Below are 57,671 nucleotides of genomic sequence, written 5' to 3'. Positions count from 1 at the left end.
CCACCCGCTAAGTATGTTTTAAAAAGTTTTGACTGTGTAGCAATGAAGTTTGTTTCATACCCACCGTGCGAAAACCCTATTAATGCCAGCTTATCAAAATCAACAGCAGTATTCGTTCGTAGCGCTTCTACTCCACTTTCAACGGCATCCAAAGCAGACCATCCTGTTCCCCTCGCATCGAATATGATATCCGGCAGAAATACAAAATATCCTCTTTTAAGATAATAACGAATATTAAAAGCATCCGTAGAGCCTGCGAAACCGTCCATCAGGAACTGATTTCTTAATTTGCTTTGATTTTCATAAATATTAACGATCATTGGATATTTCTTCGTCTCATCAAAATCAACAGGATAAATAAGTACTCCATGCAAAGTTTTTCCTTCAGCATTATGGTACGTGTAGATCTCCGACCGTATCTTTCTTGCAATAGGGTCTGACAAATTACTGTCATAGGTAATTTTAGCAGCTTTTGAAAGATTATACACTCTCAACTGAGACGGCAGATTAAGATCTTCAACAGTGTACGCTAATTGCGATACATCCTTATTCCATTTTACGGTATTAATCCGTTGCGGTATTTTTCTTTCTATCTCTATAATTTTATTACGATATAAAACAGATAACCCTGTAGAATAATTTTCAGGATGTGTCAATTTAATGACAACAGGCTTTTGCAAATTTACCGTGGACTTTTTAAGATGGATATTCCCTCCAAAATTACTTCTGCTAGCATTGACTATTTCAGTACTATAGCCATTCCCCGTCGGTAAAGATCTCATTTGGCTTTTAGCTATATCATATATTTTGATATGCCCAAGCTCTTCAAACAGGATCGATTTGGAATCTTCAGAAAATACAGCATCATCAGCTTGAGATCCCATGATTTCTTTTACTTCTCCATTATGCAAATCATAAAGCTCCCAGACGGACGATTTTTTAGCCAAAATATACTGCCCTTTTTGATCTGTAAACATTCTGCTGCCAATATCACCAATTTGATGATATTTATTGGTTTTAAGATCATAGCTGAATGCTGCAAAAGGGATATTGGCACCGGTATAATTTTCATATTTAAACTCATCAAGACATAGTAGTTTGGGATTATTCCCTAAAGCAAAAAATGCAGTGCATTTATCTGTCTTTAGCTCTATAGCAGAGTTTTCTTTAATATCCCATACCACGACTGCCTGTATTACGCTTTTGTCATAATGTTTTGTCCTTAAATCTTTTGCATTTCCATACCAGATATCTATAAATTCTTTTTTATAGTTCTCATTGGGAATCACTGTTTTTAAAAGAATCTTTTCAGAATCATCAACGAAAAATGTTTCCACCTGATCTACCTGATGTTTCCATTGATCGGATAACGAAATCTTTTTTTTACTTGCCTTATCGACATACGAAATATCACTCTTTTTGTCACCTAAGTCCTCTTTAAAAAGTACGCCTTTGTCGCTTACATTTAAAAGGTAGATAATTTTATTTTGATTATGATATAAAACCTTATTCTGACGGTTTACATATTCGGTCAAAACATAAGTTCCAGCAGATTCTGAAGTAACCAGGATGCGGTTATCAAAAACTTTAAAATTCTGACCCTTATCAATCTTTTCAAGCAACTTTCCTTTCTCATCAATAATAAGCACTGCAGAGTTTTGTGATGTTTTTTGAAGAAGCACAAAAATCCTTTCCTGTTCGAGATATTGCCATTGTATAATATCCTTCCAAGATTCAGAAGTTTTGGACTGTACATCATAACTTATAATTTCGTTTTTCTTCTGATAAAATAGAATATTGTTTGACGTAAAATAGAAATTGCTTACCGGCCCTTCCTGCCAGATTACCGCATTCCGATGGGTCGCATCAATGAGAACGAGTGTATCATTATTTTTTTCATATACCTTTTTAAAAGCTGCAAACTTCCCATTCGCCGACCTCTGCTGAAACATAATCTTGTACAACTTATTTTTAAAATTCTCCGGTGTTTCATTTTCAACAGCCTGCGCATTTAATGCATTAAAATTATAGAAGACAAAAAATAGAGCAAAGATCTTTTTTATATTAATATCCATTATTCTGAGGATTTAGATTAGGATTCAGTATGATTTCATTCTGCGGTAGTGGCCAAAGCTGATGATATGGCTGCCAACTCGGTTTAATCACAGCTAAATTCTGCAATACATTATTTCGTTTAAGATCGAAGAAACGAAGTCCCTGTTCTGCAAAAAACTCCCTTCTTTTCTCCTTCAGCAATTCAGTGATAAAAGCTTGCGGTGTCAATGTATTTGAAAAGGCTGATACCCCTGATCTGGCTCTAATTGTGTTAATGTAGGTAGCCGCTTCGGATACTTTATTTTGTTTAGCCAGCGCTTCACCTAAAATAAAATACACCTCTTCAATACGCATGACAACAGAGTACTCGTCAACGTTGGTTACAAAATTCCTGTATTTATCATTTCTATAAAAAGTGACTCCTCCCGCAGATAAAGGCGTTGTCCACTTCTGCTTCCTAAGATCTGTATTTTCGAATGAACTCATCAGATTTGAAGACAACGCGTAGGCGATCGGTGGTGCAGAAGAAAAAAAGTAAATTCCTGTTTCCGGCACTGACTGATTGGCGTTAACCGGTTTCAGTTGCCACACAATATTGGTACTGTTTTTTTTAAAAACTTTGGTCACATCATGCTGGATGGCGTATAAGGGACTTGCCAGAATATTCTTGCACACTACTTCAGCCTCACTGTATTTTCCGGCATTGAGTAATATATTTGCCTGTACCAGCTGTGCAGCCTTTTTATTTAGGTAAATACGTTCAGCATTCCTATAACTGTCTTCCAGTAAACTCACCGCAAGATTGATATCCTGCTCAAGTTTCATTAACAATTCAGCAGAAGGCAATCTTGAAAGGTTTCTGTTGATCTCATAATCGGTAACGGTTGTATAAGGAACATCTCCAAAGATTCTCTGAAGGTCAAAATAAACCATTGTCCGTACCAATATCGCTTCCCCTTTAATTCTTCTTTTATCAGAATCAGCAATTCCCGTCGAGTGATCAGTCCCTTCAATAATGGCATTGGCGGTATAAATTTCCTTATAGGCATTATTCCAAACCGATAAGACCGCAGAATTGGTAGGAAGCACCTGATTAAGATGGATGTTCAGATTGTCCATTGAGGAAGGCGGAAAATAGGCATTTAGATCATCGGCATACGTTCCTAATAACGCACCTGCACCTCTGTTACTACCCGAAAATAAAGAGTTAGCCTGTAATTCCAGATAGAGATTATTGAGTGCTGCATTCGCAGTATTAACATCGGAAAAAACCTGTTGAGTAGAGATTTGATTGATCGGATCTTCCACCTCAATCATTTTTTCACATGAATTCAGTATTGAAAAAGCCATCAGTACTGACATTATATAGGTTGATTGTATTGTATTCATATCATTAAAATTTTACTTGTACTCCAAATGAATAAGTTTTTAGAGGCGGCAGATAGCCACTCAGTATAAATTCAGGATCCAAACCGAAATAATTGGTGATGGTCAAAAGATTCTGTCCCTGCACAAAAAATGTTGCTTCTTTTACAAAGCTTCCCTGTAAAGGAATGCTGTAATTCAGCTGAACATTTTTCAGTCTGATAAATGAGGCGTCACTGACAGCCGCCGTGCTGCTTTTAAAATTACTGTTAAGCGTATTCACAACCGCTGTTGTACCGGGGTCATAAGGCATAATAATTCCTCCCGGATTATCAGCAGACCAGACATTGGTAAACGCTGCGGGACTATTAAGGAGAACTCCGGGGTTCGGCATATTTCGGTAATAATTAAAGTTATTCTGTTTCACAAACTGAAATAGAAACGAGAGGCTTACATTTTTAAACCTCAGATCATTTTGCCATCCTCCGAAATATTTTGTTCCAAGCTCCCTCACAGCCTGCAGATCGTTTGGAGACGTAATTTTACCGTCTTTATTGTAATCTGTAAAAACATACTGTCCTGTAGCCTGATTAATCCCTTCGTAATTGTATAGTTTAACAATATTGGTCGGCATTCCCACTACGAAGGTATTGGCATAGGTAGAACCTTCCAGTCCCTGGAAAGAGATCAATTCACTTTTCGGAAAACTGATGTTAAAAGAAGTCTGCCATTTCCAATCCGTCGATTTGATCGGAGAAGCGCTCAGCTGAAATTCCCAGCCCCTGTTTTCTACCATTGCATCAAGATTGGCCTGAATTGAAGTAAATCCTGTCGTTCCAGGCAGTGGAATTCCGACCAGCTGATTGGATGAACGGTTTGTGTAATAGGCTGAGGTTAAAAAAATACGGTCACGAAGAAACCCTAATTCAAGAGCAGCTTCCAGCTTGGTAGTCTTTTCCCAGCTGAAATTAGGATTATACAGCCTAGACGGATATAAACCTGCACTTCCATTGTACGGGTTATTGCTGATGGTGTAAGTATCAAGATACTGATAATCGCCAATAAAATCACTTCCTGTGGTGCCGATGCTACCTCTTAACTTTCCAAAGCTCAACCATTTTTGAGCCTTTAAGAAGTTCTCTTTACTGAACAGCCATGCAGCACCGATTGCTCCAAAATCTGCAAATCTGTTATTGACGCCAAATCTGCTGGAACCGTCCCGTCTCCCTGTGATATTGATAATATATCTATTCCTATACTGATAATTTATCCTCCCGAATATTGATGCATATCGGTATTCATTTCGAATATCAGCTGGAATATTCTTATTCGTTGCTGCTGCAAGATTTTCAAGAAGTGCATTGCTGGCAAACCCTGTTCCGGTAATGGATGATGTTTTATTTAAGGTTTGCTGAAAAGAAGTTCCCACCAAAACATTCAGTTCATGATCACCCCAGGACTTCAGCCAGTTTAGCTGAGGTTCCACGATATAAGTAAAAATATCATTTTTACTTTTTGATGAAGATGAGTCGTTAGAAGTTCTGCCCAATGAAGGATTAAAGATGGTGTGTGGTTTCAGCAAGAACTCCTCCAGCGTCTGGTAGTTGATCCCGGCATTTAATTTCAGTGAGAAGCCAGTAAAAAACTCATAGCCCAGATTCAGATTCTGGTTGAACTGATAGGTTTTATTTTTATAACTACCATTGAGACTGGCCAACGGATTGGTAAACGTATTGTCTTCCCAGTTCAGGTCACCGGACGGTGTAAATAAAGCAGGAGCAACCGGACTTAAATTTAATGCCAAGTTCGTTAAATCGGACTGCACGACATTATTGGTCAGTGCCGAAAAAGAATTTGAGCTGGTCAGACTGAACTTTTTATTTTCAGATTCAAAGGTAAAATTGGAATTAAAAAGATTGGTCTTGTAACCAAAATCTGCAGGAAACACCGTTGACTGGTCACTGTTCTGTGCACTGATCAGAAAACTGCTTCGCTCTCCTCCTCCACTGACACTCAACTGCACCGTCCGCTGATCTGCCCAATTCCCTATTAATTCCTTCTGCCAATCCGTATATCTGCTTTGATCCCATTTGCCATTAACATCATAAGCGTTGACGGGATAGGAAGTAATCCCTGCATTCGCAAATGCCTGTCTCCGCATACTCAAATATTGCTCCCTGTCCATCATTTCCAAACGACGGGCTACCTTGCTCATTCCGTAAGTAGCATTCAGCAAAACGGTAGGATTTCCGCGCTTCCCTTTTTTGGTAGTGACCAAAATAACTCCGTTGGCACCTCTGGAACCATAAATCGCAGTAGCATCGGCATCTTTAAGAATTTCAATACTTTCGATATCATTAGGATTAATATTGTTCAGAGGATTAATGCTCTTAAAAGGAATAACAGCGGCTGAAAAATTGGCATTCACGGCACTGCCTATCGGCACACCATCAATAACATACAGCGGCTGATTCCCATCTGATCCACTGTTCTGTAAAGTTCGCAAACTGTTACGACCACGAATCTGAATATCATAGCCACCACCGGCAACCCCTGAGTTTTGGGTTATATTCACCCCTGTCATCCTCCCCTGTATAGCAGAAAGCACATTATTAACCGGCTGATTTCCTATATCCTTAGCAATCACCTTCTCAATACTGCCTGTATTCTCCCTGTCTTTTACTTTATAATAACCCGCATTAACAACGACCTCTTCAATTCCCTGCACCTTTACCTTTGTAGTAAAGCTAACATCCACAACAGTTCTGCCCCCTACCTCTACACGCTGTTCCGCATATTCAGGATGCCTAAAAACAAGAACAACGTTCCCACTTTCATTCCCATCCCTCGTCGCATCATCTCCAGAAATCGCCAACCGATAAACCCCTTGAGCATTGGTAACAGCGGTCTGATCACTTCCCATTTGAGAAACACTAACTCCCGAAAGAGGCAATGCTATATTATCACCTTCCCTAACGGTAGCTTTTCCCGTAATGGTCTTGGTCTGAGCCTGAATTGAACCACAAACAACGGTTAACATCAAGGCAAAGCCCATACTTCCTATATTATTATAGGATTTTTTCATAGTTTTGTAAAGTTTTAATTAAACGATTCAATAATCATTGCTCCTCCCAAACGTTTTAGTCAGCTTATGGGAAGGGGCTTTTTTTATTGAATACCTATCTTCTCAGGTGTAGCCTGTCGAAGTGCTATTTCATTTTTTCTATATTATCACTACCGAATTCATGTATTTGAAAACAAAACTTTCCTAAGTGCCTTTCATTACAAAAAAAGACATGGTGAGGTCTTTGAACAGTGACCAAAAGACACCGGAAAGCATTAATTAATATGAATGAAAATTTGTCCCGTGTAAGCTTTAAAAGCCGCAATAGGTTGTACACCCTATTGTATCATGTCAAGATACTCTATGTGGTGAAGCGGGCTTAGATTGTTTTGTAGAAAAAGCGGACAGCATGAAAATAAAACGGCATGGAACTCTACAATATCAGAACTGAGGTACTGGTATACCATGCAACAGATAAGAGAGCCCACGCCTAGGTCGTGAGCTTAATACTTATCCTCTCGTTGCTTTAAATTACCAGTTTTCAGTTCGAGATTCTAAGCAATAGCTTCTAATATTTCTTTGAAGTATCGCAAAATTACTTTTTTTAGTAATCTTTTCCAAATATAATAAATTTTATTAAATACAGGACTATAGTCCTTAGTTTTTTATTGTGAATTTGCATCAATTTGTATTTATGCACGATTCACTAGACGAGATTGAACGTTACGTTATTACGAAAGTTAAGGATATTAGGGAACAAAGAGGTATAAGTCAAACTTCTTTATCCTTAGCTATTGGAAAGAGCACAAGTTACATTTCTGATATAGAAGCACATTCGAAAACAGCAAAATACAACATCAAAAGTTTAAATCTGATTGCAATTGCTTTGGGATGTTCTATTAAAGATTTTTTACCTGATGAGCCTATTCGTGAAAAGAAATATGATTTTATAAAAGAGATTGAAATAAAGAATAAATCTTAACCAGAGTTGGGATTTTTTGTTTTTGATAAGACTAAAAAATAATAGTTTAATCTTTTGAATTTAAAAAGACAGTTTTACTGATAATCTTATTCAGATCCACCTCATAAGTTACTTCGACATAGAATCCAAATAATTTGTATAACACAAACTTAAATTCTCCGAGTGTTCTATCGCTAACATAAACTCCTTTAGTAAATAAAATATCATATTGTGATTCATCACGTAAGTTTGTGTAATTGTAAAAACTGTCTTCCATGCTACTATTTTTCTTTTTCAAGTTTTCTATATTCCCAAGGTGAAATGGCATTTTTATCTTGTCATAAACCAATTTTATTTTGTCTAGCTTCCTCCTCTAGTCTTCCTTAAGACTTATCTTTTGAATAGTAGAAGCACTACCATATCTGTCCGTATCAGTTTCTATAAAAGTTATTTGTTTTCCAAATATTTGATCTCATGTAAATTGTTTTGCATTCTTTCCAAACGGCTGACCACTTTTCAAGGCAGTCTACTTCTGCGAGGCGGAGTTTTTTCGATGTTTTATCTTCTAGTGAAACTGTGATAGAACCGCATCAGAGGTGACTATTACTTTCGCAGTTTTAGGACGAAAAGAATAACTGGAAAGCTTTTCAAATCTCTTACAAGAAGGATAATTTTGTATATTTGAAAAAACTAAAGCAGTGAGTATAAAAAGTATTAGAATTGAAAATTTATTCGATTCATTTAATCATGAAATAAATTTCTCTCAAGAATCTAATATAACAATGATTCTAGGAAGAAATGGATTAGGAAAGACTGTTATATTAAAAATTATAAAAGCCATCCTCAATAGGGATATATTTCAACTTGAAAATATTGAATTTTCAAAAATAATTATTGAAATTAATAATGAAGAGAGCTGGTGTTTTATTAAAGATCTCAAGGAAGATAATGAGAATATTGAGCAAAACTTAAGCCTAATTCAGTTAAAAAACGGGCTAGAAGTCGACAGAATTAGCTTTTCATCAATTGAAGAAAATTTAAAGCAAAGTAGAAGAACTCTTGCTAGATATATTCCTCCCGCTTTCAGACCAATTGACGGCGACGATTGGATTGACAGAAGATCAGATTTACGATTTTCCACAACAGACATTATAGAAAAGTTTAGAAATGTTATTCCTGAAAATGTTTTTAATGACTATCTAATATTTCCTCAATGGTACTCAGATTTCACCACTCACTTAAATGTATCTTTAATTGAAACTCAGAGATTACTAAGTTTTGCACCAGAAAGCGAAGAGTATAATTATAGAGAAAGGGGACAAATAGCTTATAAAAATACGGTTGAAAAGTATTCAGAAGATCTTGTTAAACAAATTCATGCTCAATTAGCAAAATCGTCTGAGCTATCAACTAAACTTGACAGAACATACCCTAATAGATTAATAAAAAAACTAAAAGAAACTACTAATGTAAGCCAAGAAGATCTGAATCAAAGTTTGAGCAACCTTGAAAAGAAACGTGAGAGATTACAAGAAGTTGGTCTATTAGACTTGCAAAACCAGCCACACATAGATATTATTGATGAAGACCAAGATGACAAAATTATTGATGTATTACAAGTCTACATAGAAGATAGTAGACAAAAACTCGATGTTTATGACGAACTTGCAGATAGAATAGAACTGTTTTTAAGAATTATAAATGAAAGATTTTTAAAGAAAAAGCTTACAATCTCACGAACTGAAGGTTTTCATTTTGAGTCTACTAAGAATGATAAACCCATACCTTTAAAAAGTTTATCCTCAGGTGAGCAGCACATTTTAGTTTTATATTACGAGTTATTATTTAAAATTAAAAAAGGAACATTATTATTAATGGATGAGCCAGAAATCTCATTGCATATTGCGTGGCAAAAAAGAATAATAGGTGATCTTGAACAAATTTTAAAGCTAAACCCTATGCAAATTATTATTGCTACACACTCTCCTGCCGTAATTGGAAGTAATTGGCACCTAACAACAGAATTGGACGCAGAAGATTAAAATATGAGTATAAGGGAGGATATTGATGGAAATTTTTTGGCCAATAGTATTATGATGGATTCATTTTTTGGATATCACATTTTAGTTGAAGGTCAAACTGACGAACTGTTTTATTCAAAATTTTTGAGTAGCGAATACACAAATATTATGATTTGTCATGGAAAGGAAAAAGTGATTGAAGCAGTACAAATTCTTGATAGAATGAAAACTTCTGCAAGATACATAGCGATTATCGATAAGGACTACGATTTTTTGGATAGTAATATTATAATTTCTAACAATCTATTAAGAACAGATGTTCATGATGTTGAAACCATGTGCATACAATCTTTATGTTTTGATGATTTTAGTAGAGAATATATTCAAAAGACAAAGGTCAATAAAATAGAAGATTTAAAAACAAGAACTTTACGCGAGCATATTTTTGAGATTGCAATTCCGATCGCAAAAGCTCGAATTTTAAGCTTGAAAAATAGCTATTCTTTAAAATTTAAACCAGTCGGGAAAGAAATTAAGGAATTAGATTACACAAAATTTGTTTGTAAAAACTCCTTTAGTTTTTTAGGAAATGTCGAAATGTTAAATACTTTAAAATTATACTTTAATCAAGGGCTTCCTAAAACTATTGAAGACATGGAGAAAGAGATAGAATCTTTAAATCTTGAAAATTTTAATATTCATGATGTTGTTCATGGGCATGATTTAACTAATATTTTAGTCATAGGAATTAAAAAATCTATCGGTAGATCATCCTTTTCCAATATAAAGAGAGAAGATGTTGAACGAGCGTTAAGATTGGCCTATTCTAAAGAAGAGTTTACCAAGACACAAATCTACAATCACTTATTAAAACTGTCTCCTGAGATACTAAACTGTTAGTTATTATTAATAAATTGAAAATTTAATTAACCGAAATTTAAGGAATATTTAGAACATTCAGTTTTTTTCAGTCAACTCTTGCACATTATTTACCTTTCGAAACAGCTTTTTGTTGAAGATAAAATAGCTTTTGTTAAATTTGAGCAAACTAAGTATTATATTCAAAATCAAAAAGAGGAGGAGGAGATTAATTTATAAAAGCTTATGCAATTTCACAATTACTGTTTAAGTAAAGCTCAGTCAGAGAAATTAAAGGAAAGACGAGAACAACTAAATCCGAACAGTTACAAGCAAATCCTTAAATTTGACGAAATTTCAAACGAATTCAATAAAGTAAATTATATGTATAAAAATTATTTAGGTCATTTACTTCAATTCTTCTTATCATATACTTAAATTAATTCATTTAATTGAAATATCGACAAAAATTCTTACGTTTCTACTATTAATTATGTAATTTCAAAAGTAGAAAAGATTGTTTTTTTATAGATGATTCCAGAAAAAATAAGTTGATGACTTTCTAACTTTAGCAATTATATATGAATAATTCATTGATATTGATGACATTTTATATATTAATGACATTGTTACACATGAGTTAGCAAATAAACAGAAACATTTAATAATAGTTAACGATAAATTATTTGGAAAAAACTTGAAGCATTACGCATTAATTTATACGCAAATATATACATCATTACTCAGTGTAATCATATATAGCTAATATTGTGTCGTGTATCTTAGGAGAATCTTTTGTTGCCTTATTTTCAAGTTTCCGTTCTATAGTAATCAAATATAATTTATGAAAATTTAGATCATAAGCGCTATCACTAATCAATTTATCAAGATAACCATGATAACTCTGTTTATCATTTGAATCAAACCAAAAATATCCTGTATTGCAATTCACACCGGTGAAATTTCCTATAAGATTGAACTTGTTCGTATCAATTTCACTATCTTGATCGTAAAATGTTTTTATCTTAAAAGCCTCATTGAATGTCAGGTTTTCAATACTAAAAACTTCTTTTTTATATGATTCCATCTTAATATCTATGTTGATCAATTCTTCATAAACAATATTAACAAAATCTAAATAAGATGACATCGTATATGCACTAAATTCAGAAGATATTTCAGTAAATGTCTCAATATTTTTACTCTTTGCAATAAGGTTTAATGCTCTCTCGCAAATAATATCACTTGAGCTATCACCAAATAACCCATCCATATCTGCTTTTGGTTTCAGTATAACATTAAAAGATGCAGCTTCAAAAATCACTACCTCACATTCTAGATTTCCATCACTAACATGCTTGCTTATTTTTTTGGGAATTTTAGTACCACGATTTTTAGAAAAATAATAATCTTTAGCTAAATTCTCATATAACCCTTCAAATCCTATTAAAATTTTCCCTAGTTTGTCAGCATCGATACGTCCATATCCCACCCCCTCACCTTCTCTTAAGTGAATATTTATTAAGTTAGAAAATTGGTTGGAACGCAAATTATAATTTGTATCGTCAATTATACCATATAATTTAAAATAATCATAAACTATTTCTGGGCTTACAAAATCCTCGGATTCTAGAGATAAACCGAATTCAGGAAGATAATCTGCAGGTATCTCATTAAAACGTAGGAGCAGAACATTATGATAATTTGACTCTTCATCAAGATCGATCAAGAAATATGTATTGGAAACAGATCTGCGAATAAATTCTAAATGAGTAATTCTTTTATCTATAAAAGCTTTGAGAAGCTCTCTTGTCGTTTGGTAAAACAAAAATCTATTTACAGACTGATCATCCGTACAATCAACCCATTCTTTAATAAAAGAATTATTATTCTTGTCAGCACAAACAATAGTGGTATAATACTCAGGAAATAACAGAGCAGCTACCTCAGTAGGAAGATCAAATGCCGTCTTATTAAGTATATATGAGTTAATTGTTTCCACCTAAAATTGTTTTGTCTATTGTGAACAGCTTTGAGAAATCAATGCCGTTAAATTCGTGTAAATCAAAATGTCCAGAAATCGATGGATCATCGTTAAGTCCGCAATATGGTAACTTAGCAAAAGCAGCATTTTTTCCAATTAATTTTGGAAAATTTTTCTTATTAGAATTTAATTTTATAAATTTTGCTTTTATAGCATCTGGACTTTCAAACAACGACAATGCAAATCCTGATGATATCGCTTTATTAGTTTTTAAATCTAATTTAAATCGATCTATATTTAGAAGATATACTGGTTTGAAATTGCGGTCATCAGTAATGTCATCAAAAACAAAACGCCAACAATTTATCTCTTGTGCTCTAAAGCCACTTAGATCAGCATGTAGCAATGCTATCTCACATTTATATTTAAGATTATGCGTTCTCATATTAGTTTCATCAAACCTACAAAAAAAAATATAAAATACACAAACATTAAAATTTAAATAGTAATAGATACTATTACCCCCCCTACTAAGTCACTTTTGCTCGATTTCAATTGCGAATGCAAATAAATATTTAATAGGATCATTTAGTTCTTCAAAATCTCCAGTCTTTGGAGTTCGTATACTGTCAGTTATTAAATTTGTAATCAATCTCGAAAAATAAATTTTTGAAATGATGATGATAATATGTTATTGTTCTTTTTTCACTGCTGATCATCTTTCTATGCTTCCTAACTTCAATCAAATTGGAAGGATTGCGGTTATGTTATACTCATAAAACGTAGTGCTATCTGGTTTTTTTCGGTATGCTTAATCATTTAGCATAAGTGAAATATTTTTTACAATTTTAGCTTTACTTCTGCTATTAGCGTAATCTTTCAATATTAAAGCATTTAAACCTTTACTTTTCATTTTGTTAATAAATTTCTTTTTATTTATAAATAATGATGTACTATTTTTATCATAAAATGTAGTTACTGCTACAACACTTCCATCTTTATCATAAAACCTACCATCTATTAATGTACTAATATCCAAAATCTGAGAAAGTTGATAACATGGAACTAAAATTTGCAAATCATCATTTAGAGAAAAATCATTATTCTTTGACCATTTATAAGTTATTCCAGCCAAATAACCTCTGCTATTCCTTATCCCATGAATCGATTTAGATTCATCGCTCCAATGTAATTCACCCAAATAGTAATTACTTTGAGAAGTATTTAGATAAAGAAAATCCCTCCAAATTAATTCATCACTTGTCAAATAATTTAAATAATCAACAGCATAAGAAGAATTAATAATTAAACATTTTTGTACAAACTGTAAATTATTTCTTTTTATAAATCCAGGATTGGCAGAACCTAAGCAGATCCATTCATCAATCAATTCTTCTGAATTAAATGGATAAATTTCGCATGCGTCATTAAAAGAATTTTTCTGCGCCAAACTTCCTGCTAGAAAAATAGTTGGATCAATGTCTGCTTGTAAAAAGTTACAAAGATTTTTATACCTATTATATTTAAATTTTGAAGGGTTTATTTCAGCAATTAGATAATTACTAGATATTATAGATATCCACTTATAAAAAGAAATAAGAATATATTTTTCACCTATTGATTCTTGTAAATTAAAAATATTTTTTTTGTAGAAATTCGAACTTAATATAGGATAATCATGTTCTTTAAAATCATTGTCGTTCCATCCCATAATATTAAAAACATCATTTGAAATGTAATATTGTAAAGTATCAATATTAAACTGTGAATCAGTTATGCCGGCAACTTCACTAAAGAAAGATTTTATATTTAAAACATCATTTGGTTTTAAAGTTTCATAATTAATTAACTGTTCGTAGAGATTTTCTATATCATCATCGATGTTACAATTATCAATCATAGACAGGAATTCGCTATCTGATTTTAATTTAATTAATTTTATAATATCTTCTATAGTTTCGTTATTACCTATATTATTGACAATATTGGTCAACGACTCGAAGTCTAAAGTATAAAAATTCGAAATTCTAAAATTTTCTTTTTTACCAAGAAATTTGTGAATGAAACTATGTTCTCCTGAAATATAGCTAACAAGTGTATCATGACAAATGTTATCTGTATGTCGTTTAAAAAATAATTTAGAATCTAACTTAACTTCAAATAGATCTTTATCACTCGTAACATCGGGTTGTATATAATCATTTTTATCAGATAATCCCTTTGTCGAAGCATAATTAATAATTCCTTGAACATAATTTTCGATTAATAAATGGCGTCGAAATTCTTTTGCAGTAATCATACTATTTACAAACTCCATAATTTCCAAGATAATTTCTTTATCTTTTAACCTTAAAGTGATGCCGTAAAGAACACCGACTAAACGTTCTAGAATATAAATATCATCCACCACTTTAAACTTATTAATCAAATTAATAAGAATGCAATAATCATTCTGAAGCAATTTAGCTAGTGCTCTGGTCGCTTTATCTCTAATTTCACGATTGGTTGAACAAAATAACCATGAAAGAGAAATGGCAAATATATTTTTTGTTTTTGAATGTAGATCAGAAAATGAAGCTATTTCCAATGCCCAATTAACAAGTATTTTTCCGGCTTCAGAGTTATTTACATGAATGGTCCACATCAAATCTATTTCTGTTAGCTTCTTTTGACATAAAAGTGCATCAACAAAATATATATTTAAACGATGATTGGGCTTAATTGACAATTGAAGTAGAGTGTTCACAAATTCGCTTGCCACTGCTTTATCTAGCTCTTTATTTTTATTAATATAATCAATAGTTATATCTTTTATTGTAGACGAGTTACGCCATAGTAAGCTTTTTAGTAACGGCTTTAAAAAAACTGTAGTAGATTTTCTTAATTGAAACAATTCTAAATTATACATTTCGGGCAGTAGTATAGAAATAGCTTCTATAATACCTAAATTAGCTTTGACAGCAATATCATTATTAATTACCTCAAATAGGTTAAATGATTGATCAATGTTATGTTTTCCGGTTTCTACTAAAAGCTTTATTTTTTCAGAGTCTAAATTTAAAAGACTTTTAGCTATTATGTAGTCACCCAACTTTTCATAGGAAAAATAAATTATTTCCTTATTTCCAACAATATTTTCGTTCAATACATTTTCCTTAATCAACTCCGAGAGTATCATCCCTGCATTTGGCAAGGAATATCGATATTTCTCAATTAATATTATATTTGCAAATTCTCTACTCAACTGAGAAGTCTTAAATCTAACCATATCATTTGCAAGCAATGATATGGCTTCAAGGACTAAGTTAAAATTCCGATGATCATAACCTAAACGCTCTGCTAATACTTTGTTAATCTTTTTATAGTAGTAATTATAGATTACAGTTATATTATCATAATCATCCGGAAGCGTATCTAAGTTATTATCTTTTAATCCTATGCAGAATAACTTTAAAAATAATGGATTTTTAAACTCTGGATTAAGAATCGGCACAGGAAGATCATTAATTTTATAAAACTTAAAAAATGTTTTGGTTACTTCAGGCAGATTTCTGAAACCCTCAATTGTATATCTCTCAAAGTCTTTTAGATTACTTTTTGATAAGACATAGTTGATATAGGTACTACGAATCGAAATAATTAGTGCAACATTAGGATAAGATCTGATATCATTAACAAAACCAGAAAGTTGTTCTTTCCAGATCTGCTTTCCTCCTTCGTTAATAGCATCAATTAAAATTGGCACACGACAATTTAAACTCTCTCCTATCGAGTTCAAAATTCCCAAAAATTCTTCCTTCGTACAATTTATTTGTAACTGATTACTTATTTGCAACCATAGATTTTCACTATAAAATTGTTGTCCCAACAATAAAACTGAAGGTATATTTTTATAAATTGTAGTAACAAAATCTGCAAAAAGATGTGATTTTCCGATACCTGCATCTCCGTCAATTAGTAAAAAAGGATTTATAGCTACCTTTTTATCAAAAGAATCTAAAGTGGTTAGAAAATTACTAATTTTTGATGATGTCACTTTATGCTTAGCTTTTACGGTGAGAGTGGCTTTACTGTTAATTCGATTGATTTTTATATCATCATCAGCATATTTCTCGCAGAGTTTTCCTATTAATGAATCCATCTGCATTAAGATTTTATGACTAAGTATTTCTGGTTGTTTTAAGTCAGATATATTATATGAATTCAACAATTTTTTTTTATCTATAAATTTGTCTAGTAACTTGGACAATTCTACATGTAATTCTGGATATTGTTTGGAAAGATTTAAATAGGTTTTAAAATCTAATTCTAATTTCTCATATTTCGAAAATAGATTTTTTTTTAATTTCAAAGGAAAAATCATAGGTTTAAATATTTTCACTGTATCAGATAAAATATTTAATTCTTCACTATATCTTGCACCAAGATCTTTTACTTTCCCTCTATTATTGTCGTTAAACCATTCCTTAGAAAATTCATTTTTACTAAACCAAAAATATGCTTTTCCTACGTTTTCTGGCATTGATAATTTGGTTAACAATTCCGAACTACCTTCATAAACAAAATCCACATCTAATCCTTGGGCTTGTGCCCAATTTTTCCATTTTAGTACAGATTGATTCCATTTATCCAAAAAAGAAGTTTTACCTTCAATTCTTGCATCTGCGCGATCCTGAGGTATAGAAACAATATACTTGCATAGATTGGAATGTTTATCTAAGGCTGTCTTTATAGATTTATCTAATTCACCCCATTGGGTAGATGACAAAGGAGAAGTAAAGAATTTGGCCTGGTAAGCAATTTCTTTAAAATTGCTCAGAACCCAAAAACATTCAACACCTGCATCAGGAGAACCTTTTCTGATAAATGAAACTGCATTTTCGAACCTGTCATTTCTAGCTAATTGACAAACAAGTTCTTCAAAGCTATTCTTTTGGGAATGATTTAGTGGCCTAATATTATTCCAATCAATGTTTTGCATTGTGTTTTATTGTTATTTTATCACTAAAATATGCTAAAGATTTTGATTAACCAATATTTACCATTTTTATGTAAACAACCAATTCATATGCTAATTTAAAAGGCTCATCGTTTTCGATGAGCCTTAACCTTTAAAGAAACATTAGAGTCTAGCACAATGTGAACATAGCGGTTTACCACCAGTTCCGCTACGCTTGTTTACTGTTTCAATGTTGTTACCCTCTGTACACGAAGTATTGTTGTGGTGTACGGTCTGTTTGATGCTGTGAAAAGCTGCTGTTTTTGCCACAATTATTTTATTTATTTTTTACCGTTGTAAAAGTGGCTATTAAATAAATATATCATTTACGGGAATCCTTAGTTAGTTGTATTTTTTTCATTATACTAATTCGAAAATCATCTGTACTTTACATTTTTTTCTTCTACAGTTTAATATATTTGTAAGACATCACCAACCATTGCAGAAAAACACAATTTCAAATCTAAAATCCCAAGCCATCTACATCGACGGCAAAGACATAACCGATGAGATAGAATCTTATTCTTTTGAGGGTGGTAAATGTGTAGTTCTCTATAAGAATACCCGAAAGGTATATCATGAAGTCCCTCCAGAAGTGGAATATGCTGTAAGCGAAACGGGTATGGAGCTGATCCCTTTCATCAAGCATCTGCATAATTGGGGAAATAAGCAATTGAAAAAGGAGGTAGTTTCCTGTGAAAAATAAACGTATTTTGAATACTGAATACGTCAGCATGTATTTACTTTTTATTTAATAACAGATGTCAGAAAAATCAAAATCGATACCCCTGAATACTTTTCCGTCAAACTTTGGTTCAGGTATTATTATTTCGAAATTTAGAGTTACAGACTTGGAATTTGATAAAATAAAAGAAGCTCACCGTGATGATTACCATATCTTCTTCCTGCTTGAAGAGGGAAGCGGAGTATTTGAAATTGATTTTCGCCGTTTTGAGATCAATTCGCAATCCATTACCTATGTTCAACCATATCAGGTTCACAGAGGACTTTCGCTGGAAGAAGGTCTCTTTACCGTACTGCTGATCAGCACTGAAAGTTTACATCCTGAATATCTTAAGTTGTTAAAGGAAATCACACCTGCTAATCCTTTACAATTGGATACTGCTACTTTTTCCATTGCATCAAAAATGGGAGATCTTACATCCATGATCTTCTGTCGACAAGAGGAAAAACTTCATAACATCATACTGAGAGACAGCTGCAACAGCCTGGTAGGATTTATTATTTCACAATTTTTACTTCAGTCTTACACAACTGACAAACCATCAAGAAGCGAAACTATTTCAAAAAACTTTAAACTGTTAGTAGATCAGAATTTTGTTCATACAAAAAGTCCGGCTGAATATGCCGAAAAAATGAATATTTCAACGGTGTATTTGAACGAATGTGTGAAGAGAGCCACCGGACAGACAGTTTCTTACCATATTCATCAGCGTATTGTTTTAGAGGCAAAACGTCTTCTTTTTCATTCAAATAAATCTGTGAAGGAAATTGCTGCTGAACTTGGATATGATGATTATGCTTACTTCTCAAGATTATTTATGAAAGTAACCGGAATGACAGCACTCACATTCCGAAACAAAAACCTTGAATAGTCCAATACTTACCCATCCCTATCCATTTTAAGATCTTGCGTGATGTCATTTCTTTGTACCATAAAATAAAGATATGCCAACAGCCCCAAAATGGATCAATGATGCACTCGAAAAAATAGCACCTTCTATGCTTCGGACGGTCAAAGTAGAAGAGATCTTCTACCTCAATGCAAACATTAAGAAAGTACGTCTAAGAGGTGATTTTTCAGCACTGCATTTTGCACCCGGTTTTACCATCTCATTCAGAGTAAGTCCGACCGAATCAAGACACTACACAATCTCAAATGTTGACGATTCAGCACGAGCGATAGAATTCATTGCCCACATTCACAGTAATGCTGTAGGAGCACAGTACATCAACAGTCTTATTCCCGGAGATGAAAAAATAAAACTGGCCGTATTGGGAAGCGATAAGCAGTATGATCCAAAAGTTGAAAGACAGATTATCTTCGGTGATGAAACATCCTTAAGCCTGATGTCAAGCTTTTTACCCTATCTGCAGCAAAATAATCATCCGTATCAATTTCTGATTGAACTTGATGATGAAAACTGTGATATTCCAGAAAAATTAGGACTGAAAAATTACCGTGTTTATACAAAAAACAATATTTTTCGGGACAAAGATCAGATTCATACAATACCTGAACTTTCAGATGACGTTTGGTGTGATGCGAATATTGTTCTGACAGGAAATGTCCAATCTATACAGAACTTCCGTAAAGTACTGAAAGAAAACAGGCACGAAGGTAAGATCTTTGCAAAAGGTTACTGGCTGGAAGGTAAAAAAGGATTATAACGATTCGCTATGAAATGTATTATCTTAAATAATCAGAGCAAAAATGAAGATGCGCTGCTTTCTGACATCGCTGATTTTTTTTGGAACTCCGGCCATGAAGTTGTGTTGGCAGATGGAAGATCATCTTCTGCAGAGTGTAAACGTGATCTCAATGACTATGATTGCTATATTTCCATAATGAACGATGTTGCTACACCATCTTTTTTCAGGAACCACAGAATTTTACTTGAAAAGACAAAGCACCTTGTGCTAATTTTCTCCTACGAAGGAGTTTTCACCAGTGCAATTCCTTACCCGCATCAAATTTTTAGTTACGAGCAACTTAATCAAAATTCACTGGTAGAATTTTTTGAGTGGTTTAAAAAACTGAATCTCCTCTTTAAAGCATAACTCGATATGAGATTCAAAGAATTTCTTCTTATATAGCTTGTTCTGATCGAGAGTTATAGTCTACAAAATTGAACTGACCGCTAAATTAACCAAGCTCTGTCACCAGCCTAAAAGTCAAATTAATCCTTTCTTTCATTTGCGAAGCAGACTTAGCAATACAATGTTTCCAATGCTCTTGCAAATCTCCTTTTATCATCAGCAAAGATCCGTGAGGAAGCGGAATACTGTGCCTGCTTTGGTGATGATTAAATTTTCTAAAGTCGGATTTTCGGGTCTGCCCGAGACTGGGTGATGCGATGACGGGACGGTCACCATACCTTCTTTCCTTATCCCGATACCATGCGGTCAGACGAGGAGTCAGAACTTTTTTCTCATACATGGTCTGAGTTTTCTATTTCCAAGGAGTATTTTCAAGAAGTTGAGAAAAAAGTAGATCTGATTCTTTCAAAGTTAAAAAATGCTCTATGAACTCCAACAAATCTTTTGGAAAATCATAAAATTCTTCTGTGCTAAATAAACTGAGTTGACCCATTGTTTTATTAACTTTTTTTATTACTTTTGACTATCCCACAATGGGAATTTTTCATCATTTGTGTTTTAAGCTTTCCCAACAGGAAAGCTTTTTACATTATCATGAAACATCAGGCATCCTTTGTTCCAGCTGTTGAATACTCATTTTTAAATTTGCGATAATCTCTTTTAGATGATTAAAATCTTCGGTATAAGGCTTATAGTCCTTTGGCAAAATACCCATTCTGTAATGCCATACTTCCAAAATATCCTCTAATGCGATTTCATAAGGCTCATAAAAGGAATTGTCCGCCAAAACTTTGATGTGCGTTTTCGTTCTTTCTACCAATGTTTTATAAGTGATTCCCTCTTGGGCTACGATAATATATGCACTCTCAGGTTTCATGTCCTCAAGACTTTCAACATATTCACCTATCAATACAGACTGATCAACAAAAGGCGGCATCGAATCTCCTTCCGCACTGAACGCTCTAAATTTTCCGTTTTTAAGAAACGGAAGCTGCATTTTCTGAAGGCTTTTGATAAATCCGATATCATTAAAACCTTTCAGATATCCCATGGAAGCTTTTTGGGGAACTATCTCAATATAGTTATTTCCTGTAGAATCCACTGTAATAGGTACAAGAATTTTATTGCCCGGCAAGTTGATCATCTCTTCGAGCTTATATTTTCTTACATCGACTGTAACAAGCAGGTCGATACTGATATTATAATACTTGGAGATGCGAACAAGTATCTCGATAGGAGGTTCCGATTTCCCATATTCGTAAGAAATATATCTTGATCGGGTTAAAATAAGTTCGTTAGCCAACTCATGTTGGGTCTTATTTTTTTTACCTCTCAAAAACACGATGTTATCTGAAAAAATTGACATTGTCGTAATTTATGACAACAAATATACAAATTTTGTTTCAAAACGTGACTAAGTTTGTACCATGGAAAGAGCGATAGTGCATATGGATCTGGATACGTTTTTTGTTTCCTGTGAACGGTTAAAAAACTCCGAACTGGAGAAAAAGCCTGTGATCATAGGAGGTGGAGACCGTGGTGTGGTAGCATCCTGCTCTTACGAAACAAGATTTTTCGGTGTACGAAGTGCGATGCCGATCAAGATGGCCTTAAGATTATGTCCCGAAGCAAGAGTCATCAAGGGTGACATGGATATGTACTCTAAAATGTCGCATTTGGTAACGGATGTAATCCAGGAAAAAGTACCTGTTTTGGAGAAAGCGAGCATCGATGAATTTTATCTCGATCTTTCAGGGATGGACAAATTTTTTGGTTGTTATCAGTGGACCAATGAAATCGTCGATGCGGTCACCAAAAATACAGGCTTACCGATAAGTTTTGCCCTGTCCACCAATAAAACGGTTGCAAAAATAGGCACCGGAGAATCTAAGCCTACGGGTAGATTTGAAATACAGCAGCAAAATATCAAACCTTTTTTAAATCCTCTTTCCGTTAAAAAGATTCCGATGGTTGGGAATGTTACTTTTCAGCTTTTATCGAGGCTTGGGGTAAGAACTATTCAGACTTTATCAGAAACACCTGTTGAAGTCCTTCATCAACTGATCGGAAAAAACGGAAGTGAACTTTGGAAAAAAGCCAATGGAATTGATGATACTCCGATTGTTCCTTATTCAGAAAGAAAATCAATTTCTACAGAAAATACCTTTTCCCAGGATACGATTGACGTTCAGAACCTGAGAAGTGTTTTATCTGGAATGGTCGAGCAATTGGCTTTTCAGCTTCGTCAGGAAAAATGGTTGACGTCAACCATCTCAGTAAAAATTAGATATTCCAATTTCGATACAGAGACCAAACAGTGCAGAATTCCTTACACTTCGGCAGACCATACTTTGCTCAAGTATGTGCTTGAACTTTTTAAAAAAGTCTATACCCGAAGAATGAGAATACGACTGATCGGTGTCAAGTTTACGGGTCTCGTTCACGGTTGCCATCAGATGGATCTTTTCGAAGACACCGAAGAACTGATTTCATTATACCAGACGATGGATAAAATCAAAAACAGGTTTGGAACCGCAAGCGTGGGCAGAGCGTCCGGGCTGCTACGATAAAAAATAAATATTATGTTTCTCAATTGTCATTCCTATCACAGCCTACGGTATGGAACCATTTCTATTCAGGATCTGGTGCAGCAGGCTGTGGATCAACAGGTGAAAATTTTAGCTCTAACGGATATCAATACCATTACAGGAATCTACGATTTCTTCAAACTCTGCAATGACCATAACATTAAACCTATTGTTGGAGTGGAAATCAGAGTCGAAAGTGAATTCTATTACATTTGCTTAGCTAAAAACCAGAAAAGTGTCGGGGAGATTAACCGATTATTGACCGATTACAATTGTGACGGAATTGAAATTCCAAAACACAATCCAATACTTAAAGATACCATTGTTATTTATCCATTGCATAATATTCCGGAAGTTTTGCAGGAACATGAGTTTGTCGGAATCAGATCTGAAGAATTGAACTATCTCGTGAAGCCTGATTTGAAAAAGCTGATGGATAAAATGGTCATCTTACAGCCTGTTACCTTCACAACCAAACTGGATTATAATCTCCACAAAATTTTAAGGGCGATTGACAATAATACATTGATCAGTAAATTAGGCGATCACGACTATTGCAGAGACACAGAAACATTTATTAATAAAAAAGAACTGCTGGATCAATACCATCACTATCCTCAAATCATACAAAACACAGCATATATTGTTGAACAGTGCAGCTTTGATTTTGATTTTTCAACTCCGAAAAACAAGCAGTATTACACAGACAGCCGCGAGAGCGATTTTAAACTGTTAACCCAACTTGCTTATGAAGGTCTGGAAACGAGATATGGAAAAGATCATCCTGAAGCTAAAGCAAGAGTTGAAAAAGAACTGGGAGTTATTGATCAGTTAAAATTCAGCGGTTACTTTCTGATCACCTGGGATGTTATACAATACAGCAACCGCATGGGTTTTATGCATGTGGGAAGAGGAAGCGGTGCCAACTCCATTGTCAGTTACTGTTTAGGAATTACAGATATCTGTCCTTTGGAACTGGATCTCTATTTTGAAAGGTTCCTTAACCTCAATAGGAAAACCCCTCCTGACTTTGATATCGACTGGAGCTGGCAGACCAGAGATACCATCCTTGAATATATTTTTACTAAATACGGTAAAGAGCACGTTGCTTTTTGTGGTACCAATGTAGAATTTAAGTACCGGTCCATTTTCAGGGAAGTCGGAAAAGCTTTCGGTTTACCGAAGGACGAATTGGATATTTTGGCTACAAAGTCAATGGATCAACATGATGACAATTCGGTGTTTAAATTGGTGCACAAATATGGTAAGCTTTTGGAAAAATTTCCGAATCAGAGAAGCATGCATTCGTGCGGAATTTTAATTTCGGAAGAACCAATTACTAATTTCACAGCATTGGAAATGCCTCCAAAAGGTTTTCCAATTGTCCAGTTCGATATGCATACGGCTGAGGACATCGGATTTGAAAAGTTTGACATTTTGTCCCAAAGAGGTCTTGGAACCATCAAGGATACCGTAGAACTCATTAAAGAAAAAAGAGGGATTACAGTAGATATTAAAGACACAACGATTTCAAAAAACGAAGAGAAATGCAATAGTTACCTCAGCATTGGAAAAACCATCGGCTGTTTTTATATTGAGAGTCCTGCGATGCGGGGATTGCTTAGAAGATTGAAATGTGAAGACTACAAAACACTGGTCGCTGCTTCATCCATTATCCGTCCCGGAGTTGCACAGAGTGGAATGATGAAGGAATATATTTTCCGACATAATAATCCTACAAAGTTCGAATACTTTCACGATGTATTTAAAGAAGAGCTGGGTGAAACCTATGGTATTATGGTGTATCAGGAAGACGTTATCAAAATTGCCCTGCATTTCGGAGGGTTGTCAGCAGCAGATGGTGATGTTTTAAGAAGAGCCATGAGTGGTAAAGGACGTTCACTATCCGCATTGCAGAAAGTAAAAGACCACTTTTTTGAGTCCTGTAGAGAATTGGGACATCCCGAACAACTGTCCAAAGAAGTCTATCGCCAGATCGAATCTTTTGCAGGATATTCCTTCTGTAAGGCGCACTCGGCTTCTTACGCTGTAGAAAGTTATCAGAGTTTATATCTGAAAGTCTACTACCCTATTGAATTCATGGTATGTGCCATCAACAATGGAGGTGGATTTTACAGGACGGAAGTTTACGTCCATGAAGCGAAAATGTCGGGAGCGACCATCAAGAATCCCTGCGTCAATCTCAGCGAATACCAAACCACCGTCTATGGAACTGATGTATATTTAGGTATAATGCATATCGAGAAAGTTGAGAGTAAAATCGCCATGATGATTCCTGAAGAAAGAAAAAATAATGGGGAGTATACTTCGCTGGAGAACTTTGTCAAAAGAATACCGATTGGAATTGAAACCCTGCAGATTCTCATTTTTATTGGAGCATTCAGATTTACCGGCAAACAGAAACATGAACTTCTGATTCAGGCAAGATTCCTGTTTGGAAATGACCAGTCAGCATTCAGACATCCCACTTTATTGGAGGAACCACAAAAAGAATATCAACTTCCAACCATTATCAGAAATCCTTTTGAAGATGCCTTTGATGAAATTGAGATTTTAGGATTTTCTGTATCATACAGTCCTTTTGATCTATTGCAGACCAAATACCGCGGCAGTGTAATGGCTAAAGACCTAGTGAAGCATCATAAGAAGCAGATCAAAATGCTCGCTTACCTTATTTCCAGGAAACATGTTCCTACAAAAAGAGGAGCCATGTTTTTCGGAACCTGGATCGACGCAGAGGGAGAATATTTTGATACGGCACATTTCCCGAACTGCCTTGAAGAATATCCGTTTCAGGGTGGAGGCTGCTATTTATTGTTGGGAACGGTTGAAGTGGATTTTCATTTTCCAACCATCACTATTCATAAAATGGCCAAGATGCCCTTCATTCCCGATCCAAGGTATTCTATGGATAAAGAAAAGTCGCTGGAAGCAGCAAGAACACTTCACGAAGATGTCAGCATGACACAAAGAAAACCTTATCAGCAGGAACATGAAATCGGTCTACCGAGACAGAAAATGATTTAGAATAGAAAATATACTCAAAAATAAAAATCTCTTACATGAAACTCAAAGCTACCATCGTTGATGAAACAAGTCCCGATCATAATTCCGTCATCGTAAGTTTCGAGGGTGATAAAAACAAAAAGCATTTTGAGATCAAATGTTCTTTCAACCCATATGTCCATAAAATGAGAAAGTGGGACAGTTGGGAACTGACGATTACATGGGATAGTGAAATTTACACAGATGAGAAGACAGGTCAAAAATCGTATTTCACCTATCTTCTTTGTGACAAAGCTATCGAAATCAATTCTCCTTACGGTAAAAAAGATTAGGAGATTGTAGTTTAATGCACTACCGTAAGGTATAAACTAACCACGATTAACTCAAATTTATCAGTTCCCCTTTAAGGCCAAATACTTCCCCAAGTTACCATTCTTTTTTTCCTTCATTCAATCCTGCTACATTCGATGTTAAATACATATTTAACATCATGGAAGATATTACAAATACTCAAAACCCCGACCCTTCTTTAATCAATATCCTGCTTGTTTTAAATCCGAAAACCAATAAGATTGAAGCAGTAAAAACTATTGATGACAAGGGAAATTTGAAGACAGTTCCCAATACAGAAAGAAATCAAAATCAATTTTTGAAAATTGATAAGCAAGGCGATCTGTTCTCTAACTTTTTTTCCAACTTTTTAAGTCAACTTAAAAATCCTTCTTTATTCAACTTTTTCAAAATCCCTCTCAACGAGTCGAAAGAAATCGGAAAACAAATTCAACATCACCTTCAAAATCCAAGTACGGAAGGCGAAGAATTTCTAAATACCTATAAAATTCTAAAACAAAATACCAACATTATGAGTACTACCCCATTATCAGAAAAAGAATATCAATATTCTGCTGATCAGATTGACTGGAATATCATGTCCAAATTTGGCTTAACCCAAGAAAAGCTCGAAAAAGTGAATGCATTAGATCCTTTATTAAAAGGATTTAAAACCAATGGTCTCGTTCCAGTAACCATCAAGCTAGGAAATACCGTTACCAGAATCGATGCCCGCCTTTCTCTACAGACCAATGACACCGGTGAAGTACTTGTCAATCTGCACGGAATCAGAAAAGAGCCCAATTTCAACTTTAAATTCTTAGGTCATGAATTTACCGCCGAAGACAAGAAAAACTTGATGGATACCGGAAACATGGGAAGGATTGTAGATCTTGTAAACCCTAAAACAGATGAGATTATCCCCTCCATCATAAGTCGTGATAAATTAACCAATGAGCTCATCGCTTACCGTGCAGAATACATGAAGATTCCTGACGAAATTAAAGGAATAAAACTGGATGATGCTCAAAAGCAAACCTTGCAGGAAGGCAAACCACTTTATCTGGAAGGAATGATTTCTACAAAAGGAGAACCATTTGATGCAACTGTACAGTTTAACGCGGATAAAAAATATGTTGAGTTTTTATTCGATAATAGCGCTCACCATCAACAGCCACAAAGCACTCAGCAAAATCAATCTTCTGAGGTCCCCAGAACATTCAGAGGAAAAGATCTCACTAATGAACAGTACGATCAGTTCAAAGCAGGTCAGACCATTTATATCGATGGGCTTGTTGACAAAAAAGATCAAAAATATCAGGGTTATATCACCTTAAATAAAGAATCAGGCAAAGTTGATTTTTCCTTTCAAAACCCTAATAAAGTTAAAGAACAGGCACAACCGACAGATGCTCACAAAACACAGGTTGCGGTCAATTCAGAAGGGAAAACCAATGAGGCGACAAAGAAAATCAAGGAGCCTCTACAGTCAAGACAGCAAGCACCCAAAAATAAAAAACAGCAGGAAAACCAGGAAAAACCGAAAGTACCTACTAAAACCAGAGGACGAAAAATATAAGAATTCAATCTAAAGTACATTCTAACCATGTTTAAAATAATCAATAAAAATCTATTATGAGACTGGTACTAGCAGAAAAACCAAGCGTTGCAAGGGAAATTGCCCAGCTATTAGGCGCTTCGGAAAAAAGAGAAGGTTATCTTGAAGGCAACGGGCACATGGTAACATGGGCTTTCGGACACTTAGTTGGATTAGGGATGCCTGAAGATTTTGGAATTTCGGGATTTCAAAAAGAAGCTCTTCCGATATTGCCTAAACCCTATATGCTCACTGTTCGTAAGATCAAGAAAGAGAAAGGATACATTAGTGATCCCGCAGCATTAAAACAACTGAAAGTCATCAAGAAACTTTTCGATGTTTGTGACAGCATTATTGTTGCTACAGACGCAGGACGAGAGGGTGAACTGATCTTCCGATATATATATAATTATCTCAAATGCACCAAACCATTTAAACGGTTATGGATCAGTTCACTCACTGAAAATGCGATCAAAAAAGGATTTGAAAACTTAAAACCCGGAAACCAATTTGATAGTTTATTTCAGTCCGCTCAGAGCAGAAGCCGTGCGGACTGGTTGGTGGGGATTAATGCGACGCAGGCTTTAACTTTAGTTGTCGGTGACGGAATGTATTCTTTAGGCAGAGTGCAGACCCCGACATTGGAACTGATTTGCAGACGATATCTGGAAAATAAAAATTTCGAAGTTGAGGAATACTGGCAGATCGAACTATTACACACCAAGGATTTCGTTGAATTTACAAGTATTTCACAAATCAAAGTGAACGGTCAAAAACAGGCCGAAGATATATTAAAAGCTATTGAAAGAAATACCAATACAGCATCTATTACAAAGGTTGAGAGGAAGAACATAACAGAGCAAGCTCCTCTGCTCTTTGATCTTACCGGCCTGCAAAAGGAAGCCAATAAAAAACTGAACTTTTCTGCGGAAGAAACATTAAACATTGTCCAAAGTTTATATGAAAAAAAATTCATCACCTATCCGCGAACAGGCAGCAAATACATTCCTGAAGATGTATGGGATGAGATTCCCGATCTTATCAGAACTTTACAGAAAAAAGAATCTATGACGCAAAAAGTCAGTCAGATAAAATGGGGGACTTTTAACAAGCGTATTGTCAATAACCTTGGAGTTACCGATCACCATGGACTGCTTACTACTGAAAAACTTCCTTCCGCACTATCTGTCAAGGAAAACGCTATATATGACATGATCGCTTGTCGATTACTGGAAGCTGTTTCGCAACCTTGTTTAAAGGAAATCACCGATATTATCCTTCAGGCTTTGCACTACGATTTTGTAATAAAAGGGTGTAAAATTGTAGAAATAGGATGGCGTTCAATTCAGGGAAATTCTTCTGACACTACAGAACACCTTCAGGAACTTCCTGAATTAAAAGAAGGTGCTGAACTTAAAATAAAATCTTCTAAAATATTGGAGAAGCAGACTCAACCTCCGGTTCTTTACACAGAGGCTGGACTACTTTCAGCCATGGAAAGTGCCGGAAAACAACTGGAAAATAAGAAAGAACAACAAGTCTTAAAAAACATTGGAATTGGTACACCGGCGACACGGGCTTCGATCATTGAGACTTTGTTCAGCAGAAATTACATTAAGCGGGAAAAGAAATCACTGATTCCGACTGAAAAGGGATTACAGGTTTATCATCTCATTAAAGATAAAAAAATTGCCAATGTAGCAATGACCGCTGAATGGGAATTGGCCATGCAAAAGATTGAAAGCAATGAGCTCAGTGCTTTAGATTTTCAGAAACAAATAGAGATATATACTGCTTCGATTACCCATGAATTGTTACAGACAACTATTGAAAGGGAAAACCTTCCAAAACTTCAATGTCCAAAATGTAAAAGCCAGCAGCTGACCATCAATGATAAAATCGTTAAATGTCCTGACCAAGTCTGCAATTGGATGCAATTCAGAAATATTTGCGGAATTCAGTTAAATATCATTGATATTGAAAGCCTAATCAACAAAGGTAAAACCTCATTGATTAAAGGAATGAAGAGCAAAAGCGGAAAAAAATTCAATGCTTTCATAGTTCTCGACCATGACAACAAATCCATATTTGAAATAAAAAGTTAGTATTAAGTACTATCTTTTTAATTTTTAAAATATTATCATTCAGCCCCATACTCTGGCATATAGCTATTGGTCAGAATATTATTTACACTTTCATGAAAGTTTTCCGGATAATTGTCGAAAACAAAATCTAAAACATCTCGATTAAGTTTGGAAAAAATTACCTCTCCAAAATCTTTCTGATGAAATTTAGTCATTATTTCATCTTCGTACCAATCCCTGAAATTTTGATAGTTATCTTGGGGACTATCTTCAATTTCATCTAAGATACGTCGCAGAGATTGTTCATTAGCTGCTACATTACGAAATTTTTTAACTAATTTCCTAGCCGAAAAAAGTATACCGGAGTTGTTATATCTTTTATAAAGTTGGAAAACATTAATATTACCATGCTCTGGCGCTAAATCTTGGAAATCTTCATCCCCAATTAATTGCTTCCAAACATAAGAATTTCGATCGGCATGTAATTTTAAAGAGATTGCTTGGACTACTTCTCCAAAAGCATCCATTATAGGTACAAACTTCATATCATTTTTAAATCCTGAGATATATGGATTCAAATGGAGTTCATCCGAAAAATGTATTTCCCCCTTGTTAGCTGAGTTGCAATTATAGTCGGTTGGTACAAGATTAAATACAGACAAAGACAACAATGGATGAGTAGCCTTGTCAAAAAAATGGTCTAATTGATGCTGGTCAGCAATTTTACCAGTTTCATCATTTGTACTGTATAATGCACTAGTCATGTTGCAATAAGGACAATAATTAGTAATGTTCTTTTCGTGAAAAAACTGTCTAATCTTTATTCCGATCTCACTATCATATAAGAAAGCATTTTTTAGGATATTAATATATATTTCTGAGTTTATCCTATAATTATTTAAGAGCGTAGTATTTTTAGTAAATAAATTTTCAGGTGCACAAATTAACAGATCATTCAAAGAATCATTCGTATCATCCAGTAAATAATCGAGAAAAATTAAAAGTGGATCAAGATCTATATGATTAATTCTAAAACCTGTTGTATATGTTAATAATGTATTTTTATATTTCGCTACGACAAGATCATCTATACTAATTTTACTATCTCTGATTAGATCGATAATATGTTTAGTACTGTGTTTGGCTTTAGCCATTTCATTATCATTAATATTATTAGGATCTATTAAATGACTAACCGAATATTTTAAGTATTTTATGCGTTTAATGACATCATCTTTGACCTTTAACAAATAGTCATTCTTGAATTCTTCAATATTACTTATTTGTATTTTGATCATCTTGTCTTTTTTTAAAGTTTTCCAGACTTACTTTTAAAAAGGAGTCACCCACCATTTCAAATATTTGACCATCAATATGATTAGTTTTTTTAACTTTAATATTTTCTATTGACTCAGCAATTTTATTTTCAGCATGTTTACCTATCAATGTACCTTTGAGAAAGAAACTATCCGCAAGCAACTCATTAATATTTGCTGCAAAAGTTTGAGAATCTGGTATTTTAGGAACAGTTCTTTTCTTTTTATCAGAATCCAGCAGCATAATATTATTACTTGGTATATCTGAGAGAATAAAAGGCGAATGGGTAAGTAGAATTATATTTATTGATTCTATACCCCTTTGACCACCAATATAAAAACGTTCAAATTCTTTAAGCAAATCTGCAATGAATCGCCTCTGATAATCCGGGTGAAAATAGAGCTCGATTTCATCGTAGATAATATTAACATTTTTATATTTAAGTCTATCTCCTTTTCCTAGATGTGCTGACTGAATATTGTTGAGGTGGTAAATTACAGATTGAATTGTATGTACCAATTGCTGCTCGCCAGAACTTAAAGCACTAAAGAGGTAATCTGCACCAACCCCATTAGTTAACTTAAAATCGATATCAAATAACGACGGAGGAAGATATTCCATAACATCTCTGCCTTTTATATTACCCATCCATTCCATTAAATCTTGTAAAGTAAGCTCAAATTTTATAATAGATCGTCTATCTACTTGATCTTTCAAAATCTTAAAAGCATTATCAATACCAGTCAGTGATCTTTTGATGAAATTAATGGTTTGCTTTAATTTATATGTTACATGACTTCTATCATTTTTTAGTAATTCGAAAAATTCATCATTTTCTATATGTTTAGTATTGGCTGAAAAATGATATCCTTTTCCAAACCAAGGATATTTCTCTGGTATTGAATCAATTTTCTTAATCAAATAGTTGCTTACAATTTGTTTTAAAGGAAAATCCCCATTAAATGCAATTAGTTCCTCTTCACTTAGGTATGATGCTAAAAAAGTATCCAACATATTTAAATCACGAGCTTTACCAGACATTTTGTTAAGTCTGAATCTCACTCTTTTTGGAACTAAATCAACTTTACGCCAGTCTAAAGTAAAAATAACCTTCTCAATGAAGTGATTTTCTGCAATGTATATTCTATCATTTTTACCGCTTGTGTATTCCTGAAGCTTGTTAGTCAGCAATCGATATTTTGCAAAGTTAATTTCAGAATTTATATTAAAATTTCCATCAGTCCTCATCGGACTTATTACAATAGGAGTTTTATATCCATCATTTTTATGAAATAATGAAATAATCCAATCTCCAATATGTAATGAGTTCAGCGCATAATGCGAGTAGTTGATAGCAATTGTATAAAAAAAATAATCTCCAAAATCATTTGCACTTGGACTCACTTTCTTGCGCTTAGCAGTTAAATTGTTTAAATTGGAAATAGATATAACTGTACATCTTAGTTTACCATTTTTGTCCGAATTTATTTGAAGGCAGTAAAATTGGCTGTCAATCTCATAGAAGATTTCAGCTTTTAACTTTCGACTAATTTCCTTAATTTCATTTTGCTGATTAATAATTGTTTTTAACTGGGAATTAATATTTGTAGTAGCTTCCTCTATATCATTTTCACGTCTGGTAAGATCATTAATCTTTGTTTTTAAGGACTCAAAACCTTTTAAATTAATTCTATCAACACTTTTTATTTCCGTTACTATTTCATTTCTGTATTCAATAACTTTTGAACGTTGCTTATCCTGCTCTAAAAGCTGTTTTTTAAGCTTATCAGAACGGCCTTCTAAACTTTTAACGCTATGATCTAATATGTTGTGGTTTGAGCAATACAGAAAGACAGATACAAAAAAGAGCTCAATCAATGAACTTTTTCCACTTCCATTTTTCCCCGCAATAGCTGAAATATTAACCTCCAGATCATGACCATCAGCAGTTTGAATGTTGTAGATTTCAGGTGGTGCTGGAGTACAAGAGATATACTGAACACTGTCATTTGCAGAATAGTCAATTATTTCTTTTGAAATGCTATGAAACTTGTAGTTATTATAGAGCGGGTAGATTTGACCAGCAGTTAAATTTTTTAAAAATCTTTTATCACAGCCTGTTAATGGTCTAATGGCTATTAATTTAAACTTTGACATCTTTTGTCTATTTTTGAGTAATAATGATAAGGAATATCATTATTGAAAATGGTTATTTTACTTTCAAATGTAATCATATTTTATTTAAAATAACAATAACTATTGTAACAAATGTTGTAAATCAGGATCATTTTTAATACGATCCATTTCACTTTCAATGATGATGACGATGTCCCTTCTAATTTGCTTATAATTTGCTTCAATATCCATTTTCATAGTATCCTCACCTTCTTCATTGACAAACGATACAATATCGGGTATTTTCTGATAGGCTTTTGTTTCAGAAACCACTCTCTCATTATCCACCACAATCTCAGCATGAAACATTTTCTGTTCAATCCTCTCATCAAAATTATCCGACACCGCGCCCACAAAAATTCCCTGTGTCAAAGTAGAAATCTTTGAAGCCGGGATCAGACTATCTAATTGAGTAGATATGGAAGTTGAAGTATCATTTTTATTAATCGTCATACTCTGGCGTTTCTGCAGGACTTTTCCAAATCTTTCTGATAGACTTTTTGCGGTCTCACCAACAACCTGCCCACTAAAAATATTACCTACGGTGTTCTGAATCACTTTACTTTCCTTGTCTCCATAATCTCTAGTCAACTGAGAAAAATCCTGAAATCCCAGACACACTGCTACTTTATTACTCCTTGCGGTTGCAATCAGATTATCCAGTCCTCTGAAATAAATGGTGGGCAACTCATCAATGATCACCGAACTCTTTAATTGTCCTTTCTTATTGATCAGTTTTACAATCCTCGAATTGTATAAACCTAACGCTGCAGAATAAATATTCTGCCTGTCCGGATTGTTGCCCACACACAATATTTTGGGTTCTTTAGGGTTGTTGATATCTAAAGAAAAATCATCACCGGTCATCACCCAGTACAGCTGTGGAGAAATCATTCTCGATAAAGGAATTTTAGCAGAAGCAATCTGTCCCTGTAACTGATCCTGTGCTCCACCCTGCCATGCATCCATAAACGGAGAAAGATAATTTTCCAGATCTGGATACGAAGTCAATATGGTAAATACATCCGAGTACTTTTTGTTCAGCAGTTCGATAGCGTGTGGGAATGTACAGTATTTCCCATTTTCAAAAATCTTTAAAAACCAGATAATAGCAGCTAATAGAATAATCGGTGATTCGACAAAGAAGTCACCCTGCTTCTGGATCCAACTCCGATTCAGATTTAACATTATAGTATATGCTGCTTCATACGCATCAGAAATATCTGTCATAAAATCAGGATTGAGCGGATTACAGCGATGACTTTTTCTCGGATCATCAAAATTAATCACATAGAATTGAGGCTTTACTTTGTATCCATCACTGTGCTTTAGAAGATGATTGTACGCAATTGTTGAAAGATCATCGAACTTAAAATCATAGATGTACATGGAAAATCCTTTTTCAATCTGTTGTTTGATATAATTATTGACAATCGCATAAGACTTCCCAGAGCCGGGTGTTCCTAAAACAATGGTGGCCCTGAACGGATTGACAATATTGATCCAGCCATTATTCCATTTTCCTTTGTAGTAAAACTTTGTCGGCAGATTGACCGAATATTCATTCTCCATCAATTTAGTTTCCTGCATGAAGCTTTCATTCTCGTTATTAAAAACATCTTCCATCAGGTTATTGCTCAAAAGTCTGCTCATCCATAAACCCGCCATGAGTAAGATAATATATCCTACTGAAAGAGAAAAAATATAAAAGAAATGACCGAGAATAGGTGCATGTAGCAGAGGGTAATTGAAAAAATATAAGATGAGACCTATCCCCATAGCCAGATTAATTTTAGACCAGGTAATTTTTTCATTTTTCACACCTTTCGTTCCCAAACAGCTTAAGGCCAGCAAGACCAATGCAAATAACTTCGTATAAATGGGATGAGAAAACAATCCGGCAGTTTTTTGGAAGTTATACAGAATCTTATTGATGATTTCCAGCGTCCATCCCCTATCAAGAAAAAATGCAAAGCAGTACCAATAGAAATGCATCAGAATTATCAATATACTGACTGCTCGCATAAATGCCATGATCTTGGCCAAACCCCTTAAGTCGTCTTCTCCCTGCATAAATTTATTATTTGAATAAGAAATAGAACGAATATAAATCCTCTACGATGTCATTCTTCTAAACAGAAGTTACCGTCTTTAATTGGCTTCATTTGGCACTCATCAGAATGTATATTTTGCAAGCGATGGTATAGATCATTTTAGGAAGATTGATTAAATTTGTTTGTTTAAGAAAAGTATGATGGAACCAATACAAGCTACCTACAATGAACTGCTGAAGACGATCGGATCAACAATTGAGACGGCAAGACAGAATGCTGTCAAAGCCGTTAATCATGAGCTGGTCAAAGCAAATTGGGAAATTGGCAGGCACATCGTAGAGTTTGAACAGTTGGGAGAGGAACGTGCAGAGTATGGAAGTAACCTATTGTCAAACCTTTCCAAAGATTTAAAGCAGCGTTTTGGCAAAGGATTTGGCAGGCGGAACATTCTTGATATGCGCAGATTTTATCTGGCCTATCAAAAATGGCAGGCAGTGCCTGCCAAATTAAGCTGGACTCACATTGTCACTTTGCTGGGGGTTTCAGATGATCATGCAAGAAAATTTTATGAAAAGCAGACCGTTCTAGAAAACTGGGGCTACCGGGAACTGGACCGACAAATTAACTCAGCCCTGTTTGAACGTTTGGCATTGAGTAAAGATAAAGAAGGCGTCCTTCAGCTAGCCGAAAAAGGACATCTTATCACCGACTCTACTGAAGCGATAAAAGATCCCTATATTTTAGATTTTCTTAAACTGCCGCAGAGTCATCAGGTGACAGAAAAGGCTCTGGAGCAAAAAATCATTGACAACTTGCAGATGTTCCTTCTTGAACTGGGAAAAGGTTTTGCCTTTGTGGGAAGACAATACAAAATATCACTTCGCAACAGACATTTTTACATTGATCTTGTTTTCTACCACCGAATTCTCAAATGCTTTGTATTGATCGATTTAAAAATAAAACAGGTTGAACACAATGATATCGGGCAGATGAATCTTTATCTCAATTACTTTAAAGCTGAAGAAAATGTAGAAGATGACAATGAGCCTATCGGCATTATCCTTTCAGCAGAGAAAGATGAAGTATTGGTGGAATATGCTACAGGTGGAATCTCCAACAAAATTTTTGTCTCAAAATACCAATTATATCTGCCTGATAAAAAAGAACTTCAAAACAAAGTCCAGGCAATCTTAGAAAAAGAGGGTTAGCTAAATCTTGTTTGCGGTTTAGCGTTTTCTTTTTCTTCTTTTTTTCATCTGATGAGCAAAATCCTGTTCTTCATAATCTTCTCCAGACGTGAAGGAAAATAAGCCTCCAACTGCAGACAGCAAGCCTTCCTCATATTGAGTAGTAGTTTGACCAGTGTCTAAAAATCCGAACAAATGATGAGGGGGTTCAAAGTATAGATATTTTCCTTGATCTTCATTTGGTTTTTCTGTTTTTTGACTTATAGGTGCTAAATCACTTACTCCTACTTTCTTCTTACTATTACTCCACCTTTCACTAAAAGAATTGGAAGAAAACATTTTTCCAAGACTAGATCCATTCCATACTGTTTTGGAATGATGATCAATAAAAGTAATTCCATACATCAGCCCGCTATTGTTTCGCCTCACTACGGTATTGATTCCCTGACGTTTCAAATAACTTTTAAAATCCTCTTCATTAGTCGTAGACCTCATCGCATTTGATATAGAAGAAATTAATTTGCTTTTAGAGCCATCATCTTTTAAAGCAACCCTGCATTTTTCAAAGTACAACTCAAGAGATTCTAGTCCTGCATTCTTTCCGAACAACGATGCTTTAAAAGGATGGCCTACTTTTTCACGTTCTGTATTTAAAGCAAAATACAATAACCCTTTCTGCATTTTCCCACCTAACTCTCCTTCTACTTTTTCAGCGGTAATATTGAAAAGCGAAAGCAACGCATTGTATTCTCCTAATGACCGAATTCTATAATATTTCGGAAGATGACGGATGACTGCAGCAATTTGACTTTTGACATCACCTATCTGATAGTCAACAGGAGTAAAAATAGTTTTCTTATTATTCACATCTCTATTTATTGCAGGTAGTAGTCCATATTTTTTTTCTAGTGCTCTGCAAACCTCCATCGACCTTCTTCTTTCAAACCGGTCTAAAATCTTTTTCCCATCTTCATCTACGCACACTGAAACAATATGAATATGAGTGCGGTCAATATCGGTATGCTTAAAAACGACGAATGGTTGCTCTCCATATCCCATCTCCTGCATATAATCCTGCGCCAGCTGAATAAATCTTTCATCACTGACCTCATCATTCGGATCAGGATTAAGAGAGATATGCAGCGTATGCTTTTCAGTATTCCGGTTAGCAGCCAAATAAGGTTCAAAAGACTGAGCTAATTGACTTACAGAATATTGACCGGATGGTGTTTCAATGATCTTATTTGTAAACAAAATCTTCCCTTTTTCTTTCCCGATTTTAATATTATTGTAGGCTAATGCTCCATACAAATTACTGCTTCTTCCTAACTTTGCAATCATTGACTTAGTGCTTTTTAATATGCTGTTGATTAAATTTTTCTGTAATCTCAATGATTTTTTTGCATAAAACTGCGAGTTCAGCAGTTTGCTTTTCCAGTTTGTACAGAAATGCAGCAGCTTTACGATCAGAAAACTGGGTGTATAATAATTTTACCACTTGGTTATAATTAACCCCAACAGAACGAAACTGGGAATAAAAAGATGTCAAACGCATGTAAAAATCCACAGCACCCTTGTCAATTTTTACCGTTTTAATTTCTTTCGAAAACAATACGGAGACAATAAATTTCGCTTTATTAGAAAGTCCTGATTCCTCAAAGAGGCGTAATAATTTATCATTTTCCTCATCATTTAACCGAAATACATAACGATGATTGCTGGGATTCAACTTCGGTTTCCTCCCTCCTTTCTTTTTGTAATTATTATTTTGATCGCTCATTACTTTTCCATTTTTTAATTGATAAACCTCGACTTCGGAGAGTGTTTTCCAGCTCCCGGCAGGGCAAGTTGTTTTGAGGCACAAAAAACAGTTATGAGGCACTCAAAACACAACTTGCCGTGTTCCGATGAACACAGAATCCTCCCTTCAGGTCGGATTGGATGCGCAGGATTCAATCTGCATAGAAAAATTTGACTTACTACGGAGTACTTAACAAGACTTACAAAACCACCTTTTCAAACATTCTTTACAAAGTAAGGGAGTGCCCATTTAATGAGAAAAAAATATCAAAAGCCAAGGGCGACCTCTGAATGACAATATCAACCTCAATTTCAAAAGCACTTATATATCTGCATTTCTTTGTCTTCACAAAACGATGTACAGATGCCATCAGCTACTTAGGTAACAACGTTAGTGCAGCAATGTGTAAAAATGGACGCGTATCCTAATGTGCATACATAAATACTTCACTTAGCATACAGGAACTTGATGATGTCAAGATGTAGTAATGTATTTCATTAAGGATTAACAGATTTATTCTTGTGAAATCATAAGTACATAAAAAGCTAAGTAAAGAATTTGTTAAGCAGCTGAATAAATACTGTGTTCTTTAATTACCTGCAGACAAAAGTGCCTAATGTGTTATTTACAAAACAATAAACAGCAATACAAATTTAAATACTTACCCACCTATGGAATCAAAAATCAAAACAAAATTCATTGCCTTCTCTTCCCAAAAAGGAGGTGTCGGAAAAAGCACGTTTACCACTTTAACTGCCAGCATTCTACATTATCGTCTTGGGTATAATGTAGCGGTATTTGATGCGGATTTTCCCCAGCACAGTCTTATGAAAATGAAATCCAGAGACCTCACGATGATTATGGAAAATAATTCATTAAAAAAATTAGCCTACAAACAATTTAGCACCATTAATAAAAAAGCGTATCCTATTGTTCAGATGAGAGCCGATGGTATTTTGGAGACTGCAGAAGAATTTGCTTCGAACTCAGAAATACCTATTGACGTTATCTTCTTTGATCTTCCGGGAACTGTCAATACTCCAGGCATCCTAAAAGCACTGGCCGGAATGCATCATATTTTCACTCCCATTACTGCAGACCGTGTTGTTATGGAAAGCACACTCATTTTTACACAACTATTACAGGATGTGATCATGCAAAAAGGAGAAACTTCGATTGAAACGATCCACTTATTTTGGAATCAGGTCGATGGACGGGAAAGCACACCTTTATATGAAATTTACAATCAGCTTATCAATCAATTAGGATTAAGCTTAATGCAGAGCAAAATCAAGAGCAGTACCCGTTTCAGGAAAGATAGTGAAGTCGAAAGTAAAACCGTCTTCCGTTCTACACTGCTTCCAGCTGACGAAAAATTAATGAAAATCTGTCAGCTTGATTTATTTATCAACGAGTTTCTAAACATTATAAACTTACCTGCAAATGGAAAAAAATAACAGAAAAACAACCCATGATATTGATGAGGAACTAATGATGAATCTGATGGTTGATGGCGTGAAAAAGGAGGGTCTAAGCCTTCCTTCTTCTCAGCAAGACCAGAATGAGAATATCATCAAAGAAGAAGCTTCAAAAGATAAACCAGTCGTTAAAGATAAACCAAGAATAAAAAAAATATCGGAATTGGATTATGAAGATATCTTTTTAAAAAAAAGTGACACGAATGCGCGTGACGGAAAAACCGTTTACATCAGACCCGATTTCCACGACAGGCTTTCCCGTATTGTACAGGTGATCGGCGAAGATAAAATTTCCATCTATGCCTACCTGGATAATCTATTGCAATACCATTTTCAGGAATTTAGCGAGCAGATTATCAAGAGTTATAACAATAAATACAAACCTATTTTATAAACTATGGAAACCGCAATATTAATATGCCTATTGGTTTTAATATGTCTTATTTTATATGATAAAATAGGCACAAAAAACAGATCTAATAAGGTATTGACAGAAAAACAGCATTGCCCTATACCCTCAACGATTATCGGAAAAACTAAACCTGTCGAAAGAAAATCGGTTCCAAGGATTTCCACCGAAAGCCAGAGTGCTGAACCAGCAATCAATCCTACTACTTTAGATATAGAATTTGACAAAAACGAAAATATTCATCAGCAAATTCTGCAGGAAGAACCGGAAAAAAGTTTCAGCAATCAGCCTGATTTTGAAGAAGAGGAAGAAGAATGGAAAAAGTATAGAACACCGGGAGAGAATAACGGTTTAGCCTACGGCGTAAACTTTGAGGAATTAAGTTCTGTAGAATATTTTTTGAAAAACGAAGATCATTCTGAGTCCTTTCAAAAGAAAACAGTTACAACGATAGTTCACAAAATATATGGAACCGAATTATTCAGTCTACTCGAAAATTCTATTGATGGAGCTTCTCAAAAAATAGCAGAGCTGTTAGACAACAGTTTTGATACTGAAACTCAAGACGGTTCTTCCAATTTGCAAAAAGGTGATTTTGATGAATTTGATATTGGAAAATATATCTAAAATTTTAACATAAATATAACTTTATTTAAGGATTAATTGTGTGTTTTTGGTTTGCTTATTGCTTCAAAAAGAAACGATTCTCATGTTTAATTGAGTTTTCATGGTTATTAGTTTTTACCCAGCATTCAGCTGGGTTTTTTTATGCCTTTAATTGAATCTTATAAAGCAGCTAACTTAAGTTTAAAATCGTCTTAAAAAATTCAGTAGAGAAATGTAAAGCCAATGTCTCTCAGATCATTCCATTTTTAGATAAGACTCTTTTACTGCCGATACATTTGTTTCTGAAAGTTGCAAAGCGCAGTTTTCTTTAACTTAAAAATGTATCAATCATGCAAAAACTAAAAAGAAAATTCCTTACAGTTTGTTTGCTTGTAGGAAGTTTTACGCCAATCTTTTCTCAGGGCAACGGCACTGCCGGAATCAACGAAGCCACCCAGATGGTTACTTCTTACTTCGAACCTGCCACCCAGCTCATCTACGCTATCGGAGCCGTCGTCGGACTTATCGGAGGCGTCAAAGTGTACAACAAATTCAGCAGCGGTGATCCTGACACGAGTAAGACTGCAGCCAGCTGGTTCGGAGCGTGTATTTTCTTAATCGTTGCAGCTACTATTCTCCGTTCATTCTTTCTTTAAAAAGCATTGTTATGAATACTTATAACATCAATAAAGGAATCGGAAGGACGGTTGAGTTCAAAGGACTGAAAGCGCAGTACCTCTTCATCTTCGCAGGAGGTTTGCTCGGACTGCTTGTCTTGGTCATGATCCTCTATATGGCCGGAATCAATACCTACATCTGTCTAGCCATTGGAGGACTGACCAGCAGTGTACTTGTCTGGCAGACCTTCTCACTCAACAGAAAATATGGAGAACACGGATTGATGAAATTGGGTGCGAAGAAAAAGCATCCCCAATACATCATCAGCAGAAAGTCAATCTACAGATATCTAAAATCCAACTCCAAAAAAGCTGCAGCATGAGAAATACATCAAAAGCAGCAACCCTGGAAAGTAAATTTCCTTTGCTTGCAGTAGAAGAAAACTGTATTATATCGAAAGATGCTGATGTTACGGTTTGTTTCAAAGTCAACTTACCGGAGCTTTTCACCGTTGCTTCCGCAGAATATGAAGCGATCCATTCCGCATGGTTCAAAGCCATCAAAACTTTACCGGATTACAGCATCGTCCATAAGCAGGATTGGTTTATCAAAGAAAACTACAGTCCCGATCTGTCAAAAGAAGATCAGAGTTTTCTGTCCAAATCTTTTGAAAGACATTTCAATGAAAGACCTTTTCTGAATCATTACTGCTATCTCTTTATTACCAAAACCAGTAAAGAACGAATGAGAATGCAGAGTAATTTCTCCTCCTTATGCAAAGGAAAACTCATTCCCAAAGAGATCAGGGATAAAGAATTAATCAGCAGATTTATGGAAGCGGTCGATCAGTTCCAAAGAATCATGAATGACAGCGGTTATGTGAGATTGGAAAGAATGACAGAAGATGAGATCACAGGAACAAAAGATCAGTCAGGACTTTTGGAGCAGTACTTGACTTTATCCAGAGACCTCAATCCATCCCTTCAGGATATTAATCTGGGTGCGGAAGAAATGAGAATCGGCAATAACCGGATCAGCATGCATACTTTATCGGATACGGATGATCTTCCCGGAACGGTATCTTCTCACAGCCGCTATGAAAAATTGAGCACAGACCGAAGTGACTGTTTGCTGTCCTTTGCTTCACCGGTCGGACTTTTACTCAACTGCAATCACATCTACAATCAGTACCTCTTTATTGACAACAGTGAAGATAACCTGAGTAAATTTGAAAAATCCGCCAGAAATATGCACTCACTGGCAAAGTACAGCCGGGCAAATCAGATCAACAAGGAATGGATTGAAAAATACCTCAATGAAGCCCATTCATTTGGACTGCAATCCATCCGTGCCCACTTCAATGTGATGTCCTGGTCAGATCAGCCGTCTGAACTTAAACAGCTTAAAAATGACACAGGAAGCGCTTTGGCTTTGATGGAATGCAAAACCCGTCACAATACCACAGACGTTGCCACCCTGTATTGGTCAGGAATTCCCGGAAACGCCGGAGATTTCCCAAGTGAAGAAAGTTTTTATACCTTCATTGAACCTGCACTGTGCTTTTTCACCGAAGAGACCAATTACCAGAATTCACCCTCACCCTTCGGAATTAAGATGGCAGACCGGTTGACCGGAAAACCCATTCATCTGGATATGTCCGATCTGCCTATGAAGCAGGGGATTATAACGAACCGTAACAAGTTTATTCTCGGACCCTCAGGAAGCGGAAAGTCATTCTTCACCAATCACATGGTCAGACAGTATTATGAGCAGGGAGCTCATGTCTTACTGGTAGACACTGGAAACTCATACCAAGGGTTATGTGAACTCATCAAAGGCAAAACCAAAGGGGAGGATGGTGTTTATTTTACCTACACCGAGGACAATCCGATTGCATTCAATCCATTCTATACCGATGACGGAATCTTTGATATTGAAAAAAGAGAAAGCATTAAAACTTTGATTTTAACCTTATGGAAAAGAGATGATGAACCACCGACCCGTTCAGAAGAAGTAGCCTTGTCCAATGCCGTCAGCGGATATATCGAACAGATCAAAAAAACGAGTCATTATCCTGCATTCAACGGCTTTTATGACTATGTCAGGGAAGATTACCAGGCAGTTTTGGAACTGAAGAAAGTCCGTGAGAAAGATTTTGACATCGCCAACTTTCTGAATGTTCTCGAACCGTATTACAAAGGTGGAGAATACGATTACCTGCTCAATTCAGACAAGCAGCTTGATCTTCTATCCAAACGGTTTATTGTGTTTGAAATCGATGCGATCAAAGATCATAAAATTCTTTTTCCGATCGTGACCATCATCATAATGGAAGTGTTTATCAATAAAATGCGAAGACTCAAAGGAATCAGAAAACTCATTCTGATTGAAGAAGCCTGGAAAGCCATTGCCAAAGAAGGCATGGCAGAATATATCAAATATCTATTCAAGACTGTCAGGAAATTTTTTGGGGAAGCCATTGTCGTCACACAGGAAGTCGATGACATTATTCAGTCACCCATTGTGAAGGAAAGCATCATTAACAATTCAGACTGTAAGATTCTGCTTGATCAACGAAAGTACATGAACAAGTTCGATGATATTCAGGCAATGCTCGGCCTCACCGATAAAGAAAAAGCTCAGGTACTTTCGATCAATATGAACAATGATCCGAGGAGACTCTATAAAGAAGTCTGGATCGGATTGGGTGGAACCCATTCCGCAGTCTATGCTACAGAAGTTTCCACCGAAGAATATCTCTCGTACACCACCGAGGAAACTGAAAAAATGGAAGTCATGAATCTGGCTTCAGAACTGGATGGCAATGTTGAACACGCCATCAAGAGGATCTCCTTAAAGAGAATCAAATCAAACAAAGAAAATTAATCAATCAATTAAAATCAAAAGCAATGAAAAATTTAATCACCAAAACCGTTATGGTAGCGGTTCTCGTTACTACAACATTCGCAAAAGCACAATTCGTTGTGACTGATCCTGCCAATCTCGCTTCAGGAATTTTAAACTCCGCCAATGAAATTGTACAGACCTCCAATACCGTTTCCAATGTGGTCAAAAACTTCAATGAAGTGAAAAAAGTCTACGAGCAGGGAAAGGAGTATTATGACAAACTCAAAGCCGTCAACAATCTGGTTAAAGATGCAAGAAAAGTTCAGCAGACCGTGCTAATGGTCGGCGACGTTTCGGAAATGTATGTCAATAATTTCGGTAAGATGCTGAACGATCCCAATTTCAATGCTCAGGAACTAACTGCTATTGCCAATGGCTACTCTCAACTCCTGAATGAGAGCACTGAACTTTTAAAAGATTTAAAGCAAATCGTCAATACCAGTAGCCTTTCCCTGAATGACAAAGAAAGAATGGACATTATCGACCGTGTCTACAAAGAGGTGAAAGACTATCACAATCTGGTTCGTTATTACACGAACAAGAACATTTCAGTAAGTTACCTGAGAGCAAAAAAACAGAACAATACGCAAAGAGTATTGAGTCTGTACGGAACTGCCAACCAAAAATACTGGTAAGATGGAACCGAATAACTTACACGAATTACTTCGCTCCGTTTACGATGAAATGATGCCTTTATGTGCAGACATGGCTGTCGTAGCCAAAGGGGTTGCAGGATTAGGAGCCTTGTTTTATGTTGCCATCAAAGTATGGCAAGCATTAAGCCGTGCAGAACCGATTGATCTGTTTCCCATGCTGCGACCGTTTGCGATTGGGATCTGCATCATGTTTTTTTCAACACTTGTGCTTGGAAGCATTAACGGCGTTTTAAGTCCCATTGTTCAGGGAAGTCATTCCATGCTGGAAGATCAGGTTTTAGATCTTAACGAACTCCAGCAAAAGAAAGACTTATTGGAAAGAGAAGCGATGCTCAGAAATCCCGAGATGGCCTATCTGATCTCCGATGAAGAATTTGACAAAAAACTGGAAGAGCTCGGATGGTCACCTTCAGATCTGGTCACCATGTCCGGAATGTACATCGAAAGAGAAATGTTCTCCATCAAAAAAGACATCCGGGACGGATTCCGAGAATTCCTGGAAATCTTGTTTCAGTCTGCTGCATTGGTCATCGACACGATACGGACTTTCTTCCTGATTGTTTTGTCTATACTTGGTCCGATTGCTTTTGCGATCTCTGTATGGGATGGATTTCAAAGTACGCTCACCCAATGGCTCACCCGATACATCAGTGTATATTTATGGCTTCCGGTTGCCGACATATTCAGTTCAATCCTTGCCAAAATCCAGTCGCTCATTATTGAAAAAGATATCGAGATGCTGTCTGATCCCAACTTCATTCCGGATACTTCCAACACCGTCTACATTATTTATATGATTATCGGGATCATTGGATATTTTACCATTCCTACTGTCACAGGCTGGGTGATCCAGGCAGGTGGAGCAGGAAACTTCACCAGAAATGTGAACCAGACCGCACAGAAATCAGGAAACATTGCCGGAGCTGCCGCAGGTTCAGCAACAGGAAATATTTCAGGAAGATTATTAAAATAATTAAACCCAACAACAATGGAATTTAAAACCTTAAGAAATATAGAAAATAGTTTCAAACAGATCCGGTTATTCACCTTTGTTTTTGCGCTGTTATGCTTGGTAGTGGTCGGATTGGTCATCTTCAAATCGTACCGCTTTGCAGAAGAACAGCGACAGAAGATCTACGTTTTGGACAACGGAAAATCTTTGATGGTAGCACTTTCTCAGGATATGTCGATCAACCGTCCTGTAGAGGCAAGAGAACACGTGAGGCGTTTTCATGAGCTCTTCTTTACGATTGCTCCTGATAAAAATGCGATTGAGAGCAATGTCAAAAGAGCATTCAATCTGGCTGATCAGTCTGCCTTTAACTACTACAAGGATCTTTCAGAGAAAGGATATTACAACCGAATGATTTCAGGAAATATTCAGCAAAGAATTGAAGTCGACAGTGTTGTTGCCAACTTCAATAACTATCCATATCAAGTCCAAACTTTTGCCCGACAGTTTATTATCAGATCCAGTAATCTGACGATCAGAAGTCTGATCACCAACTGTTCTCTGGTGAACTCTGTACGATCAGACAGCAATCCTCAGGGATTTACCATTGAAAAATTCAACGTAGTTGAGAATAAAGATGTTGAAACCGTTGACCGTTAAATCAGAACCTATGAAAAAGTTTAGACAATCAATCGATCAACAGGTTCTGAATGCAGAGCAGAAATGGAAAGCGTTGCCGGAGGCACGTCAACGAATACTGACCAAAATCTTTTTTGCAGTGTACACTTTGCTCACTATTGCTGCATTTGTACAGATCTGGTGGAGTGCGGCTCACTGTAAACCAATTCCAATTGGTGGCCACATTAGCAACATTCCTGCAGGAGTCAACGTCAATCAAAAAGCAACAAAATGAAAGATCAGAATACAACCCAAGTAAGGGTTACTGAAGGAAATTCCGGATTGTCATCGAACAATCAACTTCCTGAAAGCAGAAAGGAACAGCTTGAAAAACTGAAGAAACCATTAATTTATTTTCTCATGGCAGTGGTCTGTGCAGGATGTCTATATTTTATTTTTAAACCAAAAGAAAAAGCCATTCTTGAAGATGTCGGTTTTAATTCAGCAATTCCCCAGGCAGCAGAAGATAAATTACAGTCGGATAAGCAGAAAGCTTACGAACAACAATTGCTGGAGCAGAAAAATGAAGAGAAAAAAAACGCTTTAACAACACTTTCGGATTACTGGACAGAACCTGTGACCTCACAGAATGGAAATTCACAAAATGTAAATGATCAATCTCAAGGTAATCAAAGCGGAATATTATCAGGTGATCAGAATGCCGTCAACAGTTATCGCAATGCACAGCAGACATTAGGCTCTTTTTACAGCCGTGATGATCAGGAAGTCAGTCAGCTGAAAAGGGAGATCAACAGATTAAAGAATGAATCATCACAAAAAGATATAGCACCTGTTGGAACAAGCATTAATGATCAGCTTGAGTTGATGGAGAAATCTTATCAAATGGCTGCAAAGTATCTTCCGACGAATGCCGGCTCAGAGAAATCAGAAGAAAAAAAAGTTCTTGAAAAGCAGAACGAACAGAAAAAAGTTCAGGTAACTGTTGCTCAGCCAGTCAGAAAGAACCTTGTTTCAACTCTTTATAGAGAGAATAGCGACAGTGCTTTTGTAGCAAGCTTTCATCGAAACAGTTTCAACGACCCAGAAAGCAGTAAGGAAAAAAATAATCTTCTCAATCCAAACAGCATTCGGGCGGTGATCCAAGAAACAAAAACCATTACTGCCGAAAGCATGGTCACCATAAGGCTCTCACAGCCTATGCTTCTAGCAAGGACATTCATCCCGGCAGGCACTGTACTCAAAGCAACTGCAAAATTTCAGGGAGGAAAGGTATTGTTGAAAATTTCAACTATCGAATACCATGGAAATATTCAGCAGGTTGAGATTAATGTGCATGATAATGACGGGCAGCTGGGTCTCAATATCCCCTACTCCCCTGAGCAAAATGCAGTCACTGAAATAGTGGGAAATATGGGTCAAACATCGGGAACAAATATTATGATGACCCAATCAGCAGGACAACAGATTGCTGCAGATCTGACGAAAGGATTTGTTCAAGGGTTATCAGGATATTTTCAAAAGAAGGTAAGACTTACGAAAGTTACCTTGAAAGCCGGACATCAGGTTTTTCTGGTCTCCAAAAAATAAACAAACATCAAATTAAAAATAATGAATAATATATTAAAACAATGGATGATATTCATCCTGATAGCGTTTTCCACGAATCCATTCTATGCTCAGGAAATGCCAGAATTAGCTTCACTTTCCAGAGCCAGATTAGAACCTTATAAGATGGAAGTCACTTATAACAAAACGACCCATCTGTTATTCCCATCACCCATCCGATATGTTGATTTAGGAAGTGAAAATCTGATTGCTAATAAAGCTGAAGATGTGGGAAATGTCCTTCGAATTAAGGCAGGAATTAAAGATTTTGAAGAAGAAACCAATTTTTCGGTGATCACTCAGGATGGTAAATTCTACAACTTCGATGTCTTCTACAGTTCCTATCCTGATACCCTGACTTATGATCTTTTAAAATTGCAAAAAGATGATGAGAAACAGCTTTCTACAGAAGTGTTACTTGAAGATCTTAAAGGAGAATCTGCTTCATTAACAGAATTAATAATGAAGACCTTGTATGAAAATCCCAAGAGCACCATCAAACATATTGGGACAAAAAGTTTCGGAATCCATTTTCTGCTTGAGTCATTATATACACACGAAGGAAAATTATGTTTTGTGTTCAATTTTAAAAATAAAAGCAACATTCCGTATCATATTGATTTTCTAAGCTTCAAAATTGTCGACAAGAAAAATCTAAAGCGTACGGTTGTGCAGGATAAAATACTGACCCCGCTTAGAGAATACATCAGTACAAAAAACATTAACCATCAATCGGAAGAAAAAGCGGTTTATCTCTTAGATCAGTTTACAATGCTAGAAGATCAAGTTTTAGAGATAGAGGTGTTTGAGAAAGATGGTGGCAGGCATCACAAAATTCAGATTGAAAATACGGATCTGATTCATGCGAAGATTGTTAAAGATATTCATTTGAAACTGCAGTAATATGAAAAAAATATTCATCCTCATAGGGTTGCTCATCATGAATAATATGATTAGTGCACAACGATTGTTGCCAAAGCAAAAAGGAATTGAAGTCAATGTTGGAAAATTAATTTCCAGAAATCCAGAAAACTTGATTGTCAATTTAGGTTTAATCGTCCATTCGAAAAAAAGAAACTACATGCGGTATGGTTTAGAGTATTGCAGAGAACAGATTCCTTACAAGGTGGAGAACATAGCCGTCGAAACTATTACTGCTGAAGCAGGGTATAGTTTTAATCTAATTTCCAACAGAAAAAAAAGTCTGTTATTCAATTCCACTCTTTCTGGAGTCGCAGGTTATGAATCAGTCAATCATGGAGATCACGTACTTCAAGATGGTTCTCTGCTAATGAATGAGTCTGCATTTATATATGGTGCAGGTGGCAGATTAAGTATGGAAATTTATTTATCAGATCGTTTTGTATTAATCGCGTCTGGTAAAGCCAAGCTACTTTGGAACACTTCCCGTAACCTGTTCAGGCCTTCAGCAAGTGTAGGAGTCCGAATTAATCTTTAAAGAAATAAGTATGAAAAATTTGATCATAAAAACGAAACGATTTCTGTATATTTTATTAGTAGTTCCTATACTACTTTTTACAGAAGCAACACTGTCATCATGCACGTACGAGGAATTAGAAATCCAGCAGAATTTTCCATTCGAAATTTCTGTCATGCCTGTTCCAAAAGACATCGCACAAAATGAAACCGTAGAAATCAGATGTAGGATTGTATCCTCAGGAAAATATACAGATACAAAATATTATTTACGATACTTTCAATTTGACGGAACGGGAACATTAAGATACTACAATGAAGTCCCCTACTCTCCAAATGACTCCTATCAGTTATCTGAACAGCAGTTTAGATTATACTACACCTCAACATCCGTAGTTTCACAAAGTTTTAAAATATGGATCAGTGACAGTTTCGGCAATGAGAAAGAAATCGAGTTTCAATTCAACAATAAAGATTAAAAATCTCAACGGCTTATCAATATGATGAGCCGTTTTATATTGGTAGTTAAATCTTAAGCAAAAAGATAAAAACTTAAAAATAACTTATTGCAGGCGCGGCTGAGCATTTGGACATCAATGGGTTATCTCCATTTCCAGCGAAAAGACGTTTCCGACCGCCGGAAGGAATTGTCTTTTCGCCTGAAAAAATAAACGGCAGTTTTTGAAAAATTGACTACTTGTTTTTCATTTGACAAATTGCGTACTTCCGCATCCCTTGTTAGTCTTCCGATAATGTTCATAACCGTTGTTTTTAAGATTGTACATTTTGATTTATTCTCAATCTCTTCTCCGTGCATTCCATGAAAGCCTTTCAGGCTTCGCTGAATATTTTTCAAAAGAAAAACCGGAAAAAAGAAAGCAAATAATCTTAGCGGACAAGGCGGGAAGACAAAAGGAAACGGAATAATTGGAGGGTACCTTTAGGGAGGAAACCGTTTATGCTGTAGTCTTTTGACTGGCAAAAGAATGGGCTGGCCACTATACCTTAGCTGCCTTTTTACCGGTTTATTATGAATGATATTTAAACTTAATGATATTAATTTGCCTATTACTTGTAATCTTAATAGAACTAAAACAATAATCTGAAGTAATTAATAACCTTTTAAATCCAGTAGAAAATCGTAAAATATTTAATACTAATAAAAATCTGTAATGTAGCTATCGAAGTTTAAAGAAAATTGTTATCTTGTCTGATTCTTACTATTTTTGTTAAATAATTGTAATTTTAAAGGACAATCAAATTTCTTAAAGAGGAGAAAGAATTGCAAAAGGTGATTTATTTACCATAATTGATGATAAAATATGAAATTTGATAGAAATTTTCAAACGTTATTTATTCAATCGTTTTTTGAGATCTTTTTATAGGTGCTAAGTTTTCGAAACTTAAATGAGGTTGCTATTCAAGCGGATCGATTTTTCTCTACCAAGCTAAAACTTTCTTTGTGAAAACAAATTTTCCTATTACCGAAAACCAGAAATCTGGCTTAGCCGCTGCTATTGATTTCGTGAGGACTTAGCAGCGTTACTGAAGTTTGAGACTTTACTAACTCTACCTGAAGACTATTTTATAAAATAGCTGAAAGATATTGTGGCACCATATACCATTTTTTAGGCACAATAATTTTACTTCGAGATCGTTGTATAATATCATTCAACAATCTCATAAACCCATATGAATAATTGGGTAATTTTTTCCTGAATTATCTTTTGCTGATCGCGAAATTTTTCGGAAACCCATATTTTCATAAAACTGGAGTGCCAATTGGTTTTGTTCATTGACATCTACTTTTGTAAATCCAATTTTATCTTTCATAAATTTGCACAATATTTTCCCATAGCCTTTTCCTCGAAAATCGGTGTGAATAAAAAGCATTTCCAAAGTATCTTCAGCAACAGCAGCAAAACCCACAATTTCACGCTCTTCAGCAATTAAATAAACATTAAGATTTGGCAAATAATCTTTTGGGATAACCTCTTTGAAATAATTAAAATCCTCTGTTGTAAGAAAATCATGAGTAGCCACTACAGCAGATTCCCAGATTTCCATAATTCGTGGATAATCTGAAGGAGCCGATAATATTATATTGTACATAATGGTAATTTTTGAGAAAATAAAAAAAGCGATATAAATATCCAAAAGAAATATTAGATAATAGTATAACAACAAAATGTGCTATACTATTATCTTCACTTACGTTGAATGTTTTTATAATGATGATATTAATCCATTGCCTTTAATGTCTGAACTTATCTGCGGACTACCTAAGTAGTAAATATGGCCGTTGCCTTTTATTTTCCCTATTAATGAATTTGTTGTTTTCAGATAGATCCGACCATTACCCGTAATTGATGCCTTGGCATCCTGGGAAGACAATGTTCTGAAATCAACGTTTCCATTACCTGTGAGGTCAATATCAACGTTTCCCGTTGTGAAAGGGTCAGCAGATATCATATCATTTTCGCCATGGCTGACTATCTTAATGTAACCTGTCTGTTTAAACGTACCATGAGTACTTAAGATCCGTTTACCATTTAGTGTTAAGTCATTGAAATAAGGGACTGTAATAACAATTTCCACATCTTCAGAGTGGATCTGATCTTGGTCATAGTCTAATGTTAACTGGCCATTACTCACCTTTGAACGTATGTGTTGTACCAAATTGTCACTTCCGGTGATAGTCACTCCTGAATGTTCCGAATATACAACCTTAATATTTTTACCTGCATTAATATTTAACTTTGTAAAATCTTTAACGCTGCGTACTTCGTGTATAATATTTCCGCTTGCATGCAATTCATCATCATTATTGCAGCTTGTAAAAAGTAATGCTAAAACTAGCACGTAAAAAAAATGTTTCATAAAAATTTGAAATTAGTTAGATATTTAAATTATTTCTCGTCAGAAGTTCGCTCGTTATTCCTGATATATCTGCGCTTATAAAAATGAAGTAAGATTTTAAAAATTATAATGGCTAACATAAAATCATTTTTCTTGATTTAGCCAGGCAACTTTCTGTTCGGGGTTGTGTGGTTTTCCGATAATATCCCTGTAAAGCTCGGGACGTCTTGCCATAAGATATCTGGTTCCACCTGCAGCATTTATCTTATCTTTTGAAAGACAGGCAGTCGCTAGATCTGCACCTAAAGCAGTACACTCCGCAATAATATCACCGAAGGGATCCAAGATCATAGAACAACCATTTTTCAGCTGATCATCATCCATCCCTATAGGGTTTGAAAAAATGCAATACATTGCATTGTCAAATGCTCTGGCGGGGAGCCACTTCATCAACCATTCTCTTCCCTTTGAACCGGTGAATTCTTGTATAAGCTGCTTATTTTCATGTTCTTTGTTGAACCATAACTCCGGGTTCACAAAACCAGCACCCGGTCTCGGCGACGGTGTGCACATGGTGACATGTGGCATCAATAAAACATCTGCTCCTAAGAGCTTTGTGGCTCGTACGTTTTCAATAATATTATTGTCGTAACAGATGAGTATCCCGAAGTTCCAACCATATAAATTAAATACGCAATAGCGATCACCGGGACTTAAGTGCGGATTAATAAAAGGATGAAGTTTGCGATATTTTGCAACAATACCTGTTTTATCGACACATACATAAGCTTTGAAAAGATTGTCTTCATCATCTTTTTCAAATAGACCGGCACAAACGGCAATTTCATTTATTGATGCAATTTCAACCAAACTCCTGATGCTCGGGCTGTCTGAAAAATTTTCTGCGATATCCAACATCCCCTTTTTGTCCAGTTTTCGGGCAAAAGTATAGCCTGTAATTGAACATTCATGAAAGACAACAATTTTAGCACCTTTTGTTGCTGCCTTTGCGGAAAGTTCAGATATTTGCACTAAATTTTGCTTTTTGTCAGCACTTATGTTTTCAAACTGTGCAGTTGCGACTATTACATCTTCCATAATCTTTTTTGGCAAATTTACTTCGTGCTCTTAACCTGTGATTGTATATTTTCGACAGGCAAGTGAACAACATTGACTGCAAGCTTGTGATGTTTTAAATGATAAGCGGATGGAGTAAGACCAACGAATTTTTGAAAATCGCGTATTAAATGTGCCTGGTCATAGTACCCTGCATCATAAACTAATGTCGTAAAATTGTTTGCGGCCTCTGTATTACGAATCTCTCCCAGAAAATAATGGAGCCTGATGATTCCGGCTAATTTCTTAGGCGATAGTCCCACATTCGATTTAAAATTTCTTTCTATTGTCCGCTGTTGACAACCTGTGTAATTAATTAGCTCTTTTGCTGTAAAAATTCCTTTTTTTGAAAAAATCCAGTTAGTTGCTGCAGCTATCATCGGCTGCAATGGCTTGTCATTTTTTTCCATCAACACTGTAAAATAGGTATCAAGTTTTTCTACAATTTTATTTTTTTCCTGTAGCTCACATAGCTGTTCATAGAGCTCTCTTACGTTAGATCCTGAAATGACCTCACAATCAACTATAATATTATTTATCACAGTCCCCGGTATGCCTAAAATGCCATTCATTCCATAAGGTCTAAATACGGTAATAACCAGCGAGACGTTACCATATACCTCCAAGTTTTGATATTCGTTTATTTGACCATAGGCAAAAACTCTTGGAAGTTTCTCTCCATTTTGTAACAACATTCCATCACCCAGACAAAAAACAATACCCGTATTACCGTCAGCGAAAATACGGATATGGTTTTGATCGAAATTGAAAATATCTATAAAGAGATAATGTTTGATAAAGGAGCGTAAATCGGCATTAGGAAATATTTGCATGTTCAAATTAAATTAGATCGATAATTCATATTGATGTTTAGAAAACTTCTAGGTAAGCTTATTGGAGTCTTTAATTACCTCGATCGCAGAAGATGGCAATCCACAGTGTTCAAGAATTTCAGTGATAAATGCTGTTTTTTCTGCAACATATTCTTTGATATCCTGCGTAGAGGCTGCAATATTATATTTAAGAGTCGCATACTCACGAACGGCTTTCGGATGTGTTCGCAGATAATCCCTGAATTGCAGATGATTTTCAAGCGCAATACAATTTAGTTCACAAACATATAGGTTATGGTCGATGACTTCACCTTCTTCCTCTTTGAAGGGAACGAAGGGGTGTTTTTTTGAAAATGCATATCTCCCCGGTATTCCTAAATTTCCTTGATAACAATATCCTAACTCTGTTAATTGTTCAGCAACAGGATCCAGAAAATCTAAGTTTTCTATAATAATGTCTATGTCAATAATCGGTTTTGCTGCCAAGCCTTTAACGGATGTACTACCGACATGCTGTATGTCAACAGAAAATCCTTCAAGGTACTGTATAAAGAGACATTTTAATTTTTCATAATTAATCTCCCACTGATCCGAATATGGTTCAATATTTATTTTCATATTTATAATGCAAATTTTTGTGATCCAAATAACCTTTTTTTGCCATCATTCCAGTATGTATTTGATAAATTAAATTCTATTTTAAATCATGATTTTTGAAGGTTTGAAAAATTTAATACTTCTTTGTAATTTTGCAAAAATTCAGGTTTCCAAAAGATAAGCAGTCTTATTTTATTGTGCATCAGAATAATACCTTATAGTTTTGCAAATTTATAGTTATCAAATTAAGAAAACATACGCTGTAAGTATCATTAAATACGCAAAACGTATTGATCAAAATCCAACGAAATGCAAAGTGATCTCAATCGGTTTGACACCATCTACAAGTCTGAAATTATACACATGCCGGACATTAAAATTGTATCAAGTAATACAGTTACTCAACAAAATGTTACCCTATTTGAAAATAGGGATTCATCTCCTTTTCAACGCAATGATGATGCTGTACTTACCTGTATATTTAAAGGAAGAATTGATTCTTTTCATCAGGGGATCGAGCATTCATGCCGGTTAAAATCACAAAGTTGTGCATTTGTTTATGGACCTCAGGATAATGAGCATCTTCTGTATGAAAATCAGTATATCGAGAGTATAGCTATTGGAATTAATAAAAAATTCTTTTTAAATCTTTTACAGGGCGAAGATCGCTGGCTTGAAGGAATCATTAATAAAATAGAAAAAAAACAGCCTTTCAGTTTTTCTAAAAATGTTTACAGACTTACACCACATATGTTTTCGGTTCTTCGGAAGATTCAAGAAAAAAAATATACAGATAGTTTTAAAGTGCTTTATTTGCAGAGTTTAATGAATGAACTTCTTTTGTTACAGTTTAAAGAAATTTGTGCTGACGAAATAAAATTGGGTAAACCCAATATAAAGGAAGCTGACTTGAAAAAATTGAAAGATATCAAAGAATATATTGAAAGTAATATTCTTGAAGACTTTTCATTAGATTCATTAGCACTTTTATCAGGACTCAATACTTTCAAACTAAAGACAGGCTTTAAAACAGCCTATGGTATCAGTGTTTTTGAATATATAAGAAGCCTCAGAATGCAACTCGCTTCAGAAATGTTGTTGGACGGCTACCATAATGTTACTGAAGTTGCTTATATGATGGGCTACGCACATGTCCAACATTTTTCTACAGCTTTCAAAAAGTATTATGGAAAAACTCCAGGACAGTTTAAATTTTGAACACATGAACGGCGATATGTATTTTGATCTTTTTGTGAGACTAATATTATTCAAATTGCATGTCTGCTTTGATTCCATAATCTTGTATATCATCTATGTGATAATTTCTATATTTTACGCTTTCAAATATATAATCCTTAATTTCAAATTCATCGTACCTTATTCCGAAAAATCTTTTTGTTAACTCGAATGCTGTCTCATATGCTAAATTGGATTGGTACTGTTGCTCGAATTCCTCCTTTGTTAATTCTTCTTTCATAAATTTTAACTCCTCGTCATCAAACAAATCTTCAGCTTTTAAATTTAATTCTTCAGGAATCAGTTTTCCTACATCTTGATAAATTTCGTCTCCAACTTCTCTTAGACGGATTTTGATTCCATTTTCAATTAGGCAATAATACGTTCCATATCCTAAATTCAAAGAAAAAATTTCTGAAGAAGGAAATGTCTCTATAAAATTCCTTTCAGTTTTGGTTGTATCAGGTTTAGTAAACTGCCAAATTAAATCTGAATTAGCAATTAAAAGATGATTTTTAAATTTTGAAACATAGAGTTCTCCAACTTCTGGTCGTTCACTAAAATTGGTCGTTTCTACAAATACAAAATCTTTAAATCCCAAAGATTGTATTAGACAATCATTGATTTCAATATTTCCTGCATCTTTGATAAAAGTTACAAATATTTTCCAGCCCATATTTTTAAATTTTCATTTTATATAATGAGTATCGTTTTTTGAGAGCTATTATTATATATTTAACATGTCGAGGCTTTGTGATGCTGGGTAATCGACGCACAAGTCTTCCATTTTATACAAAAGTGCAATCGAAGAACTAGTGTTCAACCTTGCAGTTCGCCCTACTATTGCAGAACCCGTATTACCTGCAGTTTTTATATCTTTAGCGATTTTTTATTCTTGTCCATAGTTGATCTTGATGGTGTTAAAAATACATTTTTAGGAATTTGTTTACCTAAATCATATAGCATTTTGCTTAGTTCATAAATACTATTCAAATCAATATCTAAATAAATTGCAGTGCCGTGTGTCTCTAAATCTAATTCACGTTCTTGTGTTTCAGTGATTAATAATCCTCTTTTACCTGTTGATATAAAAAATGAGCCTCCCATTTTACAAATATTACTTGTCATAAATAATCCATAACCTGAATTAGCCCATTCTCCTTTAGGCTTATTTTTTTGACCAGGATAAACTTTTCCCGATACTCCGGGTTTTAATGCCCACCTTATAGCATCTAAATCATCTTGAATTGTAATTTTAGGATTATTCAATAAAGATTGCATTATTCCGATACCTCTATCTAACACTGCAAAATTTACTTTTTGTTTTGATGGTAAATATTGCGCACAGAAACTAAATTTATCGCTTTCACTATGTTCCACAATATTTCTTAAGATTTCTCTTATTGAATATCTTA

General features: G+C 35.1%; 48 protein-coding genes and 1 pseudogene (2 of these 49 running past the window's edge). 28 read left to right on the top strand and 21 right to left on the bottom strand.

Annotated elements, in window-relative coordinates:
• The 3 genes in view from OH814_RS03560 to OH814_RS03550 are tightly spaced (at most 4 nt apart) and all read right to left on the bottom strand, a layout consistent with a single transcriptional unit that may run on beyond the window.
• Window positions 1-2,075 carry the 5' portion of a prolyl oligopeptidase family serine peptidase gene (locus OH814_RS03560; protein ID WP_308827129.1) on the bottom strand. The gene continues 412 nt to the left of window position 1, outside the view, so the window shows 2,075 of its 2,487 coding nt (coding positions 1-2,075); it begins with the start codon at window positions 2,073-2,075; the stop codon falls past the left edge of the window.
• Entirely contained in the window at window positions 2,065-3,444 is a 1,380-nt protein-coding gene (locus OH814_RS03555) for a RagB/SusD family nutrient uptake outer membrane protein (protein WP_308827128.1), read from the bottom strand. Before OH814_RS03555 ends, OH814_RS03560 begins: the two co-directional genes overlap by 11 nt.
• 4 nt (window positions 3,445-3,448) lie before the next feature.
• A complete protein-coding gene (locus tag OH814_RS03550) occupies window positions 3,449-6,505 on the bottom strand; it encodes a SusC/RagA family TonB-linked outer membrane protein (protein ID WP_308827127.1) in 3,057 nt (1,018 codons plus the stop codon).
• 673 nt (window positions 6,506-7,178) lie between these two features.
• Between OH814_RS03550 and OH814_RS03545 the strand changes: the two genes are divergently transcribed.
• The 3 genes from OH814_RS03545 to OH814_RS03535 all read left to right on the top strand — a co-directional run bounded on the left by OH814_RS03545 (window position 7,179) and on the right by OH814_RS03535 (window position 10,366).
• Window positions 7,179-7,466, top strand: a complete 288-nt coding sequence (locus OH814_RS03545; RefSeq protein ID WP_308827126.1) for a helix-turn-helix transcriptional regulator — start codon at window positions 7,179-7,181, stop codon at window positions 7,464-7,466.
• Between the two features lie 677 nt (window positions 7,467-8,143).
• Window positions 8,144-9,487: an AAA family ATPase gene (locus OH814_RS03540; protein ID WP_308827125.1), complete on the top strand. Its 1,344-nt coding sequence runs from the start codon at window positions 8,144-8,146 to the stop codon at window positions 9,485-9,487.
• 3 nt (window positions 9,488-9,490) lie between these two features.
• Window positions 9,491-10,366, top strand: a complete 876-nt coding sequence (locus OH814_RS03535) for a DUF4435 domain-containing protein (protein ID WP_308827124.1) — start codon at window positions 9,491-9,493, stop codon at window positions 10,364-10,366.
• Between the two features lie 697 nt (window positions 10,367-11,063).
• Here the strand turns inward: OH814_RS03535 and OH814_RS03530 are convergent.
• The 3 genes from OH814_RS03530 to OH814_RS03520 all read right to left on the bottom strand — a co-directional run bounded on the left by OH814_RS03530 (window position 11,064) and on the right by OH814_RS03520 (window position 17,289).
• Complete coding sequence (locus OH814_RS03530) at window positions 11,064-12,326, bottom strand: hypothetical protein (RefSeq protein WP_308827123.1); 1,263 nt, start codon at window positions 12,324-12,326, stop codon at window positions 11,064-11,066.
• Window positions 12,313-12,753 (bottom strand): hypothetical protein, encoded by a 441-nt coding sequence (locus OH814_RS03525; RefSeq protein ID WP_308827122.1) that lies wholly within the window; start codon window positions 12,751-12,753, stop codon window positions 12,313-12,315. Before OH814_RS03525 ends, OH814_RS03530 begins: the two co-directional genes overlap by 14 nt.
• Before the next feature lie 366 nt (window positions 12,754-13,119).
• The gene (locus OH814_RS03520) at window positions 13,120-17,289 is read right to left on the bottom strand and encodes a hypothetical protein (RefSeq protein WP_308827121.1); all 4,170 of its coding nucleotides are present in this window, start codon (window positions 17,287-17,289) and stop codon (window positions 13,120-13,122) included.
• 364 nt (window positions 17,290-17,653) lie between these two features.
• Between OH814_RS03520 and OH814_RS03515 the strand changes: the two genes are divergently transcribed.
• The 4 genes from OH814_RS03515 to OH814_RS03500 all read left to right on the top strand — a co-directional run bounded on the left by OH814_RS03515 (window position 17,654) and on the right by OH814_RS03500 (window position 20,109).
• Window positions 17,654-18,013, top strand: coding sequence for a winged helix-turn-helix transcriptional regulator (locus OH814_RS03515; protein WP_308827120.1), 360 nt, complete (start codon window positions 17,654-17,656; stop codon window positions 18,011-18,013).
• A gap of 55 nt (window positions 18,014-18,068) precedes the next feature.
• A complete protein-coding gene (locus OH814_RS03510) occupies window positions 18,069-18,923 on the top strand; it encodes a helix-turn-helix transcriptional regulator (protein WP_308827119.1) in 855 nt (284 codons plus the stop codon).
• Between the two features lie 73 nt (window positions 18,924-18,996).
• Window positions 18,997-19,719 carry a hypothetical protein gene (locus tag OH814_RS03505; RefSeq protein ID WP_308827118.1) on the top strand — a complete coding sequence of 241 codons (723 nt, stop codon included), beginning with the start codon at window positions 18,997-18,999 and terminating at the stop codon, window positions 19,717-19,719.
• Window positions 19,720-19,728: 9 nt separating this feature from the next.
• Window positions 19,729-20,109, top strand: a complete 381-nt coding sequence (locus OH814_RS03500; protein ID WP_308827117.1) for a hypothetical protein — start codon at window positions 19,729-19,731, stop codon at window positions 20,107-20,109.
• An 85-nt stretch (window positions 20,110-20,194) separates the two neighbouring features.
• Here the strand turns inward: OH814_RS03500 and OH814_RS03495 are convergent, their stop codons facing one another.
• Together OH814_RS03495 and OH814_RS03490 are read right to left on the bottom strand one after the other, a co-directional pair.
• Window positions 20,195-20,488, bottom strand: a complete 294-nt coding sequence (locus tag OH814_RS03495) for an alpha-ketoglutarate-dependent dioxygenase AlkB (RefSeq protein WP_308827116.1) — start codon at window positions 20,486-20,488, stop codon at window positions 20,195-20,197.
• Window positions 20,489-20,740: 252 nt separating this feature from the next.
• Window positions 20,741-21,514 carry a LexA family transcriptional regulator gene (locus OH814_RS03490; protein WP_308827115.1) on the bottom strand — a complete coding sequence of 258 codons (774 nt, stop codon included), beginning with the start codon at window positions 21,512-21,514 and terminating at the stop codon, window positions 20,741-20,743.
• Window positions 21,515-21,575: 61 nt separating this feature from the next.
• On the opposite strand from OH814_RS03490, the gene dinB reads away from it, so the two are divergent.
• The 5 genes from dinB to OH814_RS03465 all read left to right on the top strand — a co-directional run bounded on the left by dinB (window position 21,576) and on the right by OH814_RS03465 (window position 29,795).
• Complete coding sequence (dinB, locus tag OH814_RS03485) at window positions 21,576-22,718, top strand: DNA polymerase IV (protein WP_308827114.1); 1,143 nt, start codon at window positions 21,576-21,578, stop codon at window positions 22,716-22,718.
• 12 nt (window positions 22,719-22,730) lie between these two features.
• Window positions 22,731-25,784, top strand: a complete 3,054-nt coding sequence (locus tag OH814_RS03480; RefSeq protein ID WP_308827113.1) for a DNA polymerase III subunit alpha — start codon at window positions 22,731-22,733, stop codon at window positions 25,782-25,784.
• A gap of 35 nt (window positions 25,785-25,819) precedes the next feature.
• The gene (locus OH814_RS03475) at window positions 25,820-26,095 is read left to right on the top strand and encodes a hypothetical protein (RefSeq protein WP_308827112.1); all 276 of its coding nucleotides are present in this window, start codon (window positions 25,820-25,822) and stop codon (window positions 26,093-26,095) included.
• A gap of 155 nt (window positions 26,096-26,250) precedes the next feature.
• Complete coding sequence (locus OH814_RS03470; protein ID WP_374990550.1) at window positions 26,251-27,672, top strand: DUF3945 domain-containing protein; 1,422 nt, start codon at window positions 26,251-26,253, stop codon at window positions 27,670-27,672.
• A gap of 56 nt (window positions 27,673-27,728) precedes the next feature.
• A complete protein-coding gene (locus OH814_RS03465; RefSeq protein WP_308827110.1) occupies window positions 27,729-29,795 on the top strand; it encodes a DNA topoisomerase 3 in 2,067 nt (688 codons plus the stop codon).
• 35 nt (window positions 29,796-29,830) lie between these two features.
• Here the strand turns inward: OH814_RS03465 and OH814_RS03460 are convergent, their stop codons facing one another.
• The 3 genes from OH814_RS03460 to mobC all read right to left on the bottom strand — a co-directional run bounded on the left by OH814_RS03460 (window position 29,831) and on the right by mobC (window position 35,339).
• Window positions 29,831-31,072 carry a hypothetical protein gene (locus OH814_RS03460; protein ID WP_308827109.1) on the bottom strand — a complete coding sequence of 414 codons (1,242 nt, stop codon included), beginning with the start codon at window positions 31,070-31,072 and terminating at the stop codon, window positions 29,831-29,833.
• Window positions 31,050-33,248: a hypothetical protein gene (locus OH814_RS03455; protein WP_308827108.1), complete on the bottom strand. Its 2,199-nt coding sequence runs from the start codon at window positions 33,246-33,248 to the stop codon at window positions 31,050-31,052. The genes OH814_RS03460 and OH814_RS03455 overlap by 23 nt, the downstream gene beginning before the upstream one ends.
• A 99-nt stretch (window positions 33,249-33,347) precedes the next feature.
• A complete protein-coding gene (mobC, locus tag OH814_RS03450) occupies window positions 33,348-35,339 on the bottom strand; it encodes a conjugal transfer protein MobC (protein WP_308827107.1) in 1,992 nt (663 codons plus the stop codon).
• A 181-nt stretch (window positions 35,340-35,520) separates the two neighbouring features.
• Here mobC and OH814_RS03445 point away from each other — a divergent pair, with 181 nt between their 5' ends.
• Window positions 35,521-36,528 carry a PDDEXK nuclease domain-containing protein gene (locus OH814_RS03445; RefSeq protein WP_308827106.1) on the top strand — a complete coding sequence of 336 codons (1,008 nt, stop codon included), beginning with the start codon at window positions 35,521-35,523 and terminating at the stop codon, window positions 36,526-36,528.
• A gap of 18 nt (window positions 36,529-36,546) precedes the next feature.
• On the opposite strand, the gene mobB is transcribed toward OH814_RS03445, so the two are convergent.
• Window positions 36,547-37,848 carry a conjugal transfer protein MobB gene (gene mobB / locus OH814_RS03440; protein WP_308827105.1) on the bottom strand — a complete coding sequence of 434 codons (1,302 nt, stop codon included), beginning with the start codon at window positions 37,846-37,848 and terminating at the stop codon, window positions 36,547-36,549.
• Between the two features lie 4 nt (window positions 37,849-37,852).
• The gene (mobA, locus tag OH814_RS03435) at window positions 37,853-38,287 is read right to left on the bottom strand and encodes a conjugal transfer protein MobA (RefSeq protein ID WP_308827104.1); all 435 of its coding nucleotides are present in this window, start codon (window positions 38,285-38,287) and stop codon (window positions 37,853-37,855) included.
• Between the two features lie 692 nt (window positions 38,288-38,979).
• Between mobA and OH814_RS03430 the strand changes: the two genes are divergently transcribed.
• From OH814_RS03430 to OH814_RS03365, 14 genes are all read left to right on the top strand, one after another.
• Window positions 38,980-39,765 (top strand): ParA family protein, encoded by a 786-nt coding sequence (locus tag OH814_RS03430; RefSeq protein WP_308827103.1) that lies wholly within the window; start codon window positions 38,980-38,982, stop codon window positions 39,763-39,765.
• Window positions 39,752-40,180: a DUF3408 domain-containing protein gene (locus OH814_RS03425; protein ID WP_308827102.1), complete on the top strand. Its 429-nt coding sequence runs from the start codon at window positions 39,752-39,754 to the stop codon at window positions 40,178-40,180. The genes OH814_RS03430 and OH814_RS03425 overlap by 14 nt, the downstream gene beginning before the upstream one ends.
• Before the next feature lie 3 nt (window positions 40,181-40,183).
• Window positions 40,184-40,822, top strand: a complete 639-nt coding sequence (locus tag OH814_RS03420; protein ID WP_308827101.1) for a conjugal transfer protein TraD — start codon at window positions 40,184-40,186, stop codon at window positions 40,820-40,822.
• Between the two features lie 329 nt (window positions 40,823-41,151).
• The gene (locus OH814_RS03415) at window positions 41,152-41,457 is read left to right on the top strand and encodes a DUF4134 domain-containing protein (RefSeq protein WP_308827100.1); all 306 of its coding nucleotides are present in this window, start codon (window positions 41,152-41,154) and stop codon (window positions 41,455-41,457) included.
• Between the two features lie 11 nt (window positions 41,458-41,468).
• Window positions 41,469-41,801: a DUF4133 domain-containing protein gene (locus OH814_RS03410; protein WP_308827099.1), complete on the top strand. Its 333-nt coding sequence runs from the start codon at window positions 41,469-41,471 to the stop codon at window positions 41,799-41,801.
• Complete coding sequence (locus OH814_RS03405) at window positions 41,798-44,305, top strand: TraG family conjugative transposon ATPase (RefSeq protein ID WP_308827098.1); 2,508 nt, start codon at window positions 41,798-41,800, stop codon at window positions 44,303-44,305. Before OH814_RS03410 ends, OH814_RS03405 begins: the two co-directional genes overlap by 4 nt.
• A gap of 50 nt (window positions 44,306-44,355) precedes the next feature.
• Entirely contained in the window at window positions 44,356-44,961 is a 606-nt protein-coding gene (locus OH814_RS03400; protein WP_374990549.1) for a DUF4141 domain-containing protein, read from the top strand.
• 1 nt (window position 44,962) lies between these two features.
• Window positions 44,963-45,955: a conjugative transposon protein TraJ gene (traJ, locus tag OH814_RS03395; RefSeq protein ID WP_308827096.1), complete on the top strand. Its 993-nt coding sequence runs from the start codon at window positions 44,963-44,965 to the stop codon at window positions 45,953-45,955.
• A gap of 15 nt (window positions 45,956-45,970) precedes the next feature.
• The gene (gene traK / locus OH814_RS03390; protein ID WP_308827095.1) at window positions 45,971-46,594 is read left to right on the top strand and encodes a conjugative transposon protein TraK; all 624 of its coding nucleotides are present in this window, start codon (window positions 45,971-45,973) and stop codon (window positions 46,592-46,594) included.
• Window positions 46,595-46,604: 10 nt separating this feature from the next.
• The gene (locus tag OH814_RS03385) at window positions 46,605-46,847 is read left to right on the top strand and encodes a hypothetical protein (protein ID WP_308827094.1); all 243 of its coding nucleotides are present in this window, start codon (window positions 46,605-46,607) and stop codon (window positions 46,845-46,847) included.
• The gene (gene traM, locus OH814_RS03380; protein ID WP_308827093.1) at window positions 46,844-48,160 is read left to right on the top strand and encodes a conjugative transposon protein TraM; all 1,317 of its coding nucleotides are present in this window, start codon (window positions 46,844-46,846) and stop codon (window positions 48,158-48,160) included. The genes OH814_RS03385 and traM overlap by 4 nt, the downstream gene beginning before the upstream one ends.
• Window positions 48,161-48,181: 21 nt before the next feature.
• Entirely contained in the window at window positions 48,182-49,081 is a 900-nt protein-coding gene (gene traN, locus OH814_RS03375) for a conjugative transposon protein TraN (protein WP_308827092.1), read from the top strand.
• A gap of 1 nt (window position 49,082) precedes the next feature.
• The gene (locus OH814_RS03370) at window positions 49,083-49,637 is read left to right on the top strand and encodes a conjugal transfer protein TraO (RefSeq protein WP_308827091.1); all 555 of its coding nucleotides are present in this window, start codon (window positions 49,083-49,085) and stop codon (window positions 49,635-49,637) included.
• A gap of 10 nt (window positions 49,638-49,647) precedes the next feature.
• Window positions 49,648-50,094, top strand: a complete 447-nt coding sequence (locus OH814_RS03365) for a DUF3872 domain-containing protein (RefSeq protein WP_308827090.1) — start codon at window positions 49,648-49,650, stop codon at window positions 50,092-50,094.
• Window positions 50,095-50,293: 199 nt separating this feature from the next.
• On the opposite strand, the pseudogene OH814_RS03360 reads toward OH814_RS03365, so the two are convergent.
• The 6 genes and pseudogenes from OH814_RS03360 to OH814_RS03335 form a co-directional block, all read right to left on the bottom strand.
• A pseudogene (locus tag OH814_RS03360) lies at window positions 50,294-50,375 on the bottom strand (single-stranded DNA-binding protein); the annotation flags it as partial.
• A 920-nt stretch (window positions 50,376-51,295) separates the two neighbouring features.
• Window positions 51,296-51,727 (bottom strand): GNAT family N-acetyltransferase, encoded by a 432-nt coding sequence (locus OH814_RS03355; protein ID WP_308827089.1) that lies wholly within the window; start codon window positions 51,725-51,727, stop codon window positions 51,296-51,298.
• A gap of 114 nt (window positions 51,728-51,841) precedes the next feature.
• Entirely contained in the window at window positions 51,842-52,495 is a 654-nt protein-coding gene (locus tag OH814_RS03350) for a GIN domain-containing protein (protein ID WP_308827088.1), read from the bottom strand.
• A gap of 123 nt (window positions 52,496-52,618) precedes the next feature.
• Complete coding sequence (locus OH814_RS03345; RefSeq protein WP_308827087.1) at window positions 52,619-53,572, bottom strand: nitrilase family protein; 954 nt, start codon at window positions 53,570-53,572, stop codon at window positions 52,619-52,621.
• 17 nt (window positions 53,573-53,589) lie between these two features.
• Entirely contained in the window at window positions 53,590-54,423 is an 834-nt protein-coding gene (locus OH814_RS03340) for a DUF6597 domain-containing transcriptional factor (protein WP_308827086.1), read from the bottom strand.
• Between the two features lie 48 nt (window positions 54,424-54,471).
• Entirely contained in the window at window positions 54,472-55,041 is a 570-nt protein-coding gene (locus tag OH814_RS03335; RefSeq protein WP_308827085.1) for a GrpB family protein, read from the bottom strand.
• Window positions 55,042-55,329: 288 nt separating this feature from the next.
• Between OH814_RS03335 and OH814_RS03330 the strand changes: the two genes are divergently transcribed.
• Entirely contained in the window at window positions 55,330-56,238 is a 909-nt protein-coding gene (locus tag OH814_RS03330) for an AraC family transcriptional regulator (RefSeq protein WP_308827084.1), read from the top strand.
• Between the two features lie 46 nt (window positions 56,239-56,284).
• Here OH814_RS03330 and OH814_RS03325 read toward each other — a convergent pair whose 3' ends face one another.
• Both OH814_RS03325 and OH814_RS03320 read right to left on the bottom strand, forming a co-directional pair.
• On the bottom strand, window positions 56,285-56,932 hold the full coding sequence (locus OH814_RS03325) for a hypothetical protein (protein WP_308827083.1): 648 nt from the start codon (window positions 56,930-56,932) through the stop codon (window positions 56,285-56,287).
• A gap of 194 nt (window positions 56,933-57,126) precedes the next feature.
• A protein-coding gene (locus OH814_RS03320) for a hypothetical protein (protein ID WP_308827082.1) crosses the window boundary here: on the bottom strand, window positions 57,127-57,671 show its 3' portion. The gene runs 460 nt beyond the window's last position; the window shows 545 of its 1,005 coding nt (coding positions 461-1,005); the start codon falls outside the window, past its right edge; the stop codon is at window positions 57,127-57,129.

The sequence above is a fragment of the Chryseobacterium sp. CFS15 genome, from assembly GCF_031118795.1.
GTDB classification, from domain to species: Bacteria; Bacteroidota; Bacteroidia; order Flavobacteriales; family Weeksellaceae; genus Chryseobacterium; species Chryseobacterium indoltheticum.
This window is presented reverse-complemented; position numbering and strand designations above follow the sequence as displayed.

What these genes read in the sequence shown, in the direction of transcription:
- OH814_RS03495 (WP_308827116.1), bottom strand. Translation starts at nt 20,488, where the DNA reads ATGTATGAGAAAAAAGTTCTGACTCCTCGTCTGACCGCATGGTATCGG.
- OH814_RS03365 (WP_308827090.1), top strand. Translation starts at nt 49,648, where the DNA reads ATGAAAAATTTGATCATAAAAACGAAACGATTTCTGTATATTTTATTA.
- OH814_RS03535 (WP_308827124.1), top strand. Translation starts at nt 9,491, where the DNA reads ATGAGTATAAGGGAGGATATTGATGGAAATTTTTTGGCCAATAGTATT.
- OH814_RS03475 (WP_308827112.1), top strand. Translation starts at nt 25,820, where the DNA reads ATGAAACTCAAAGCTACCATCGTTGATGAAACAAGTCCCGATCATAAT.
- OH814_RS03350 (WP_308827088.1), bottom strand. Translation starts at nt 52,495, where the DNA reads ATGAAACATTTTTTTTACGTGCTAGTTTTAGCATTACTTTTTACAAGC.
- OH814_RS03490 (WP_308827115.1), bottom strand. Translation starts at nt 21,514, where the DNA reads ATGTCAATTTTTTCAGATAACATCGTGTTTTTGAGAGGTAAAAAAAAT.
- OH814_RS03420 (WP_308827101.1), top strand. Translation starts at nt 40,184, where the DNA reads ATGGAAACCGCAATATTAATATGCCTATTGGTTTTAATATGTCTTATT.
- OH814_RS03455 (WP_308827108.1), bottom strand. Translation starts at nt 33,248, where the DNA reads ATGTCAAAGTTTAAATTAATAGCCATTAGACCATTAACAGGCTGTGAT.
- OH814_RS03330 (WP_308827084.1), top strand. Translation starts at nt 55,330, where the DNA reads ATGCAAAGTGATCTCAATCGGTTTGACACCATCTACAAGTCTGAAATT.
- OH814_RS03500 (WP_308827117.1), top strand. Translation starts at nt 19,729, where the DNA reads ATGAAATGTATTATCTTAAATAATCAGAGCAAAAATGAAGATGCGCTG.
- mobC (WP_308827107.1), bottom strand. Translation starts at nt 35,339, where the DNA reads ATGCAGGGAGAAGACGACTTAAGGGGTTTGGCCAAGATCATGGCATTT.
- OH814_RS03340 (WP_308827086.1), bottom strand. Translation starts at nt 54,423, where the DNA reads ATGCAAATATTTCCTAATGCCGATTTACGCTCCTTTATCAAACATTAT.
- OH814_RS03335 (WP_308827085.1), bottom strand. Translation starts at nt 55,041, where the DNA reads ATGAAAATAAATATTGAACCATATTCGGATCAGTGGGAGATTAATTAT.
- mobA (WP_308827104.1), bottom strand. Translation starts at nt 38,287, where the DNA reads ATGAGCGATCAAAATAATAATTACAAAAAGAAAGGAGGGAGGAAACCG.
- dinB (WP_308827114.1), top strand. Translation starts at nt 21,576, where the DNA reads ATGGAAAGAGCGATAGTGCATATGGATCTGGATACGTTTTTTGTTTCC.
- OH814_RS03555 (WP_308827128.1), bottom strand. Translation starts at nt 3,444, where the DNA reads ATGAATACAATACAATCAACCTATATAATGTCAGTACTGATGGCTTTT.
- OH814_RS03325 (WP_308827083.1), bottom strand. Translation starts at nt 56,932, where the DNA reads ATGGGCTGGAAAATATTTGTAACTTTTATCAAAGATGCAGGAAATATT.
- OH814_RS03430 (WP_308827103.1), top strand. Translation starts at nt 38,980, where the DNA reads ATGGAATCAAAAATCAAAACAAAATTCATTGCCTTCTCTTCCCAAAAA.
- OH814_RS03345 (WP_308827087.1), bottom strand. Translation starts at nt 53,572, where the DNA reads ATGGAAGATGTAATAGTCGCAACTGCACAGTTTGAAAACATAAGTGCT.
- OH814_RS03410 (WP_308827099.1), top strand. Translation starts at nt 41,469, where the DNA reads ATGAATACTTATAACATCAATAAAGGAATCGGAAGGACGGTTGAGTTC.
- OH814_RS03465 (WP_308827110.1), top strand. Translation starts at nt 27,729, where the DNA reads ATGAGACTGGTACTAGCAGAAAAACCAAGCGTTGCAAGGGAAATTGCC.
- OH814_RS03405 (WP_308827098.1), top strand. Translation starts at nt 41,798, where the DNA reads ATGAGAAATACATCAAAAGCAGCAACCCTGGAAAGTAAATTTCCTTTG.
- OH814_RS03445 (WP_308827106.1), top strand. Translation starts at nt 35,521, where the DNA reads ATGGAACCAATACAAGCTACCTACAATGAACTGCTGAAGACGATCGGA.
- OH814_RS03415 (WP_308827100.1), top strand. Translation starts at nt 41,152, where the DNA reads ATGCAAAAACTAAAAAGAAAATTCCTTACAGTTTGTTTGCTTGTAGGA.
- OH814_RS03520 (WP_308827121.1), bottom strand. Translation starts at nt 17,289, where the DNA reads ATGCAAAACATTGATTGGAATAATATTAGGCCACTAAATCATTCCCAA.
- OH814_RS03550 (WP_308827127.1), bottom strand. Translation starts at nt 6,505, where the DNA reads ATGAAAAAATCCTATAATAATATAGGAAGTATGGGCTTTGCCTTGATG.
- OH814_RS03460 (WP_308827109.1), bottom strand. Translation starts at nt 31,072, where the DNA reads ATGATCAAAATACAAATAAGTAATATTGAAGAATTCAAGAATGACTAT.
- OH814_RS03510 (WP_308827119.1), top strand. Translation starts at nt 18,069, where the DNA reads ATGTCAGAAAAATCAAAATCGATACCCCTGAATACTTTTCCGTCAAAC.
- OH814_RS03505 (WP_308827118.1), top strand. Translation starts at nt 18,997, where the DNA reads ATGCCAACAGCCCCAAAATGGATCAATGATGCACTCGAAAAAATAGCA.
- OH814_RS03545 (WP_308827126.1), top strand. Translation starts at nt 7,179, where the DNA reads ATGCACGATTCACTAGACGAGATTGAACGTTACGTTATTACGAAAGTT.
- traM (WP_308827093.1), top strand. Translation starts at nt 46,844, where the DNA reads ATGAAAGATCAGAATACAACCCAAGTAAGGGTTACTGAAGGAAATTCC.
- OH814_RS03525 (WP_308827122.1), bottom strand. Translation starts at nt 12,753, where the DNA reads ATGAGAACGCATAATCTTAAATATAAATGTGAGATAGCATTGCTACAT.
- OH814_RS03370 (WP_308827091.1), top strand. Translation starts at nt 49,083, where the DNA reads ATGAAAAAAATATTCATCCTCATAGGGTTGCTCATCATGAATAATATG.
- OH814_RS03355 (WP_308827089.1), bottom strand. Translation starts at nt 51,727, where the DNA reads ATGTACAATATAATATTATCGGCTCCTTCAGATTATCCACGAATTATG.
- OH814_RS03385 (WP_308827094.1), top strand. Translation starts at nt 46,605, where the DNA reads ATGAAAAAGTTTAGACAATCAATCGATCAACAGGTTCTGAATGCAGAG.
- OH814_RS03400 (WP_374990549.1), top strand. Translation starts at nt 44,356, where the DNA reads ATGGTAGCGGTTCTCGTTACTACAACATTCGCAAAAGCACAATTCGTT.
- mobB (WP_308827105.1), bottom strand. Translation starts at nt 37,848, where the DNA reads ATGATTGCAAAGTTAGGAAGAAGCAGTAATTTGTATGGAGCATTAGCC.
- traJ (WP_308827096.1), top strand. Translation starts at nt 44,963, where the DNA reads ATGGAACCGAATAACTTACACGAATTACTTCGCTCCGTTTACGATGAA.
- traK (WP_308827095.1), top strand. Translation starts at nt 45,971, where the DNA reads ATGGAATTTAAAACCTTAAGAAATATAGAAAATAGTTTCAAACAGATC.
- OH814_RS03480 (WP_308827113.1), top strand. Translation starts at nt 22,731, where the DNA reads ATGTTTCTCAATTGTCATTCCTATCACAGCCTACGGTATGGAACCATT.
- OH814_RS03425 (WP_308827102.1), top strand. Translation starts at nt 39,752, where the DNA reads ATGGAAAAAAATAACAGAAAAACAACCCATGATATTGATGAGGAACTA.
- traN (WP_308827092.1), top strand. Translation starts at nt 48,182, where the DNA reads ATGAATAATATATTAAAACAATGGATGATATTCATCCTGATAGCGTTT.